This window comes from Streptomyces sp. NPDC047841, from assembly GCF_040704085.1.
Lineage (GTDB): Bacteria > Actinomycetota > Actinomycetes > Streptomycetales > Streptomycetaceae > Streptomyces > Streptomyces argyrophylli.
The window spans coordinates 175946-232810 of record NZ_JBEYRP010000006.1 but is presented as its reverse complement, the minus strand read 5'-3'; the positions used below and the strand labels follow the sequence as shown (position 1 = coordinate 232810).

At 72.8% G+C, this 56865-nt stretch carries 52 protein-coding genes and 1 pseudogene (1 of these 53 running past the window's edge); 15 read left to right on the top strand and 38 right to left on the bottom strand.

Annotated elements, in window-relative coordinates:
- The 6 genes from AB0947_RS11715 to kdpF all read right to left on the bottom strand — a co-directional run.
- On the bottom strand, positions 1–500 hold the 5' portion of the coding sequence (locus AB0947_RS11715; protein ID WP_366750170.1) for an ABC transporter permease. The gene continues 295 nt to the left of window position 1, outside the view; the window shows 500 of its 795 coding nt (coding positions 1–500); it begins with the start codon at positions 498–500; the stop codon falls past the left edge of the window.
- Entirely contained in the window at positions 497–1471 is a 975-nt protein-coding gene (locus AB0947_RS11710; protein WP_366750169.1) for an ATP-binding cassette domain-containing protein, read from the bottom strand. The genes AB0947_RS11715 and AB0947_RS11710 overlap by 4 nt, the downstream gene beginning before the upstream one ends.
- An 88-nt stretch (positions 1472–1559) precedes the next feature.
- Positions 1560–2192 carry a potassium-transporting ATPase subunit C gene (locus AB0947_RS11705; RefSeq protein ID WP_366750168.1) on the bottom strand — a complete coding sequence of 211 codons (633 nt, stop codon included), beginning with the start codon at positions 2190–2192 and terminating at the stop codon, positions 1560–1562.
- Between the two features lie 5 nt (positions 2193–2197).
- The gene (gene kdpB / locus AB0947_RS11700) at positions 2198–4297 is read right to left on the bottom strand and encodes a potassium-transporting ATPase subunit KdpB (protein WP_366750167.1); all 2100 of its coding nucleotides are present in this window, start codon (positions 4295–4297) and stop codon (positions 2198–2200) included.
- 32 nt (positions 4298–4329) lie between these two features.
- On the bottom strand, positions 4330–5991 hold the full coding sequence (gene kdpA / locus AB0947_RS11695; RefSeq protein WP_366750166.1) for a potassium-transporting ATPase subunit KdpA: 1662 nt from the start codon (positions 5989–5991) through the stop codon (positions 4330–4332).
- A 7-nt stretch (positions 5992–5998) separates the two neighbouring features.
- Entirely contained in the window at positions 5999–6088 is a 90-nt protein-coding gene (gene kdpF, locus AB0947_RS11690) for a K(+)-transporting ATPase subunit F (RefSeq protein WP_037629700.1), read from the bottom strand.
- A gap of 262 nt (positions 6089–6350) precedes the next feature.
- On the opposite strand from kdpF, the gene AB0947_RS11685 reads away from it, so the two are divergent.
- Positions 6351–8417 (top strand): NAD(+) synthase, encoded by a 2067-nt coding sequence (locus AB0947_RS11685; RefSeq protein ID WP_366750165.1) that lies wholly within the window; start codon positions 6351–6353, stop codon positions 8415–8417.
- A 52-nt stretch (positions 8418–8469) separates the two neighbouring features.
- Here the strand turns inward: AB0947_RS11685 and AB0947_RS11680 are convergent, their stop codons facing one another.
- Together AB0947_RS11680 and AB0947_RS11675 are read right to left on the bottom strand one after the other, a co-directional pair.
- Positions 8470–9174 carry a TIGR03943 family protein gene (locus tag AB0947_RS11680; RefSeq protein WP_366750164.1) on the bottom strand — a complete coding sequence of 235 codons (705 nt, stop codon included), beginning with the start codon at positions 9172–9174 and terminating at the stop codon, positions 8470–8472.
- Complete coding sequence (locus AB0947_RS11675) at positions 9171–10181, bottom strand: permease (protein ID WP_366750163.1); 1011 nt, start codon at positions 10179–10181, stop codon at positions 9171–9173. Before AB0947_RS11675 ends, AB0947_RS11680 begins: the two co-directional genes overlap by 4 nt.
- 159 nt (positions 10182–10340) lie before the next feature.
- On the opposite strand from AB0947_RS11675, the gene AB0947_RS11670 reads away from it, so the two are divergent.
- The gene (locus AB0947_RS11670; protein ID WP_366750305.1) at positions 10341–12170 is read left to right on the top strand and encodes an NAD(P)-binding protein; all 1830 of its coding nucleotides are present in this window, start codon (positions 10341–10343) and stop codon (positions 12168–12170) included.
- An 81-nt stretch (positions 12171–12251) separates the two neighbouring features.
- Here AB0947_RS11670 and AB0947_RS11665 read toward each other — a convergent pair whose 3' ends face one another.
- Entirely contained in the window at positions 12252–14078 is a 1827-nt protein-coding gene (locus AB0947_RS11665) for a prolyl oligopeptidase family serine peptidase (RefSeq protein WP_366750162.1), read from the bottom strand.
- Between the two features lie 71 nt (positions 14079–14149).
- Between AB0947_RS11665 and AB0947_RS11660 the strand changes: the two genes are divergently transcribed.
- Together AB0947_RS11660 and AB0947_RS11655 are read left to right on the top strand one after the other, a co-directional pair.
- Complete coding sequence (locus AB0947_RS11660) at positions 14150–14989, top strand: class I SAM-dependent methyltransferase (RefSeq protein ID WP_366750161.1); 840 nt, start codon at positions 14150–14152, stop codon at positions 14987–14989.
- Between the two features lie 43 nt (positions 14990–15032).
- Positions 15033–15824 carry an SURF1 family protein gene (locus tag AB0947_RS11655; protein WP_366750160.1) on the top strand — a complete coding sequence of 264 codons (792 nt, stop codon included), beginning with the start codon at positions 15033–15035 and terminating at the stop codon, positions 15822–15824.
- 101 nt (positions 15825–15925) lie between these two features.
- On the opposite strand, the gene AB0947_RS11650 is transcribed toward AB0947_RS11655, so the two are convergent.
- From AB0947_RS11650 to AB0947_RS11620, 7 genes are all read right to left on the bottom strand, one after another.
- Entirely contained in the window at positions 15926–16999 is a 1074-nt protein-coding gene (locus tag AB0947_RS11650) for a hypothetical protein (protein WP_366750159.1), read from the bottom strand.
- Between the two features lie 143 nt (positions 17000–17142).
- Positions 17143–17823 (bottom strand): SigE family RNA polymerase sigma factor, encoded by a 681-nt coding sequence (locus tag AB0947_RS11645; RefSeq protein ID WP_366750157.1) that lies wholly within the window; start codon positions 17821–17823, stop codon positions 17143–17145.
- Positions 17824–18151: 328 nt separating this feature from the next.
- Positions 18152–19213 (bottom strand): aspartate-semialdehyde dehydrogenase, encoded by a 1062-nt coding sequence (locus tag AB0947_RS11640; RefSeq protein ID WP_366750156.1) that lies wholly within the window; start codon positions 19211–19213, stop codon positions 18152–18154.
- 16 nt (positions 19214–19229) lie between these two features.
- Positions 19230–20501, bottom strand: a complete 1272-nt coding sequence (locus AB0947_RS11635) for an aspartate kinase (RefSeq protein ID WP_014673991.1) — start codon at positions 20499–20501, stop codon at positions 19230–19232.
- 183 nt (positions 20502–20684) lie between these two features.
- A complete protein-coding gene (locus tag AB0947_RS11630; RefSeq protein WP_366750154.1) occupies positions 20685–21347 on the bottom strand; it encodes a DUF5063 domain-containing protein in 663 nt (220 codons plus the stop codon).
- Positions 21340–21939, bottom strand: a complete 600-nt coding sequence (gene recR / locus AB0947_RS11625) for a recombination mediator RecR (RefSeq protein WP_103814721.1) — start codon at positions 21937–21939, stop codon at positions 21340–21342. The genes AB0947_RS11630 and recR overlap by 8 nt, the downstream gene beginning before the upstream one ends.
- 73 nt (positions 21940–22012) lie before the next feature.
- Complete coding sequence (locus tag AB0947_RS11620; protein WP_366750153.1) at positions 22013–22357, bottom strand: YbaB/EbfC family nucleoid-associated protein; 345 nt, start codon at positions 22355–22357, stop codon at positions 22013–22015.
- 263 nt (positions 22358–22620) lie between these two features.
- Here AB0947_RS11620 and AB0947_RS11615 point away from each other — a divergent pair, with 263 nt between their 5' ends.
- Positions 22621–23370 (top strand): SLATT domain-containing protein, encoded by a 750-nt coding sequence (locus tag AB0947_RS11615; RefSeq protein ID WP_366750151.1) that lies wholly within the window; start codon positions 22621–22623, stop codon positions 23368–23370.
- 66 nt (positions 23371–23436) lie between these two features.
- Here the strand turns inward: AB0947_RS11615 and AB0947_RS11610 are convergent, their stop codons facing one another.
- On the bottom strand, positions 23437–25287 hold the full coding sequence (locus tag AB0947_RS11610; RefSeq protein WP_366750150.1) for a serine/threonine-protein kinase: 1851 nt from the start codon (positions 25285–25287) through the stop codon (positions 23437–23439).
- Between the two features lie 191 nt (positions 25288–25478).
- Between AB0947_RS11610 and AB0947_RS11605 the strand changes: the two genes are divergently transcribed.
- The 6 genes from AB0947_RS11605 (at position 25479) to AB0947_RS11580 (ending at position 30379) form a co-directional block, all read left to right on the top strand.
- Complete coding sequence (locus tag AB0947_RS11605) at positions 25479–26834, top strand: aspartate aminotransferase family protein (protein ID WP_366750149.1); 1356 nt, start codon at positions 25479–25481, stop codon at positions 26832–26834.
- A gap of 125 nt (positions 26835–26959) precedes the next feature.
- Positions 26960–27655, top strand: coding sequence for a GntR family transcriptional regulator (locus tag AB0947_RS11600; protein ID WP_366750148.1), 696 nt, complete (start codon positions 26960–26962; stop codon positions 27653–27655).
- 121 nt (positions 27656–27776) lie between these two features.
- A complete protein-coding gene (locus tag AB0947_RS11595) occupies positions 27777–28427 on the top strand; it encodes a hypothetical protein (RefSeq protein WP_366750147.1) in 651 nt (216 codons plus the stop codon).
- 115 nt (positions 28428–28542) lie between these two features.
- A complete protein-coding gene (locus AB0947_RS11590; protein WP_366750146.1) occupies positions 28543–28884 on the top strand; it encodes a hypothetical protein in 342 nt (113 codons plus the stop codon).
- The gene (locus AB0947_RS11585; RefSeq protein WP_366750145.1) at positions 28881–30146 is read left to right on the top strand and encodes a hypothetical protein; all 1266 of its coding nucleotides are present in this window, start codon (positions 28881–28883) and stop codon (positions 30144–30146) included. Before AB0947_RS11590 ends, AB0947_RS11585 begins: the two co-directional genes overlap by 4 nt.
- Positions 30146–30379: a hypothetical protein gene (locus AB0947_RS11580; RefSeq protein WP_366750144.1), complete on the top strand. Its 234-nt coding sequence runs from the start codon at positions 30146–30148 to the stop codon at positions 30377–30379. The genes AB0947_RS11585 and AB0947_RS11580 overlap by 1 nt, the downstream gene beginning before the upstream one ends.
- A gap of 72 nt (positions 30380–30451) precedes the next feature.
- Here AB0947_RS11580 and AB0947_RS11575 read toward each other — a convergent pair whose 3' ends face one another.
- Positions 30452–30895: a hypothetical protein gene (locus tag AB0947_RS11575; protein ID WP_366750143.1), complete on the bottom strand. Its 444-nt coding sequence runs from the start codon at positions 30893–30895 to the stop codon at positions 30452–30454.
- 110 nt (positions 30896–31005) lie between these two features.
- Positions 31006–32289 (bottom strand): adenylosuccinate synthase, encoded by a 1284-nt coding sequence (locus AB0947_RS11570; RefSeq protein ID WP_366750142.1) that lies wholly within the window; start codon positions 32287–32289, stop codon positions 31006–31008.
- 197 nt (positions 32290–32486) lie between these two features.
- On the opposite strand from AB0947_RS11570, the gene AB0947_RS11565 reads away from it, so the two are divergent.
- Positions 32487–33335: a diacylglycerol kinase gene (locus AB0947_RS11565; RefSeq protein WP_366750141.1), complete on the top strand. Its 849-nt coding sequence runs from the start codon at positions 32487–32489 to the stop codon at positions 33333–33335.
- A 55-nt stretch (positions 33336–33390) separates the two neighbouring features.
- On the opposite strand, the gene AB0947_RS11560 is transcribed toward AB0947_RS11565, so the two are convergent.
- The 15 genes from AB0947_RS11560 to AB0947_RS11490 all read right to left on the bottom strand — a co-directional run bounded on the left by AB0947_RS11560 (position 33391) and on the right by AB0947_RS11490 (position 49578).
- Complete coding sequence (locus AB0947_RS11560; RefSeq protein ID WP_366750139.1) at positions 33391–34611, bottom strand: cytochrome P450; 1221 nt, start codon at positions 34609–34611, stop codon at positions 33391–33393.
- Positions 34612–34739: 128 nt separating this feature from the next.
- Positions 34740–35405 carry a response regulator transcription factor gene (locus tag AB0947_RS11555; protein WP_366750137.1) on the bottom strand — a complete coding sequence of 222 codons (666 nt, stop codon included), beginning with the start codon at positions 35403–35405 and terminating at the stop codon, positions 34740–34742.
- A complete protein-coding gene (locus AB0947_RS11550) occupies positions 35402–36754 on the bottom strand; it encodes a histidine kinase (protein WP_366750136.1) in 1353 nt (450 codons plus the stop codon). The genes AB0947_RS11555 and AB0947_RS11550 overlap by 4 nt, the downstream gene beginning before the upstream one ends.
- Positions 36755–36879: 125 nt before the next feature.
- Positions 36880–37761 (bottom strand): alpha/beta hydrolase, encoded by an 882-nt coding sequence (locus AB0947_RS11545; protein ID WP_366750135.1) that lies wholly within the window; start codon positions 37759–37761, stop codon positions 36880–36882.
- 450 nt (positions 37762–38211) lie between these two features.
- Entirely contained in the window at positions 38212–39423 is a 1212-nt protein-coding gene (gene kynU, locus AB0947_RS11540) for a kynureninase (RefSeq protein WP_366750134.1), read from the bottom strand.
- Positions 39416–40264, bottom strand: coding sequence for a tryptophan 2,3-dioxygenase family protein (locus tag AB0947_RS11535; protein WP_366750133.1), 849 nt, complete (start codon positions 40262–40264; stop codon positions 39416–39418). Before AB0947_RS11535 ends, kynU begins: the two co-directional genes overlap by 8 nt.
- Before the next feature lie 115 nt (positions 40265–40379).
- Complete coding sequence (locus AB0947_RS11530; RefSeq protein WP_366750132.1) at positions 40380–41660, bottom strand: MFS transporter; 1281 nt, start codon at positions 41658–41660, stop codon at positions 40380–40382.
- Positions 41661–41667: 7 nt separating this feature from the next.
- Positions 41668–42081, bottom strand: a complete 414-nt coding sequence (locus tag AB0947_RS11525; RefSeq protein ID WP_366750131.1) for a DUF3151 domain-containing protein — start codon at positions 42079–42081, stop codon at positions 41668–41670.
- A gap of 230 nt (positions 42082–42311) precedes the next feature.
- On the bottom strand, positions 42312–43766 hold the full coding sequence (locus AB0947_RS11520; RefSeq protein WP_366750130.1) for an MFS transporter: 1455 nt from the start codon (positions 43764–43766) through the stop codon (positions 42312–42314).
- A 66-nt stretch (positions 43767–43832) separates the two neighbouring features.
- Positions 43833–44855 (bottom strand): class II fructose-bisphosphate aldolase, encoded by a 1023-nt coding sequence (fbaA, locus tag AB0947_RS11515; RefSeq protein ID WP_366750129.1) that lies wholly within the window; start codon positions 44853–44855, stop codon positions 43833–43835.
- 144 nt (positions 44856–44999) lie between these two features.
- Complete coding sequence (gene pyrE, locus AB0947_RS11510) at positions 45000–45548, bottom strand: orotate phosphoribosyltransferase (RefSeq protein ID WP_366750128.1); 549 nt, start codon at positions 45546–45548, stop codon at positions 45000–45002.
- A 10-nt stretch (positions 45549–45558) separates the two neighbouring features.
- Positions 45559–46347: an aldose 1-epimerase gene (locus AB0947_RS11505; RefSeq protein WP_366750126.1), complete on the bottom strand. Its 789-nt coding sequence runs from the start codon at positions 46345–46347 to the stop codon at positions 45559–45561.
- A 58-nt stretch (positions 46348–46405) separates the two neighbouring features.
- Complete coding sequence (locus tag AB0947_RS11500) at positions 46406–47275, bottom strand: SRPBCC family protein (protein WP_366750125.1); 870 nt, start codon at positions 47273–47275, stop codon at positions 46406–46408.
- Positions 47276–47327: 52 nt separating this feature from the next.
- Positions 47328–48962, bottom strand: coding sequence for a polyamine aminopropyltransferase (locus AB0947_RS11495; protein ID WP_366750123.1), 1635 nt, complete (start codon positions 48960–48962; stop codon positions 47328–47330).
- A gap of 79 nt (positions 48963–49041) precedes the next feature.
- Positions 49042–49578: a DUF2617 family protein gene (locus AB0947_RS11490; RefSeq protein ID WP_171154330.1), complete on the bottom strand. Its 537-nt coding sequence runs from the start codon at positions 49576–49578 to the stop codon at positions 49042–49044.
- A gap of 842 nt (positions 49579–50420) precedes the next feature.
- On the opposite strand from AB0947_RS11490, the gene AB0947_RS11485 reads away from it, so the two are divergent.
- On the top strand, positions 50421–51605 hold the full coding sequence (locus tag AB0947_RS11485) for a pyridoxal phosphate-dependent aminotransferase (protein WP_366750122.1): 1185 nt from the start codon (positions 50421–50423) through the stop codon (positions 51603–51605).
- A 70-nt stretch (positions 51606–51675) separates the two neighbouring features.
- Here AB0947_RS11485 and AB0947_RS11480 read toward each other — a convergent pair whose 3' ends face one another.
- Both AB0947_RS11480 and clpB read right to left on the bottom strand, forming a co-directional pair.
- Positions 51676–52215, bottom strand: a complete 540-nt coding sequence (locus AB0947_RS11480) for a YbjN domain-containing protein (protein WP_366750121.1) — start codon at positions 52213–52215, stop codon at positions 51676–51678.
- A gap of 226 nt (positions 52216–52441) precedes the next feature.
- Entirely contained in the window at positions 52442–55039 is a 2598-nt protein-coding gene (gene clpB, locus AB0947_RS11475) for an ATP-dependent chaperone ClpB (protein ID WP_366750120.1), read from the bottom strand.
- A 117-nt stretch (positions 55040–55156) separates the two neighbouring features.
- Here clpB and AB0947_RS11470 point away from each other — a divergent pair, with 117 nt between their 5' ends.
- Positions 55157–55570 (top strand): TIGR03618 family F420-dependent PPOX class oxidoreductase, encoded by a 414-nt coding sequence (locus AB0947_RS11470; RefSeq protein WP_366750119.1) that lies wholly within the window; start codon positions 55157–55159, stop codon positions 55568–55570.
- 153 nt (positions 55571–55723) lie between these two features.
- Here AB0947_RS11470 and AB0947_RS11465 read toward each other — a convergent pair whose 3' ends face one another.
- Together AB0947_RS11465 and AB0947_RS11460 are read right to left on the bottom strand one after the other, a co-directional pair.
- Complete coding sequence (locus AB0947_RS11465; protein ID WP_030648261.1) at positions 55724–56059, bottom strand: hypothetical protein; 336 nt, start codon at positions 56057–56059, stop codon at positions 55724–55726.
- A gap of 3 nt (positions 56060–56062) precedes the next feature.
- Positions 56063–56266 carry a hypothetical protein gene (locus AB0947_RS11460; RefSeq protein WP_366750118.1) on the bottom strand — a complete coding sequence of 68 codons (204 nt, stop codon included), beginning with the start codon at positions 56264–56266 and terminating at the stop codon, positions 56063–56065.
- Between the two features lie 104 nt (positions 56267–56370).
- On the opposite strand from AB0947_RS11460, the pseudogene AB0947_RS11455 reads away from it, so the two are divergent.
- Positions 56371–56865: pseudogene (locus tag AB0947_RS11455) on the top strand (helix-turn-helix transcriptional regulator); the annotation flags it as partial.

Sequence of the window (56865 nt, the reverse complement as noted above, 5' to 3'; positions counted from 1 at the left end):
ACCGCGAGCCAGGTCAGTGCCAGGCTGACCAGCGTCATCAGCCCGGCGGCGGCGAGCCACTCCAGCGGCGTCGCGTCGGGCCGGAAGCCGATGGCCAGGCCGATGCCCAGCAGCAGCACCAAGGCCATCAGCGTCTGGATGACACTGCCGAGCACGTGGCCGATCAGCACGGAGGCACGGGAGATCGCCATGGTGCGGAACCGGGCCATGATGCCCTCGGTCATGTCGGTGGCCACCGACACGGCCGTGCCGAGCGAGGTCATGCTCACGGTCAGCAGGAGGATGCCGGGGACCAGGTAGGCGACGTAGTCGGCGCGGTCCGCGTGTCCGCCGTTGATGCCGGCGCTCATCACGTCGCCGAAGACGTAGACGAAGAGCAGCAGCAGGATGACCGGGGTGAGCAGGAGGTTCAGGGTGAGGGAGGGGTAGCGGCGGGCGTGCAGGAGGTTGCGCCGCAGCATGGTGAGGTTGTCGCGGAGGGGCTGGCCGGCGGCGCTCATCGGGCGCTCTCCTTTTCGGTGGACCGGGCGGGCACGGGGGTCGCGGTGAGGGCGAAGAACACGTCGTCCAGGTCCGGGGTGTGGACGGACAGCTCGCCGGCCTCGATGCCGGCGGCGTCGAGCCAGTCGAGGATGGCCCGCAGTTCGCGCTGGCTTCCGTCGCTGGGGATCTGCAGGGTGAGCGCCTCGTCGTTCCGGGTGGCCTCGCGCAGCGCGGTGGCCGCCTGCTCGTACGCCTCCGGGTCGGAGAAGCGCAGCCGCACGTGCCCGCCGGGGACGAGCCGCTTGAGCTGCTCGGCGCTGCCGTCGGCGACGATCCTTCCGCCGTCGAGCACGGCGATGCGGTCGGCGAGCTGGTCGGCCTCCTCCAGGTACTGGGTGGTGAGGAAGACGGTCGTGCCGCCGGAGACCAGTTCGCGGATGATCTGCCACATGGTGTGGCGGGAGCGCGGGTCGAGGCCGGTGGTCGGCTCGTCCAGGAAGATGATCCGGGGGCTGCCGACCAGGGTCATGGCGATGTCGAGGCGGCGCTTCATGCCGCCGGAGTAGGTGGAGGCGGGTTTCCTCGCGGCCTCGGTGAGGTCGAACCGTTCCAGCAGCCCGGCGGTGACGCGCCGTCCCTCCTGCCGGGAGAGGTGGTGCAGGTCCGCCATCAGGAGCATGTTCTCCTCGCCGGTGATCAGCCCGTCCACGGCGGAGAACTGGCCGGTGACCCCGATGGCGGCCCGCACCGCCTGCGCCTCGGCGGTGAGATCGTGCCCGGCGATCCGCGCCTGTCCGCAGTCGGCGGAGATCAGCGTGGACAGGATGCTGACCGCCGTGGTCTTGCCGGCACCGTTGGGCCCGAGGAGGGAGAAGACGGTGCCGGCGGGCACGTGGAGGTCGATGCCGTCGAGGACGGTCTTGTCCCCGTAGGACTTGCGCAGCCCGGTGGCCGCGATCGCGAGGTCGTCCGCGTTCGTCGTCGTCATGCGGCAGAGCGTGCGGCCCGGGTGGTTCAGCGTGGTTTCAGCGCGGTTTCAGCCGCCCGGGGACGGCGCCGGGGCGCCGCCGGCTGCCTCACTCCTTCGCGGTCAACTCCTTGAGCGCGGTGTTGAGTTCCAGGACGTTCACCCGGGGTTCCCCGATGAAGCCGAGGGTGCGTCCGGTGGTGTGGGCCCTGACCAGCCGCTCGACCTGGGGGACGGGCAGGTGGTTGCGGGCGGCCACCCGGCGGACCTGGAGTTCGGCGTAGGCCGGGGAGATGTCCGGGTCCAGGCCGGAGCCGGAGGAGGTGACGGCGTCGGCGGGGACCTGGGAGGGCGTGACCGGGTGGCCGGGGACCGAGTTGTCCCGCACCACGGCGGCCTTGGCGTCCTCGACCTGTTTGAGGAGCACCTTGCTGTCCGCGGCGAGGTTGGTCGCGCCGGACAGGATCAGCTTGTACTGCGTGTTGACGGAGTTCTGTCCGAGGCCGTCGGCGGGGCGGGGCTGGAAGTACCTGAGGCCGTAGCCCTGCTGGCCGATCAGGGACGAGCCGACGACCCTGCCGTCCGCCCTGGTCTCGGAGCCGTTCGCCTGGTGCGCGAACAGCGCCTGGGCGACACCGGTGACCGCCAGCGGGTAGAGGACGCCGGTGAGCACGGTCAGCGCCAGCAGGGCCCGCAGCCCCGCGCCGAACAGCCGCGCGGTGTGCGCGAAGGGGTGGTTCATGTCCGTCACCGGATCCCGGGGATGAGTGAGACGATCAGGTCGATGATCTTGATGCCGATGAAGGGCGCGATCAGTCCGCCGACGCCGTAGAGGGCGAGGTTGCGGCGGAGCATCCGGTCCGCGCTCATCGGCCGGTACCGCACGCCCCTCAGCGACAGCGGCACCAGCGCGATGATGATCAGCGCGTTGAAGACGACGGCCGACAGGATCGCGGAGTCGGGCGAGGACAGCCGCATGATGTTCAGCTTGTCCAGGCCCGGGTAGACCGCCGCGAAGAGGGCCGGGATGATCGCGAAGTACTTCGCGACGTCGTTGGCGATGGAGAACGTGGTCAGCGCGCCCCGCGTGATCAGCAGCTGCTTGCCGATCTCCACGATCTCGATGAGCTTGGTCGGGTCGGAGTCGAGGTCGACCATGTTGCCGGCCTCCTTGGCGGCCGACGTACCGGTGTTCATCGCCACGCCGACGTCCGCCTGGGCGAGGGCCGGCGCGTCGTTCGTGCCGTCGCCGGTCATCGCGACCAGCTTGCCGCCGGCCTGCTCCCGCTTGATGAGGGCCATCTTGTCCTCGGGGGTGGCCTCGGCGAGGAAGTCGTCCACGCCCGCCTCCCCGGCGATGGCCTTCGCGGTGAGCGGGTTGTCGCCGGTGATCATGACTGTCTTGATGCCCATGCGGCGCAGCTCGTCGAACCGCTCGCGCATGCCCTCCTTGACGACGTCCTTGAGGTGGATGACGCCGAGGACCCGTGCCCCGCCGGCGTCGTCGACGGCGACGAGCAGCGGCGTGCCGCCGGCCTCGGAGATCCGGTCGGTCAGTTCCCGGGCGTCGTCGGCGACGTGGCCGCCCTGTTCCTCCACCCAGGCGATGACGGAACCGGCGGCGCCCTTGCGGACGCGGCGCCCGCCGACGTCCACGCCGGACATGCGGGTCTGGGCGGTGAAGGCGATCCACTCGGCGCCGGCCAGTTCGCCCTGGTGGCGCTCGCGCAGCCCGTACCTCTCCTTCGCCAGCACGACGATCGAGCGGCCCTCGGGCGTCTCGTCCGCCAGCGAGGAGAGCTGGGCCGCGTCGGCCACCTGGGCCTCGGTGGTGCCGCGCACCGGCACGAACTCCGACGCCCGGCGGTTGCCGAGGGTGATGGTGCCGGTCTTGTCCAGCAGCAGGGTGGAGACGTCGCCGGCGGCCTCGACCGCACGGCCCGACATGGCGAGGACGTTGCGCTGCACCAGCCGGTCCATGCCGGCGATGCCGATCGCGGAGAGCAGGGCGCCGATGGTGGTCGGGATCAGGCAGACCAGCAGGGCGACCAGGACGACCATGGTCAGGTGCGTGCCCGCGTAGGTGGCGAACGGCGGCAGGGTGGCGCACGCGAGCAGGAAGACGATGGTCAGCGAGGCCAGCAGGATGTTCAGCGCGATCTCGTTCGGCGTCTTGCGCCGGGCCGCGCCCTCGACCAGGCCGATCATCCGGTCGATGAAGGTCTCGCCCGGCTTCGTCGTGATCCTGATGACGATCCGGTCGGACAGCACCTTCGTACCGCCCGTGACGGCGCTGCGGTCGCCGCCGGACTCACGGATGACGGGCGCGGACTCGCCGGTGATCGCCGACTCGTCCACCGAGGCCACGCCCTCGACGACATCGCCGTCGCCGGGGATCACGTCGCCGGCCTCGCAGACCACCAGGTCGCCGATCCGCAGTGCGGTGCCGGGCACCCGCTCCTCACGGTCCCCGGCGATCCGCCGCGCGACCGTGTCCGTCCTGGCCTTGCGCAGGGTGTCGGCCTGCGCCTTGCCCCGGCCCTCGGCGACCGCCTCCGCCAGGTTGGCGAAGAGCACGGTCAGCCACAGCCAGGCGCTGATGGTCCAGCCGAACCAGTCGCCGGGGTCCTGGAAGGAGAAGGCGGTGGTCAGCACCGAGCCGACCCACACCACGAACATCACGGGCGACTTGACCATCACCCGCGGGTCCAGTTTGCGGAACGCCTCCGGCAGGGACCTGAGCAGCTGCCGGGGGTCGAACAGACCCGCTCCGACACGGCCCTCCGTGGGCCTGTGCGCGGTGGGCACGTCGCTGTGCGGCGCCCGGGTGGGTGTGACTGTGGACATGGAGTCCTCTGGCTTCCGAGTGCGGGTGGTCATCACGCGAGCCCTTCCGCGAGCGGCCCCAGCGCCAGGGCCGGGAAGTACGTGAGACCGGTGATGATCAGGATCGCGCCCACCAGCAGGCCGCTGAACAGCGGTTTCCCGGTGCGCAGGGTGCCCGCGGTGACCGGGATCGGCCGCTGCCCGGCGAGCGAGCCGGCCAGCGCCAGGACGAAGACCATGGGCAGGAACCGGCCGAACAGCATGGCGAGCCCGGTCATGGTGTTGAACCAGTCGGTGTTCGCGTTGAGCCCGGCGAAGGCCGAGCCGTTGTTGTTGGCGGCGGAGGTGAAGGCGTACAGCACCTCGGAGAAGCCGTGCGCGCCGGAGTTGAGGACCGAGTGCGGCGGGGTCGGCAGCGCCATGGAGGCGGCCGTGAAGACGAGCACCAGCGCCGGTGTGATCAGGATGTAGGCGGCGGCCAGCTTCATCTCCCGGCCGCCGATCTTCTTGCCCAGGTACTCGGGCGTACGGCCGACCATCAGGCCGGCGAGGAACACCGCGATGACCGCCATGACCAGGATGCCGTAGAGGCCGGAGCCGGTGCCGCCGGGCGCGATCTCGCCCAGCATCATGCTCAGCATCGTGATGCCGCCGCCGAGGCCGGTGAAGGAGGAGTGGAAGGAGTCCACCGCGCCGGTGGAGGTGAGCGTCGTGGCCACCGCGAAGATCGAGGAGCCGCCGACCCCGAAGCGGACCTCCTTGCCCTCCAGCGCCCCGCCCGCGGCCTGGAGCGCCGGGCCGTGGTGGGCGAACTCGGTCCACATCATCAGGGCGGTGAAACCGAGCCAGATGACGCCCATGGTGGCGAGGATCGCGTAGCCCTGCCGCACCGAACCGACCATGACGCCGAAGGTCCGGGTCAGGGAGAACGGGATGACGAGGATGAGGAAGATCTCGAAGAGGTTGGTGAACGGGGTGGGGTTCTCGAAGGGGTGGGCGCTGTTGGCGTTGAAGTAGCCGCCGCCGTTGGTGCCCAGTTCCTTGATGGCCTCCTGCGAGGCGACCGCGCCGCCGTTCCACTGCTGGGAGCCGCCCATGAACTGCTCCACCGCGTGGATGCCGGAGAAGTTCTGGAGCACTCCGCAGGCGACCAGCACGACGGCGGCGACCGCCGCGAGCGGCACCAGGACGCGCACGGTGCCGCGCACCAGGTCGGACCAGAAGTTGCCCAGCTCACCGGTGCGGGACCGCGCGAAGCCGCGCACCAGCGCCACGGCGACGGCGATACCCACGGCCGCGGAGACGAAGTTCTGCACGGCCAAACCGGCGGTCTGCACGACGTGCCCCATCGTCTGCTCGCCGTAGTACGACTGCCAGTTGGTGTTGGTCACGAACGACACGGCCGTGTTGAACGACTGCGCCGGGTTGACCGAGGAGAAGCCGAGCGAGCCGGGCAGGACGCCCTGGAGCCGCTGGAGCAGGTAGAGGAAGAGGACGCCGGCGGCCGAGAAGGCGAGGACCGCGCGCAGGTACGCGGGCCAGGTCATCTCGGTGCCGGGGTCGGCACCGATGCCCTTGTAGATCCACTTCTCCACGCGCAGGTGCCGCGGCGAGGAGTAGACCCGGGCCATGTAGGTGCCGAGGGGGACGTAGGCGAGCGCGAGCGCGCCTGTCAGGGCGAGCAGCTGGAGCACGCCGGCCGGTACGGGACCCATGGGGCGCTCAGAACCTCTCCGGGAAGACCAGGGCCAGGACGAGATAGCCCAGCAGGGCGACGGCCACGACCAGGCCGACGACGGTCTCGGCGGTCACAGCTTCGTCACCCCCTTGGCGACGAGGGCCACCAGCGCGAAAGCCACGAGCACGGTGAGGACGAAGGCCGTATCGGCCATCGCGGACTCCTGAATGAGTTCGGCGAAACGGACGTTACGAGGAGAACTCCGTAACGGCTCGAACGCATCACCCGTTGACGCCCCCCTTACGGCCGCCCGTACGGCCTTGACGCGACCCTTACGCCTCCGGCCCGCGGGGCTGCCCCGGCACCCCGGCGCGGCCGGGATCTAGGCTTCCTGACATGAAGGAAGCCCCGTTGAACTTCTGGTCGCTCTACAGCCACGGCTTCGCGCGGGTCGCCGCGTGCACCGGCCACACCGTCATCGCCGACCCGCAGGCCAACGCCGAAGCGGTCCTGCGCCTGGCGCGCCGGTGCGCGGACGAGGGCGTCGCCGTCGCCGTCTTCCCCGAGCTGGGCCTGACCGGCTACTCCATCGAGGACCTGCTGCTCCAGGACGCGCTGCTCGACCAGGCCGAGGCGGCCCTCGGAACCGTCGTGGCCGGGTCGGCGGAGCTGCTGCCGGTGCTGGTCGTCGGCGCCCCGCTGCGCCACCGTCACCGGATCTACAACTGCGCGGTGATCGTGCACCGCGGCCGGATCCTCGGTGTCGTACCGAAGTCGTACCCGCCGACCTACCGCGAGTTCTACGAGCGCCGGCAGATCGCCGACGGGCACGACGAGCGGGGCGGGACCATCCGGGTCGCGGGTGCCGAGGTGCCGTTCGGGGTGGACCTGCTGTTCGCCGCCGAGGACGTGCCGGGGCTGGTGCTGCACACCGAGATCTGCGAGGACATGTGGGTGCCGGTGCCGCCGAGCGCCGAGGCGGCCCTCGCCGGGGCGACCGTGCTGGTCAACCTCTCCGGCAGCCCGATCACGGTCGGCCGGGCCGAGGACCGCAAGCTGCTGTGCCGCTCGGCGTCCTCGCGCTGCCTCGCCGCGTACGTCTACGCGGCGGCCGGCCTCGGCGAGTCGACCACCGACCTGTCCTGGGACGGGCAGACCATGATCTACGAGAACGGGGTGCTGCTCGCCGAGACCGAGCGCTTCCCGCTCGGCGACCGGTACGCGGTCGCCGACGTGGACCTCGACCTGCTGCGGCAGGAGCGGCACCGGATGGGCACCTTCGACGACAACCGCCGGACCCACGCCGCCCGGACCGGTGACTTCCGCACCGTCTCCTTCGAGCTGGACCCGCCGCTCACCGACCTCGGGCTGCGCCGGCGCGTGGAGCGCTTCCCGTTCGTGCCCGCCGACCCCGAGCGGCTCGCCCTGGACTGCTACGAGGCCTACAACATCCAGGTCGCCGGGCTCCAGCAGCGGCTCGCGGCGATCGGCGGCCCCAAGGTCGTCATCGGCGTGTCCGGCGGTCTGGACTCCACGCACGCGCTGATCGTCGCCGCCCGGGCGATGGACCGCGCGGGCCGGCCGCGCAGCGACATCCTGGCCTTCACACTGCCGGGCTTCGCCACCAGCGACCACACCAAGGACAACGCGCACAAGCTGATGCGGGCGCTCGGCGTCACCGCGGCCGAGCTGGACATCACGCCGACCGCGCGGCTGATGCTGAAGGAGATCGGGCACCCCTTCGCCTCCGGCGAGCCGGTGTACGACGTCACCTTCGAGAACGTGCAGGCCGGTCTGCGCACCGACTACCTGTTCCGGCTGGCCAACCAGCGCGGCGGCATCGTCCTCGGCACCGGCGACCTCTCCGAGCTGGCGCTCGGCTGGTCCACGTACGGCGTCGGCGACCAGATGAGCCACTACAACGTCAACTCCGGGGTGCCGAAGACCTTCATCCAGCACCTGATCCGCTGGGTGATCGACAGCGGCCAGTTCGACGAGGAGACCGGCGGCATCCTGGCCGCGATCCTGGACACCGAGATCAGCCCGGAACTGGTGCCGGGCGAGGAGATGCAGTCCACCGAGTCGAAGATCGGCCCGTACGCGCTGCACGACTTCACCCTCTTCCAGGTGCTGCGCTACGGCTTCCGGCCCTCGAAGACCGCCTTCCTGGCCTGGCACGCCTGGCACGACGCGAAGTCCGGCGCCTGGCCGCCGAACTTCCCCGAGGCCAAGCGGGTGGCGTACGACCTGCGGGAGATCCGGCACTGGCTGGAGGTGTTCTGCCGCCGCTTCTTCGCGTTCTCGCAGTTCAAGCGCTCGGCCATGCCGAACGGCCCGAAGGTGTCGGCGGGGGGCTCCCTCTCCCCGCGCGGCGACTGGCGGGCCCCCTCGGACGGCAACGCGGAGGTGTGGCTCAGGGACCTCGCCCGCTTCGACTTCGACAGCGCGGCGGCCGGCCGGTAGCCGGGGCCGGGCTGACCGGTGCCGGTGGCCGAGGCCGGTTGACCGGTGCCGGTCAGGTGTTCCAGGTCTCGTCGTACGGGTCGCGCGGGGCCGGTACCGGACGCGTCGCGGTGACCTCCAGGTAGGGGATGGGGCCGTCGTTGACCGGGTCGTGGCGCAGCCCGGGGGCGTACGTGCCCGTCACCTCCAGCCAGGCGTCCGGGCGCAGCACCGGCGGCAGCGCGCCGGTCAGCGCGATCTTCACCGGCTGGGCGTCCGCGGCACAGCAGTTGAGGGCCATGCGGACCAGGTAGGGCCGGCCCGCGTGGTCCAGGGCCAGGAAGCCGGTGACCCGGACGGCACGGCCGTGCAGGGAGCGGCCGTGGCCGTAGGCGGCGCGGGAGGCGTATTCGACGACGGACAGCGGCACCGGGTCGCCCGCCGGCAGCGGGCCGTAGCCGTACGGCTTCTGCAGGGCCGTGCCGGAGCGCAGGGCGCTGTAGGAGCCGAGGGCCGGCGGTGCGATCAGGATCAGGGCGAGGAGCGGCAGCAGGAGCAGCCAGGCGACCCGCGGCTCGGGGTGCCGGTGCCGTTCCCGGTCGCGCCGGCGCTCGTACCAGGCCGTCGCCAGGGCCGCCGCGATCAGCACCGCGCCCGCGGCCAGCAGCAGCGGGCGCAGGCCCGCCTTGACGTAGCGCAGGTACAGGTCGGTGGTGCCCGCGTGCAGCAGCGCGCCGCCGAGCAGGAACAGGACGGCCGCCTGGGCCTGGCGGTTCACAGCAGCACCGCCCCGGTCAGCACGGCGCCCGCGACGGCCAGCGCGAAGGTGGCGGGCGCGAACCGGAGCGCGAAGCCGCGGCCGAAGGTGCCGGCCTGCATCGCGAACAGCTTGAGGTCGATCATCGGGCCCACCACCAGGAACACCAGCTTGGCCGTCGGGGAGAACTGGGTGAGGGAGGCGGCGACGAACGCGTCCGCCTCCGAGCAGATCGACAGCAGGACGGCGAGCACGGCGAGGGCGAGGACCGAGACCGGCGGGGTGCCCGCGGCCGTGCGCAGCCAGTCCGCCGGGACCGCCGCCTTCAGCGTGGCCGCGGCCGTCGCGCCCAGCACCAGGAACCCGCCCGCGTGCATCACGTCGTGCCGGACCGCGCCCCAGAACGCCTCCCCCTTGGTCGCGCCCTCGTGCGCGCCGTGGGCCGGGGTGCGCAGCCAGTCCGTCCGGCCCAGCCGCTGCCACAGCCAGCCCATCACGCAGGCCACCAGCAGGCTCGCCAGGAACCGGGCCAGGACCATCTCCGGGTGCCCGGGGAAGGCGACGGCGGTGGCGGTCAGCACCACCGGGTTGATCGCGGGCGCGGAGAGCAGGAAGGCCAGGGCGGCGGCCGGGGTCACGCCCCGGCGGACCAGGGCGCCCGCCACCGGCACCGACGCGCACTCACAGCCCGGCAGCACCGCGCCGGCGACCCCCGCCACCGGCACGGCGAGGGCGGGCCGGCGCGGCAGGGCGCGTGCGAAGAAGGACGCCGGGACGAACACCGCGATCGCCGCCGACAGCAGCACGCCCAGCACCAGGAAGGGCAGTGCCTGGACGGTCACCGCCACGAACACGGTCGTCCAGCTCTGCATCAGCGGGGTGCCGAGGGCCCCGCGGATCGGCGACTGCGCGAGCACGGCCGTCAGGAGCGTCAGGGTGAGCGCCAGCGGGGAGCTGAGCCGCCGGCTCCGCGGGGGCCCGGCACGGCTCGCGTCCGTACCCGGCGGGGCGTCTTCGGTGATGGCCACGTGCGGTTCCCTCCGGCAGCTGCTCTCCCTGTCCTTCCCTACGCGGGTCCCGGCGCGGGCGTTCAGACCGCCGCTGGAACCACCCGGCCGCTTGGTGCACTCTTCTCCCTCGTGGCGAGCGTTCCGTATCAAGGGGGGCCGGGGTCCCCGCCGGCGCACATGGTGGTGTGCGGGGACGACGGCCTCGCGCACCGGCTGGCCGCCGAGTTGCGCGGGGTCTACGGCGAGCAGGTCACGCTCGTCGTGCCGCCGGACGAGCGCACCGTCCGGCCCCCCGTGGTCGGCCGCGCCCGGTCCGCGTCGGCCGCGCTGTTCGACCGCGTGGTCAGCGCCGCCGTGGGCGTCGGCCGCTCCGGCACGGGCGGGCAGCCCGCCGGCGCGCCCTCCGGCCCACACCCGGACGGCGAGGGGGTGCTGGCGGCCGCCGAGCTGACCGAGGCGGTGCTCGCGGAGGCCGGGGTGGCCCGGGCCGCCGCGCTGGCCCTGGTGTACGACGACGACGAGACCAACATCCGGGCCGCCCTGACCGCCCGTCGGCTCAACCCCCGGCTGCGGCTCGTCCTGCGGCTCTACAACCGGCGGCTGGGCCAGCACATCGAGGAACTCCTCGACCAGGCCGCCGCGTTGGCCGCCGGGGACGACGGCGGTCCGGGCACCGCCACCGAGGCGTCCACCACCGTGCTGTCCGACGCCGACACCGCCGCGCCCGCGCTGGCCGCGACCGCCGTCGCCGGCACGAGCCGGGTCGTCCAGACCGAGGGCCTGCTGCTGCGGGCCGTGGAACGGCCGCTGTCCGGGGACGGCCCCGGCACCGGGCTGCACACCCTCGCGCTACTCTCGGGCGGCGACCCGGCCGGCGCCGACGGCCCGTACGCCGGGGAACAGCAGCCCCGGCTGCTCCCCGACGACGAGGAGGTCCGGCAGGCCGCCGGACGGCAGGCCGTGGTGCTGGAACACGTCTCCGCCCCGGCCGGCGGCGAGTCCGCCGCGCCCTCCCGCCGCGCGATGACCGGCGTGCCCCCGCTGGGCTCCCTGTTCTCCCGGCGGCTGCGCTGGACCCTCGCCGTGCTCGCCGGCTGCGTGGTGGGTCTCGCCGTCGCCCTGTGGGTGGTCACCGGCATCCATCCGCTGCGCGCCTTCTACATCACCCTCCTCGACCTGTTCGCGATCGACGACCCGGCCCTCAGGCAGCCGCTGGGCCGCCAGCTCCTCCAGCTCCTCTCCGCGCTCGTCGGATTGCTGCTGCTGCCGGTGCTGCTGGCCGCCGCGCTGGAGGCGTTCGGCACCTTCCGCACCGCCTCCGCCCTGCGCAAGCCGCCGCGCGGCCTGAGCGGGCACGTCGTCCTGCTCGGGCTCGGCAAGATCGGCACCCGGGTGCTGACCCGGCTGCGGGAACTGAACGTCCCCGTGGTGTGCGTCGAGTCCGACCCGGAGGCGCGGGGCCTCGCCACCGCCCGCCGGCTGCGGGTGCCGGTGGTGCTCGGGGACGTCACCCAGGAGGGCGTCCTGGAGGCCGCCCAGATCCAGCGGGCCCAGGCGCTGCTCGCGGTGACCAGCTCCGACACCACCAACCTGGAGGCGGTGCTCTACGCGCGGACCGTACGGCCCGATCTGCGGGTGGTGCTGCGGCTGTACGACGACGACTTCGCCACCGCCGTGTACCGCACCCTGCGCACCGCCTACCCGCAGGCGCTGACCCGGAGCCGGAGCGTCACCCACCTGGCCGCCCCCGCGTTCGCCGGGGTCATGCTGGGGCGGCAGGTGCTCGGGGCCGTCGCCGTGGAGCGCAGGGTGCTGCTGTTCGCCGCGGTGGACGTGGACGGGCATCCCCAGCTGGAGGGGCGCACCGTGCGGGAGGCCTTCCGGGCCGGGTCCTGGCGGGTCCTGGCGCTGCTGGGCCACGCCGACACCGCGTCCTCCCATGTGCTGGGGAAGGGCGACCGGGTGGTCGTCGCCGCCACCCGCAGAGGCCTCGCGGAGCTGCGCTGACCCGGGCCTCCCGGGCGGATCACGCCGGGCTCGCGGGCCCTGGCACCGCGCCCTGATCCGGCCTGATCCGAACGGAAGACCCTAGACCGGCAGGTGCCGCGCCGCGAACTCCAGCTCCAGTCTCACCTGCTTGATCCGCTCCTCCACGACCAGCGAGCCGTGCCCCGCGTCGTACCGGTACACCTCGTGGACCGCGCCCCGGGTCTCCAGTCTCTTGACGTAGTTGTCGATCTGGCGGATCGGGCAGCGCGGGTCGTTGACGCCCGCCGAGATGTAGACGGGGGCCTTGACCTGGTCGACGTACGTCAGCGGGGACGACGCCTCGAAGCGCTCCGGGACCTCCTCCGGGGTGCCGCCCAGCAGGGTGCGGTCCATGGCCTTCAGGGACTCCATCTCGTCGTGGTACGCGGTGACGTAGTCCGCGACGGGCACCACCCCGATCCCCAGCGCCCAGGCCTCCGGCTGGGTGCCGACGCCGAGCAGGGTCAGATAGCCGCCCCAGGAGGCGCCGGTCAGGACCAGGCGGGCGGGGTCGGCGAGACCGGAGGAGACGGCCCAGTCGCGCACCGCCGCCACGTCCTCCAGCTCGATCAGGCCGACCCGGTGCTTGAGGGCGTCCGTCCAGGCGCGGCCGTAGCCGGTGGAGCCCCGGTAGTTGACGCGGACCACCGCGTAGCCGTGGTCGACCCAGGCGGCCGGGCCGGCGGCGAAGGAGTCGCTGTCGTGCCAGGTCGGGCCGCCGTGCAGGTCGAAGACGGTGGGGAGGGGGCCCGTGGCGCCCGCCGGCTTCTGGACCAGGGCGTGGATGCGGCCGCCGGGGCCCTCCACCCACACGTCCTCCACCGGCACCGACGCCGGGCACGCCATGCCCGGCGGGTCCAGCACCACGCCACCGGTCGTGGAGCGGACCGCCGGGGGCTCGGCGGCCGACGACCACAGGTACTCCACGCTGCCGTCGGGGCGGGCCGTCGCCCCGGAGACCGTGCCGGGCGGGGTGGGGATGCGGGTCAGCTCGCGGGTCGTGACGTCGTACCGGAACAGCTCGCTGCGGGCCTCGAAGCCGTGGACGATGAGCAGGGCTGAGCCGTCCGGGTACCACTCGGCGCTGACGTCGCCGGGCAGGTCGAGGGCCAGGTCGGTCTCCTCGCCCGTGGCCACGTCCCACACCAGCGGCTCCCAGCGGCCCCGGCGCTGGTGGCCGATGAGCAGCCGGGTGTCGCCGTCGACCGGGGCGAAGCCCAGCACCTCCAGGCCCAGCTCCTCGGTGCCGCCCTTGGTGTCGTCCAGTTCGGCGACCGTCGTGCCGTCCGGGCGGAGCACCCGCAGGGCCGCGTGCATGGCGTCGCCGTGCTCGGTGTGCTCCACGGCGATCAGGGAGCCGTCGTGCGCGAGGTCGCCGACGCCCGCCGACTCGCGGTGGCGGTAGATCTCGACCGGGTCCGCGCCCTCGCGGGCCAGGTGGATCGTCGTGCCCTCGTCGTCCGTGGAGCGGCCGACGACCGCCGTGCGGCCGTCGCGGGACAGGGCCAGGCCGGCCGGGTAGGACGGATCGAGACCGGGCACGGCCGGCTCGTCCGGGCCGCCCGTGAACGGCTGGCGGCGCCAGATGCCGAACTCGTCGCCGTCCTTGTCGTCGAACCACCAGATCCAGGCGCCGTCCGGGGAGAGCACGCCGTCCGTCGTGCCGTTCGGCCGGGCCGTCGCCTGGCGCTGCTCGCCCGTCGCCCTGTCCCAGGCGTACAGCTCGTACGTCCCCGTCGCGTTCGACACGAACAGGGCGCGGTCCGGCGCGTCCTCCGCCCAGTCGGGCAGCGACACCCGCGGCGCCCGGAAGCGCTTCTCCCAGTCCGGCATGTCCGCTGTGTGCTGCGTGGTCGGCGTACCGCCGTCGTTGATGGCCCCAGTCATGCGCCCATAGTGCCTGGCCGCGCCGACAATTGGGTGGCGGGAGGGCACAGCCTGTGGATAACTTCCGCGGCATGAGCGTTTCCGTCACTTCCCCGTCCGTCCCCGAAGGCTGGCGCGAGGACAACAAGGCCGTGTGGGACGAGAGGGTGCCCCTCCACGTCGCCGGACCCTTCTACGACCTCGACGGCTTCCGCACCCGCCGGGACGACCTGCGGGACTTCGAGCGGGCAGAGGTCGGGGACGTCACCGGGAAGTCGCTGCTGCACCTGCAGTGCCACATCGGCACCGACACCCTCTCCTGGCTCCACCGCGGCGCCGCCCGCGTCGTCGGCCTGGACTTCTCCGCACCCGCGGTGGAGGCGGCCCGCGCCCTAGCCGCCGACCTCGGGTACGGCCCCGACCGGGCCTCCTTCGTCACCAGTGACGTGTACGACGCGGCCGGGGCCGTGCCCGAGCCGTCGTACGACATCGTCTACACCGGGCTCGGCGCCCTGTGCTGGCTGCCGGACCTCGGACGCTGGGCACGGACGGCCGCCTCCCTCGTCGCGCCCGGCGGGTTCCTCTACCTCGCCGAGTTCCACCCGATCACCGAGACCCTGGACGACGAGACCGGCACCCGGATCGTGCGCGACTACTTCACCCGGGACGCGCAGGTGTGGAACGAACCGGGCACCTACGCCGACCTGGACGCCGTCACCGTCCACAACCGCAGCGTGGAGTGGCAGCACACGCTCGGGGACGTGGTCTCCGCGCTCGCCGCGGCCGGGCTGCGCATCGAGTTCCTGCACGAGCACGACGTGTCGCTCTTCCCGCGCTTCGGGAACTTGGAGGTGCGCGACGACTACCACAGGTTCCCGGCGGACCATCCGCGCATCCCGCTGATCTACTCCCTGAGGGCGAGCAAGGACTGACCCGAGGCACGGCCGCCGGGGCGGGCGCCGTACCGTGGAGGGCGTGTACCGGTTTCTGCTGACACCCCGCTGGTGGGGCATCAACGTCTTCGTGCTGCTCGCCATCCCGTTCTGCGTCTTCATGGGGTCGTGGCAGCTGAGCCGGTTCGAGGGGCGGGTGCAGGACCATCGCGCCGCGACCGAGCAGGCCGCCTCCGACCGGGGCGAGGCCGCGCGCCCGCTGGACTCGCTGCTGCCCGTCGACAAGAACACCTCGGGACGGCGGGTCACGGCGAGCGGCCGGTACGGAAAGCAGCTGCTGGTGCCCGGACGGGAGCTGGACGGCGAGCGCGGCTTCTACGTGCTGACGCTGCTGCGCACCGGTTCCGGCAAGGCGCTGCCGGTGGTGCGGGGCTGGCTGCCGGGCACGGCGGACGCGGCGAAGGCGCCCGCGCCGCCCCGGGGCGAGGTCACCGTCACCGGTGCGCTCCAGGCGCCCGAGACGCCCGGGGACAACGGGGTCAGCGCGCAGGGCGGGCTCCCCGCCGGGCAGACCTCCGCGATCAGCCCGGCGTCGCTGGTGAACCTGGTGCCGTACCGGCTGTACGACGCCTGGATCACCCTGGACCGGGGGGACGCCGGGATGAAGGCCGTGCCCGCGAGCGCGCCGGGCGGTACGGGGCTGGACCTCAAGGCGTTCCAGAACCTCGGCTACACCGGCGAGTGGTTCGTGTTCGCGGGCTTCGTGGTCTTCATGTGGTTCCGTCTGCTGCGCCGGGAGCTGGAGTTCCAGCGGGACGCCTCGCTGGGCCTGGTGACCGAGGAGCCGGACCGGGAGCCGGTACCGAGCGGCTGACCCGCACCCCCGAGGGGGCGCGGGGGAAGCGCGCGATCAGCCGCTACGACGCACGCTCGCCCGGACGGACGGCGTCGGCGCACCCCGCTCCCGGCGGAGCGTCAGGAGCCCGTGAGCACCCCGGTGTAGTAGACCGTCCCCGCGCACGCGCCGGGCACCACCGCCGTCGCCGTCGGCGCACCCCCCTGCGCGGCGTGGGTCACCGTGACGCTGCCGTCGGCCGTGCCCTCCTCGGTGGCGAGCTGCGGGGCCGTGCCCTCCGTGCCGGTGCTGTCGGTCGTGGCGCCGGAGGCGCTCTGGGTGGGCGACGGATCGGGCGTCGGGCCGGTCGGGCCGGGGTCGCCCGGACCGCTGTCGCCGCCCGTGGTGGGGCAGGTCTCCGAGGGGACGAAGGCGAACTTCTCCTCGTACGCCGCGCCCGGCTGGAGGACCAGCCCGGTGACCTCCTGGGACGGGTCGGGCAGGGCGGTCGCCGCGTCACCGGCGGTGTGCCGGGCGGTGAGGATCTTGGCCGGGTCGGCGGCGCCCTGCGCCGTGGGCGTGACACTGCCGGCACCGGCGACCGTGCAGGCGGTGCCGGAGATGTTGGTGACGCGGAAGGTGCCGTAGACGACCCCCGCGGTGTCGGGCGCGTTCGCGCTGCCGGTGGCGGAGCCCAGCTGGGTCGGCGTACAGAGCGGGACGCCCGAGGCCGACGTGGCGGAGGGGTCGGCGGCGCCGGTGGAGCCGCCGCCGCTGCCGGGCGTCGTGCCCTTGTCGTCGGGCCGGCCGGACTCCTTGCCGGGCTTGGCCGTCGTACCGCCGGCGTCCTTCGGGCCGCCCTTGTCGGTGCCCTTGTCCTTGCCCGCCCCGGTGCCGCCCTGGGCCTGGGAGGACTGGCCGGCCATCGCCGTGTTGGGGTCGGAGCCGCCGGCCTGCGAGACGTGCACGAGGGCGGGGATCGCGGTGCCGATGAACAGGGCCGCCGCGGCCATGCCGACCACCGCCTGGCGCTTGCGCGCGCGGCGCGCGGGGACGGCCCGGCGCAGGTGGTCCAGGGTGCCGGTGCGCGGCTCGATGTCGCCGACCGCCGAGTGCAGCAGCCGGCGCAGGGCCAGTTCGTCGGAGTCGGGCCCGTCCAGGCTGTGGACTCCTTCGAGCCTCTCCGGGCCCTTGTCGTCGGGGCCGTGGTTCACAGTTCCGTTCCCAGCGTGCGATGGCGTGTGCTGTTGCCCGTTGCCCTCCGTCGGCTCGTGCCAGGCGTAGGGCTCGTGACGTTCATGGGAGTGGCGCTCATGGGAGTGACCCTCATGGGAGGCGCCCTCTTCGGCGTGGTCGCTCATGCCGGTGTCCCCATGGCGACCCGCAGCGCGGCGATGCCCCGCGAACCGTACGCCTTGACCGAGCCGAGGGATATGCCGAGCGTCTCGGCGACCTGGGCCTCGGTCATGTCCGCGAAGTAGCGCAGCACGAGGACCTCGCGCTGGCGGCGCTGGAGCCCCTTCATCGCCTTGATGAGGTCGCGGCGCTCCAGCTGGTCGTAGGCGCCCTCTTCCGCGCTCGCCATGTCGGGCATCGGCTTGGAGAGCAGCTTCAGCCCGAGGATGCGCCGGCGCAGCGTGGAGCGGGAGAGGTTGACGACCGTCTGCCGCAGGTAGGCGAGGGTCTTCTCGGGGTCACGGACGCGCTTGCGGGCCGAGTGGACGCGGATGAACGCCTCCTGGACGACGTCCTCGCAGGAGGCGGTGTCGTCGAGGAGGAGCGCGGCGAGGCCGAGCAGCGAGCGGTAGTGCGCCCGGTAGGTCTCGGTGAGGTGGTCGACGGTCGTGCCGGCGGCCTCGGACGCCACGGCACCCGCGGTGTCCTCGGCGCCGTCACGCTGACTGGGTATGCGGGCGGGCCGCGCTGCGGGCATGGGCGCGATCACCGGCATGCCGCCGGGCGGGCGGGGCCGGAGCGCCGCGGGGGGCCGCAGGGCCGTGCCGCCGCGGGCCACACTGAGTTCGAGTACCTCTGCCACGCCTGTTGGACACGCCGCCCCCCTCGGGGGTTGTACGTGCCGGGCGTCACATGTGCGACAACCGGCGGCGCCTCAACTGCCGTCATGCGTCCCGCTCTTCCCTTATGTCCCATATGAACGGGCGCCCCCACGCCCCGACCACGGCGTCCCCACGCCAGGATCATCACGTCCCCAGGTCCCGCAAGGGTGACCGCAAAGACGCTCCCCGCCTCCGTACGGTTGCGGAAGGCGGGGAGGGAAATCCTCTGTCGCAGGCAGGGAGTGGTTCAAGGGATTTGGACCATGCTCCCGGCCACAGTGCTTACGGAGATCCTACAAAGTTCAACGGCTATGTGGGGACGGACAGCTCCGCCGCGACGAGTTCCGCGATCTGCGCGCAGTTCAGCGCGGCGCCCTTGCGCAGGTTGTCGCCGCAGACGAAGAGCTCCAGCGCGGTCGGGTCGTCCAGGGCCCGGCGCACCCGGCCCACCCAGGTCGGGTCGGTGCCCACCACGTCGGCGGGGGTGGGGAACTCGCCGGCCGCCGGGTCGTCGCACAGCACCACGCCCGGCGCGGTCGCGAGGATCTCGCGGGCCCCGTCGACGCCGACCTCCCGCTGGAAGCGGGCGTGGACGGTCAGCGAGTGCGTCGTGACCACCGGCACCCGGACGCAGGTGACGGCGACCGGCAGCGCCGGCAGGCCGAGGATCTTCCGGGACTCGTCGCGGACCTTCATCTCCTCCGACGACCAGCCGTCCTCCCGCAGCGAGCCGGCCCACGGCACGACGTTCAGCGCGACCGGCTCCGGGAACGGCCCGGTGTCGTCCCCGACGGCCCGCCGTACGTCCCCGGGCTTGGTGCCCAGCTCGGTCCCGGCCACCAGGGACAGCTGGGCCCGCAGCGTCTCCACGCCGGCCCGCCCGGCCCCGCTCACCGCCTGGTACGACGACACCACCAGCTCGCGCAGCCCGAACTCGGCGTGCAGCGCGCCCAGCGCGACGATCATCGTCAGGGTCGTGCAGTCGGGGCTGGCGACGATCCCGCGCGGCCGGGACCGTACGGCGTGCGGGTTGATCTCGGGCACGACGAGCGGCACGTCCGGGTCCATGCGGAAGGCGCCGGAGTCGTCGACGACGACCGCGCCGTGCGCGGCGGCGACCGGCGCCCACTCGGCGGCGACCTCGTCCGGGACGTCGAACAGCGCGATGTCGACCCCGGCGAAGGCGTCCTGCGTCAGGGCCACCACCTCGACCTCCTCGCCGCGCACGGTCAGCTTGCGGCCGGCCGAGCGCGGGGAGGCGATCAGGCGGATCTCGCCCCAGACGTCCGCGCGCTGGGACAGGATCTGGAGCATGACCGTGCCGACGGCTCCGGTCGCTCCCACGACCGCGAGCGTCGGCCTGCCGGTCATCGGACCGTGTCCCGGCTCATCGGCCGGTGCCGCCGTAGACGACGGCCTCGTCGCTGTCGGAGTCCAGACCGAAGGCGGTGTGGACGGCGCGGACGGCCTCCGGCACGTCGTCGGCGCGGGTGACCACCGAGATGCGGATCTCGGACGTCGAGATCAGCTCGATGTTCACACCGGCGTCGCTGAGCGCCTCGAAGAAGCCGGCGGTGACGCCCGGGTTGGTCTTCATGCCGGCGCCGACCAGGGAGATCTTTCCGATCTGGTCGTCGTAGCGCAGCGAGTCGAAGCCGATGCCGGAGCGGTTCTTCTCCAGCGCGTCGATGGCCTTGCGGCCCTCGGTCTTCGGCAGCGTGAAGGAGATGTCCGTCAGGCCCGTGGAGGCGGCGGACACGTTCTGCACGACCATGTCGATGTTGATCTCGGCATCGGCGATGGTCCGGAAGATCGCGGCGGCCTCACCCGGCTTGTCCGGCACGCCGACGACCGTGATCTTGGCCTCGGAGGTGTCGTGCGCGACACCGGAGATGATGGCCTGCTCCACCTTCTTGTCCCCAATCGGCTCACTGCTGACCCACGTGCCCTGCAGTCCGCTGAAGGACGACCGGACGTGGATCGGGATGTTGTAGCGGCGGGCGTACTCCACACAGCGGTGGAGGAGCACCTTGGAACCGGAGGCCGCGAGTTCCAGCATGTCCTCGAAGGAGATCCAGTCGATCTTCTTCGCCTTCTTCACCACGCGCGGGTCGGCGGTGAACACGCCGTCGACGTCGGTGTAGATCTCGCAGACCTCGGCGTCGAGCGCGGCGGCGAGCGCCACGGCGGTGGTGTCGGACCCGCCGCGGCCCAGCGTGGTGATGTCCTTCTTGTCGGCGCTCACGCCCTGGAACCCGGCGACGATGGCGATGTTGCCCTCGTCGAGAGCCGTCCTGATCCGCCCCGGCGTGACGTCGATGATCCGGGCTTTGTTGTGGACCGAGTCGGTGATGACGCCTGCCTGGCTGCCGGTGAAGGACTGCGCCTCGTGGCCCAGGTTTTTGATCGCCATCGCCAGCAGGGCCATGGAGATCCGCTCTCCGGCGGTCAGCAGCATGTCGAATTCCCGCCCGGCAGGCATGGGAGAGACCTGCTCGGCGAGATCGATCAGCTCGTCCGTCGTGTCGCCCATCGCGGAAACGACGACGACAACCTGGTTGCCGTTCTTCTTCGCTTCCACGATCCGCTTGGCGACGCGCTTGATGCCCTCGGCATCGGCTACGGAGGAGCCTCCGTACTTCTGCACGACAAGGCCCACGTGCGCTCCTCGCTCGGTTCGTTTGTGTCGGCTCAGTCTATCGAGCGTCCGAATTCCACCACCCTGCTCCCGCATGGTGAGACATCCGGCCGCCCGGTCTCGACCCCTGCCCAGCGATCGGCCCGCCACTCGGAACGTGCCCTGGCTCACAAGGTGCCGGGCCCGGACCCGGCCCCGGTCCGGTTACTGCCCGGGACGGATCCCCAGGGGCTCGCCGATCTCCTCGGCCATGACGCGGCCCGCCTCGAACTCCAGGGTCTCGTCGCCCACGGCGGCCTGGTCGGTGTCGAGGCCGTCCAGTTCCTCCAGGGGCTGGTTGAGGCGGACGTGGATGAGGACGGACTGCAGGGCGCGCAGCACCGCGGACGCCGTCGGACCCCAGTTGGAGAAGTAGGAGAACTGCCACCACCACAGGGCCTCGCTGGTGCGGCCCGCGCGGTAGTGGGCCATGCCGTGGCGGAGGTCGGTGATGATGTCGGCGAGGTCGTCGGAGAGCCGGGCCGGCACCGGCGCCTTGCGCGGCTCGTACGGGTCGAAGACCTCGGAGTAGACGTCGATCGGGTCCAGGAGCCGGGCGTAGTTCTCACGCAGCTCGTCCACGTCCGGCTCGGGCCCCGGGTCGGGCTCGTAGCGCTCCTCGGGGACGATGTCCTCGTGGGCGCCCAGCCGGCCGCCGGCCAGCAGGAGCTGGGAGACCTCAAGGAGGAGGAAGGGGACCGCCCATTCGGGCTCGTCGCCCTTCGCCACCTCCGTGACGGCCACCAGGAAGCTCTCGACCTGGTCCGCGATCTGGACCACGAAGTCGTCCGGGTTCTGCGTCGAGGCGTGCAGCGTGGCGTCAGACATCTAGGAGTCGTCTCCCCTCGAAGGCTCGGCCGAGGGTCACCTCGTCCGCGTATTCCAGGTCACCGCCCACCGGGAGGCCGCTGGCCAGGCGGGTGACCTTCAGGCCCATGGGCTTGATCATGCGGGCGAGGTACGTCGCCGTCGCCTCGCCTTCCAGATTGGGGTCCGTGGCCAGGATCAGTTCCGTGACCGTCCCGTCGGCCAACCGTGCGAGAAGTTCTCGTATACGCAGGTCGTCGGGTCCCACGCCCTCGATCGGGCTGATCGCGCCGCCGAGCACGTGGTACCGGCCCCGGAACTCGCGGGTGCGCTCGATCGCGACGACGTCCTTCGGTTCCTCCACCACGCAGATGACGGAGGGGTCGCGGCGCGGGTCGCGGCAGATGCCGCACAGCTCCTCCTGCGCCACGTTCCCGCAGGTCGCGCAGAAGCGGACCCTCGCTTTCACTTCCAGGAGCGCCTGCGCGAGCCGCTTCACGTCCGTCGGCTCGGCCTGGAGGATGTGGAAGGCGATCCGCTGCGCGCTCTTGGGACCGACGCCGGGCAGCCGCCCCAGCTCGTCGATGAGGTCCTGGACCACGCCTTCGTACAACGGACTGCCCTTCCTGGAGACCTGTCGGTACGTACGGTAGTTGCCTCGCGCCCCCGCCCGGAAGGCGGAGGCGTCAGAACGGCAGGCCCGGGATGCCGCTGCCGCCGCCCAGCCCCTGGGCCAGCGGGCCGAGCTTCTGCTGCTGGAGCGCCTGCGCGTTCTCGTTGGCCGCCTGTACGGCCGCCACGACCAGGTCGGAGAGGGTCTCGGTGTCCTCCGGGTCCACCGCCTTCGGGTCGATCTTCAGCGCCCGCAGCTCACCGGCGCCGGTGACGGTGGCCCGCACCAGACCGCCGCCCGCCTGCCCTTCGACCTCCGTGTTCGCCAGTTCCTCCTGGGCCCGCTGAAGGTCCTGCTGCATCTTCTGGGCCTGCTGGAGCAACTGCTGCATGTTGGGCTGGCCACCACCGGGGATCACGATCAGCTCCTCACCGTCTGCTCCGACGTCCTGCTCCGACGTCCTTCTCCGTCGTGAATGAGCCTACGTGGTCCACGCGGCCACTGCTCCGCCACTCTTTCGAGTGAGAACAACGTGAGTCCTATACCTGATCAAGGCCCTCTTACGAGCGGAAAAGTCGGGAAAGCTCCCTCTCCGCCACCCGTTGGGCGGTAGGAAGGTGGCCGCACGTCGGCAGGGAGTGTCACGCTACGTGACCGGTCGTGATCAGTAGGGAGTGCCGGGTGGGTCAGCCGGAGATGCAGCCCGAGGGTCCGCCTCAGGACGGGCGGGGCGAGGGTGCGGCCGGGCTGCGGCCGGGCGATCTGACCGGGCGGGCCTTCCCGCTCGGGGACTGGGGCGAACCCGCCGAGCGGCTGGACGACCTGTACCGCTGGGTGGAGCGGCGGGCACTGGAGACGGCCGCCTGGTACCTGCGGGACCGGGTGTGGAAGCGGCGCGGGGCGCGCGTGCTGCGGGTCGGGGCGGCGGCCGGGGCCGTGGCCGGGGCGGCGCTGCCGCTGCTGGATCTGACCGGGGCGGCCGGCGGGGTGGCGCCCTGGGGCTGTCTCGCGCTGCTGCTCGCGGTGTCCTGCGTCGGCATCGACCGGTTCCTCGGGGTCACGTCGGGCTGGATGAGGGACGTGGCCACGGCCCAGGCGGTGCACCGGCGGCTCCAGGCGTTGCAGTTCGACTGGGCGTCGGAGTGCGTGCGGGAGGTGCTGGGACCGGCGGAGGGCACGGCGAGCGAGGCGGCCGAGCGGTGCCTGTCGGTGCTGCGGCGGTTCTCGGAGGACGTCACGGAGCTGGTGCGCACGGAGACGACCGACTGGATGGTGGAGTTCCGCACGGGGGCGGCGCCGCTGGGCATCCAGACGGCGGTGGCGTCGGTGCCGCGCCAGGAGGCCGGGGGCCCGGGTACCCGTTTCCCCCTGCCACCGGCGAACGGCAGCCGCCCGAACATGCCGCGGCAGCGGCCACCGGAGCCGCGTTGAACACCCCGGAGTGGCGCGGGGAACCGCGCGGCCGGCCAGGGCGCGCCCGCTGCCGTACGGCCCCGGTCACTCCTTGCTGTAGGTGAGGCTCTCCCCGCCGCCCGCCTTCGCCCGCTTCAGCCGTCCGTCCGGCAGCAGGGTGACCTCGGTCGCCTCGCCCGGGGTGCAGGAGGAGGCGGGCTCGCCGCTGGTCACGGTGGACGGGCCGATCTCCAGCGGACCGCCGTCACCGGGCTGTTCGGCCAGCTCCGCCGCGAAGACGCAGTGGTACGACCCGCCGCCCTCGGTCGGCCCGTCCGCGACCAGTGTCAGCACGGTGTCGCCCACCTCGCCCTGCCGGATGGTCAGTTCACGGGTGTTCGAGCCGTCCGCGTTGTCGATGGCCGTCCGCCAGGTGCCCACGTAGGCGTCCGGCACCGCGCCGGCCGTGGAGGCGGAGGGGGACGGCTCCCGCGACCCGGACGGGGAGGGCGTGCCGGAGCCGTCCCGCGCCCCGGAGGTGACGGTGGGCGCCGCGACGGCCGTGCCGCCGCCCTTGTCGTCGGTCCCGCCGCCGTTCCTCATCAGCGCGTACACCGAACCGCCCGCGCCCAGCGCGACGACCAGCGCGATCACGACGAGCAGCGCGGTGGACCGCCCGCTGCGCCGCTCGGGGTCCACCGGGACGCCGACGGTGGACGGCCCGTACGGCGGGGTGGAGCCGGACGGCGGATACCCGTAGCCGGCGGGCCGGGATTGCGGTGGATGCGGTGGATGCGGCTGTGCGTACGGCGGCTGCGGATACGGCTGCTGCTGCGGGTACGGCGGCTGCGGGTACGGCTGCTGGGCCTGAGGCGCGCCGTACGCCGGTCCGAACCCGGCGGACGCGGGCGGCGGAGTCGGCGCGGGGACCGGGGTGGGCAGGCGGTCGACGCTCCCGGCGTCCCCGCCGTCGGAGACGGCCGCGTGCTCGGGCCCCCGGCCCGGACCGGACGCCGGCCCCGCCCCCCGCTCCGGGTCCTCCGCGTCCAGCAACCGCACCGCGTGCCGGCCGAGCTGCGCGACCAGCGAACCCGGCAGCCAGGGGTCCCGCGAGCGCCCCTCGGCCACGGTGTCCTCCACCCCCGTCCGCTCCAGGATCGCGTCCAGCGAGGGCCGCGCCCCCGGCTCCTTGCGCAGGCAGTCCCGGACGAGGTCGGCGATCCCCTCCGGCACCCCGGTGAGGTCCGGCTCCTCCTGGGCGATCCGGAACATCAGCGCGTGCGCGCCGCTGTCGGCGCCGCCGAAGGGCAGGGTCCCGGTCGCCGCGTACGCCAGCACGGAGCCGAGGCAGAAGACGTCGCACGCCGGTGTGATCCGGTCCCCGCGGACCTGCTCGGGCGCCATGAACCCCGGCGACCCGACGAGCGCCCCGGTCCGGGTGAGGCCCTCCCCGCCGGCGGTCGCCGTCTCCCGGGCGCGGGCGATCCCGAAGTCGATCACGCGGGGCCCGTCGATGGTCACGAGCACGTTGGACGGCTTGAGGTCCCGGTGCACGATCCCGGCCTCGTGGATGTCCTTCAGCGCGTGCGCGAGCCCCGCCGCCAGGATCCGTACCGACCGCTCGGGCAGGGCCCCGTGGTCGTGTCCGACGACCTGCTGGAGGCTCGGCCCGGCCACGTACCCGGTCGCCACCCACGGCACGGCCGCCTCGGTGTCCGCGTCCAGCACGGGCGCGGTCCAGTAGCCGCCGACCCGGCGCGCGGCGTGCACCTCCTGCCGGAACCGCGCCCGGAACTCCTCCTGCGCGGCCAGCTCCTGCCGGACGAGCTTCACCGCCACGGTCCGCCCCCGGTCCGACCGCGCCAGGTACACCTGCCCCATGCCGCCCGCGCCGAGCCGCGCCAGCAGCCGATAGGCACCGATCTCCTGCGGATCCCCCGGCCTCAGCTTCTCCATCCGCGTCCGCCTTCCCCCCATAGGTCTGCGACGACCGAGAATAGTGCGGCGGCGGGACGGGACGTCCCTCGTCCGGCGATCCCCGGCCGGTCCCGGACGGCCCGCCGTCGACAACCTGTCGTGCTTTGCCCCCGCCCACGGAACAGGACGCCCATAGGACTTCCGCATCGCGGACATCTACGCTCGGCCGCATGACCCCTCAGCCCAGCCCCGAAGCCGGCGCCGCGGTGAAGGCCGCGGACCGTGCGCACGTCTTCCACTCCTGGTCGGCCCAGGACCTCATCGACCCGCTCGCCGTCGCCGGCGCCGAGGGGTCGTACTTCTGGGACTACGACGGCACGCGGTACCTGGACTTCACCAGCGGACTCGTCTTCACCAACATCGGCTACCAGCACCCGAAGGTCGTCGCGGCGATCCAGGAGCAGGCCGCGAAGCTGACGACCTTCGCGCCCGCGTTCGCCGTCGAGGCCCGCTCGGAGGCGGCCCGGCTGATCGCCGAGCGGACCCCCGGCGACCTGGACAAGATCTTCTTCACCAACGGCGGCGCGGACGCCGTCGAGCACGCGGTCCGCATGGCCCGGCTGCACACGGGCCGCCCGAAGGTGCTCTCGGCCTACCGCTCCTACCACGGCGGCACCCAGCAGGCCATCAACATCACCGGCGACCCGCGCCGCTGGGCCTCCGACGGCGCCGCCGCCGGTGTCGTCCACTTCTGGGCCCCGTTCCTCTACCGCTCCCGCTTCTACGCCGAGACCGAGGAGCAGGAGTGCGCCCGGGCGCTGGAGCACCTGGAGACGACGATCGCCTTCGAGGGCCCGGCGACCATCGCGGCGATCATCCTGGAGACCATCCCGGGCACCGCCGGGATCATGGTGCCGCCGCCCGGCTACCTGGCCGGGGTGCGCGAGCTGTGCGACAAGTACGGCATCGTCTTCGTCCTGGACGAGGTCATGGCCGGTTTCGGCCGGACCGGCGAGTGGTTCGCGGCCGACCTGTTCGGCGTCACCCCGGACCTGATGACCTTCGCCAAGGGCGTGAACTCCGGTTACGTCCCGCTCGGCGGGGTGGCCATCTCCCAGGAGATCGCGGAGACCTTCGGCAAGCGCCCCTACCCCGGCGGCCTCACCTACTCCGGCCACCCGCTGGCCTGCGCCGCCGCCGTCGCCACGATCAACGTGATGGCGGAGGAGGGCGTCGTGGAGAACGCCAGGCGGCTCGGCGAGAGTGTCGTCGGCCCGGGCCTGGCCGAGCTGGCCGCGCGGCACCCGAGCGTCGGCGAGGTGCGCGGTACCGGCATGTTCTGGGCGCTGGACCTGGTGAGGAACCGGGAGACCCGCGAGCCGCTGGTGCCCTACAACGCGGCCGGCGAGGCGGGCGCCCCGATGGCCGCGTTCACGGCCGCCGCCAAGCGGAACGGCCTGTGGCCGTTCGTGAACATGAACCGCACCCACGTCGTCCCGCCGTGCAACGCGAGCGAGGCCGAGCTGAAGGAGGGTCTGGCCGCGCTCGACGCCGCGTTGAGCGTCGCCGACGAACACACGGTGTGACCGTACCGTGCCTGCCGCACGGCGGGTGCAGCGCGTAAGGTGACGTGCTCGTAAGTAACAGCGACCCGCGTAGATCGCGAGTCCGTACGAGTACGTCACCCGGACGTGTGAGGAGAGGCACGGACATGCCCGGCAACGGCACCGTGACGCGCAGCACCCTGCGCCAGCAGATCGCGGACGCGCTCCGCGACGAGGTGCTGGCGGGACGGCTGCGCCCGGGCCGGGCGTTCACCGTGAAGGAGATAGCCGACCAGTACGGCGTCTCCGCCACCCCCGTCCGCGAGGCGCTGGTCGACCTGTCCGCGCAGGGCGTCCTGGAGGCCGACCAGCACCGCGGCTTCCGGGTGCCCGAGTACTCGGTCACCGACTACCGGAACATGATCGAGGCGCGCAGCCTGGTCACCGACGGCATGTTCGAGGTCCTCGCCGCCGGCCACCCCGCCTTCCGCACGCCGCCCGAGGACCCCCGCACGGCCACCGCCCTGGCCACCGTGCGCCGCCGCGGCGAGGAGGCCCAACGGGCCGCGAGCGCCGGCGACCTGACGATCCTCATCGGTTACGACCTGCGCTTCTGGCGCGAGCTGAGCGCCCTCTTCGGCAACCCCTACCTCGGTGACTTCCTGCACCGTCTGCGCGTGCAGTCCTGGGTGTGCGTGGTGCAGCACCTGCTGCGCCTGCCCGACCTGCGCGGCCGGCTCTGGGCCGGGCACACCGAGCTGGTCGACGCGCTCGCCCGGCGCGAGGCCGAGACGGCCCGCGCGATCGTCGCCGCGTCCAACGCCGACTCGCTGGCGCTGCTGGAACACCTGACCAACGGGTAAGTGACCGGTACGGCCCGTCCGGTCCGTACGAGGGGAGCCGCCCAGGGGCCGTACCGACTACCCTTCCCTGACCACCTGCTGCCGTGCGTGACCGCGCGCCTGCCGATGTAGGAGCCCTCTTTTGGCCTGTGACCTGTGGCTGGTCCCGCTCGTGGACGTGTTGTGCCACACCCCGGACAACCCCTTCGCCGAGGAACTCGCGCAGTACGACAAGGCTCTCGCCGAGGCGGGTCTGCCGCCGGTGCCGGTGTACCAGTACATGCCGGGCCTGTCCGGTGACGTCGCCCCGGTCGCCGGTTTCGACTACGACGCCCTGCACTTCCTGCGCCGGGCCCACCTGCTCCAGGTCTGCGGCCTGCCGGTCACCCCGGTGGACGAACTGGGCGGCGACTACGAGCAGTTGCTGGAGATGTTCGAGTCGACCGCCCAGCAGTCCCACCTGGTCTGGCACTACGACCACGCGGGCGCGTACGTCCCCGTGGACTTCCCGCACCCGCTGTCGAACGACGAACTCCTCGCGGGCGGCGGCCCGTTGGGCTCGTCGCAGGCGCTGCTGCGCGAGCTCCAGCACGTCGCCCCGGCCATCGGCATCGACCCGGCGAACCCCCCGGCGCCCCCCGCCCCGCCCGCGGCCCCGACGGAACTGGAGGAACCGGCCGTCGCGGCCCCCTACGACCCCAGCCCCTTCGCCCGCGAACGGCACGTCTGGCTGGGCCTGCACGCGGCGGCGACCCGCTCACTGGCCCAGGGCTCGATGATCGTGTTCAGCTGACGCCGACGTGTTGCTTGGTCAGAGCATTACTCACTCTTGGGCTTCCGGCCCGATCCGACGATCTTGATCGAAATAGGGTCTACGGATCGGCGCGCCACCGGAACAGGGACGAGGCATGAGCGACGAGATACTCCACATCAAGATCGCCGATCTCAAGGCGACCGCACCGCACTTCCACACCCACAGCTCCGACCTGGCCAAGGCGCTCGCACGACTCAAGTCCGGTCTCACGGCCGCCGGTTCCCCCTGGGGCGACGACGACCAAGGCGCCGAGTTCCACGAGCACTACGGCCCGCTGGTCACGAAGATGGAAAACGCCGCCGGCATCCTCTCCCAGGGGCTGCAAAGCATCCACGACGCCATGAGTGACATGGCCGACGGCCACATCGACAACGAGTACCTCGTGCGCTCGATGTTCTCGCGGATCACCGTCGAGGGCGGTGACTCCGCCAAGTGAGTGCCGCGGACAAGGCGAAGGAGATCGTCCAGGACGTCACCGGCATGTGGTGGCCCGCCGCCGACGAGGACGGGCTACGGGACGCGGCCAAGGCATGGCGGGACTTCGCCGATGACGTCGAGGACGTGCTGGTCGCGGCCAACAAGTCGGCGCGCGGCATCATCGAACACAACAAGGGCGAGGCGATCAGCGCCTTCGACGACCCGTTCTGGCGGCGCTACTACCACGATGGCCGCGGCTGGCTGAAAGACCTGGCCGACAGCGCCCGGGACATGGCCAAGGCGCTCGACACATACGCCGATGCCGTCCATGCCGCCGTCAAGCGGCTGGAGCACGAGCTCGAAATCGTCGGCGCGACCATCGTCGCCGGTACCGCGCTGGCCATCTTCACCGCCGGTATCTCGGAAGCCGCCGCGGCGGCGGCCACCGCGGGAATCGTCGACCTCGCGGCCACGCTCGGTGTCACGGTGTCGACGGAGATCGCCACCATCGCGGGCACCACGCTCGCCACGGCTTCCATCGCGGGCGTCGAGTCGGTCACCGTCGACCTGGCCGTCGCACAGCCGCTGAAGATCGCCGCAGGCGTGCAGGGCGGATTCAGCCTGGACGAGGCGAGCGACTCCGCGCTCACCGGCATGGCGTTCGGCGGTGTCCTGGGCGCCGGGGCCGGGGGCGTCCAGGCCGCCGTCGGCGCCGGCGGTGTCCGGAACGTGTTCCTGGGTGTGGGCACCGACCTGGACGGTCTGGCCACGGTGCCGGCCCCCCGCGTCAACGACGAATGGCTCACCGGGGCCCGCCGCCGCCCGAGGGACATCCTCGACGACCCGGCCCAGACTCGCTGGGCGGAAGCCGCCTACGACGACTTCCTGAAGAACCCGCATGACATCCAGGCCATCAGTCGCAACACCCAGGGGGTGCCGCGCGCGAACGGTTCGACGGGGTTCTCGGAGGAGGAGATCGGCGCGATCAAGAAGCACGTCTTCGACACCGAGCACCCGATCGAGGACTACGAGACGGGCCAGGTCGTCGTCCGGAAGTTCGACGCGGACGCCGAGATCGCGGACGCCTGGATCCGCCTTCGCTCCGGCAACGCGCTGCCCGAGGACCACGTGCTGCTGGAACACGAGCTGACGGAGCTCGGCTATCTGCGCGATCACCCGGGAGCCACCTACCAGGAAGCCCATCGAGTGGCGAACGAAACTTACAATTGGCAGAGCAAGGTGCCGCTGAACAAGCGGGAAGACTTCGAAGGTGAGTGGTGATGGCGTCCCTCGTCTACTTCAAGAAGGAGTCCGAGGACGGGGCGGTCATCCGCTACTCCTTCGGTGAGGACCCCTCGACGATGACGCGGCTCCTGACCATGAACACGTACACGCGGACGGCCCAGCCGGACGACGGCGACCTCGACTACACCTTCCTCAAGGCGTCCCGGAAGATCAACGCCGTGTACGACGAGCGGTCACAGTGGCCGGAACGAGGGATGAGCGCGAGCTGAGCCGGGACAAGGGAAGCCCTCGGGCAGGCCGTCCTCCGAGGGTCTGCTCGTGCCCGTCGTTCGCGGCACGGGTCAGCAACAATGCGTCCCGGCGAGTGGTGCGGGCCAGCCCGGCGCGGTCGCGGAGACGGTCGCCGGGGAAGTCGAAGTGCTTCTCCCGGCTGGCGTCCCGCTCGAACCACACCTGGCGACGTCCCTTTGGGGACGCGTAGAGCCACTCGGCGCCGACCGAGTTCGAAGCCGTACGTCGAGGGCGAACTCGTCACAGGGGATGCCGTCGTAGGAGGTCCACTCGGCGTACGACCGCATCACGCAGCGGCGCATGTTCCGCAGCGCGGCGCTCACGTTCGACTTGCCGGAGGCGTTCGGGCCGAAGACGCCGAGGACGGTATGGACCGGGAGCCGCCTGCCGTCGGAGAGTTCCGTCTCGCGCGCCGTGGCCCGCTCGTCCTCGTCGTCCTCGGGCGCGACGAACGACAGTTCCTGCTCGTCGCGCAGGGACCGGACGTTGGCCACACAGAATGGGCGCCTCCCCAGTCCGGTCGGCACCGCGGAGGGCGGGACGGCCGGCCGGGGTCACCGTACCGGCCATCCCATCGGATCCCCGGGCTCCGGGAAAGGGACGCTCAGAGGAACGAGTTGATCTCGATCGTCTCGTCGCGGCCCGGGCCCACGCCGATCGCGGAGATCGGCGCGCCGGACATCTCCTCCAGCGCCTTGACGTAGTTCTGGGCGTTCTTCGGCAGGTCGGAGAAGGACTTCGCCTTGCTGATGTCCTCGCTCCAGCCCGGCAGCATCTCGTAGACCGGCTTCGCGTGGTGGAAGTCGGTCTGGGAGTACGGCAGTTCCTCGACGCGCTTGCCGTCGATCTCGTAGGCCACGCAGACCGGGATCTGCTCCCAGCCGGTGAGGACGTCCAGCTTGGTGAGGAAGAAGTCGGTCAGGCCGTTGACGCGGGTGGCGTAGCGGGCGATGACCGCGTCGAACCAGCCGCAGCGGCGGTCCCGGCCGGTGGTGACACCGCGCTCGCCGCCGATGCGGCGCAGGGCCTCGCCGTCCTCGTCGAACAGCTCGGTCGGGAACGGGCCCGCGCCGACGCGGGTCGTGTAGGCCTTGAGGATGCCGATGACCCGGCTGATCTTCGTGGGGCCCACGCCGGCGCCGGTGCAGGCGCCGCCGGCCGTCGGGTTCGACGAGGTCACGAAGGGGTACGTGCCGTGGTCGATGTCCAGCAGCGTGCCCTGGCCGCCCTCGAACAGGACGACCTTGTCGTCCTCCAGGGCCTGGTTGAGGACCAGGACCGTGTCGGCGACGTACGGCTTGATCTGCTCGGCGTAGCCCAGCAGCTCCTCCACCACCTGGCCCACGGCGATCGCGCGCCGGTTGTAGAGCTTGGTGAGGATCTGGTTCTTGACGTCGAGGGCCGCCTCGACCTTCTGGGTCAGGATCGACTCGTCGTAGAGGTCCTGGACCCGGATGCCCACGCGGTTGATCTTGTCGGCGTAGGTCGGGCCGATCCCGCGTCCGGTCGTGCCGATCTTGCGCTTGCCGAGGAAGCGTTCCGTCACCTTGTCGACGGTCACGTTGTACGGCGTGATGATGTGCGCGTTACCGCTGAGCAGGAGCTTTGACGTGTCGACGCCACGCTCGTTCAGACCGCTCAGCTCGGAGAGCAGGACCGACGGGTCGACGACGACACCGTTACCGATGACCGGCGTACAGCCGGGCGACAGGATTCCGGAAGGGAGGAGGTGGAGCGCGTACTTCTGGTCGCCCACGACGACCGTGTGGCCGGCGTTGTTGCCGCCCTGGTAACGCACCACATAGTCGACGGAGCCACCGAGCAGGTCCGTCGCCTTTCCCTTGCCTTCGTCACCCCACTGAGCACCGAGCAGCACAAGTGCGGGCACGCGCGTACACCCCTTCCGGGCGGGGCATGTCCAAGGTCGGGGGCTTGGGCGTAAGGTTCACCGCCGCGTACCACTGCGACCGCCGTTGGTCGCACAACCGTCGGACCGGATGCCCCGGAATAGACGAAGCCCCTGGCGCAATAGCGCAAGGGGCTCTTGCACAAAGATGCTACCCGAGGAAGCGAGGCAGGACCGAGGTGGCGACTTTCGCGACGTCCGATCAGCTGCTGGTGATCATCGATCCATCGGCACGGCAGGCGGACGGCGAGTCCGTACGGATCGCGAAAGACGTGCTCAGCGCGGGTGCGGCGGCGAAGGTGTGCCTGCCGGACAGCCCGGAGGAATTCGCCCGCGCGCTCGGCCGCAGGGGGTCCCGGCGGCCGGTGGTGATCGGTGACGACCGCGCGCTGGTGCGGGCCGTCACCCTGCTGCACCGCCGGCGGGAACTGGCCGGATGCGCGCTGTCGGTGGTGCCGGTGGGGGACGCGGCGCTCGCCGGGGCGCTCGGGGTGCCCGGCGGCCCGGTGGCGGCGGCGCGGGCGGTCCTGGACGGCGCCGAGCGGCGGCTGGACCTGCTGGTGGACGACAGCGACGGGGTCGTGCTCGGCACGCTGGGCATTCCGCCGGCGCGGCCGGTCCCCGCCGAGCCGGTCCCGTTCGGCCCGGACCGGCCCTGGTACCGCTCGCTGGCCCGCACCCTCGCCCCCCGTCCCGCCCGGCTGTCCGCCGTGCCGTCCCCGCGCGTGACCCGGCTGCGGGTCGAGGTGGACGGGGAGACGGTGGTCGACCTGGACCAGCCGGTGGAGGCGGTGTCGGTGACCCCGGGCCGGACCGGGACGGCCTCGGTGGAGGTGCGGCCCCTGTCGGTGGGCGCGGAGGCGACCCCGCTGCTGGCCTCCGGGCACACGGTGACGGTCACGGGGGCGGACTTCCGCTACCGGGCGGACGCGGCGGTCTCGGGCCCGGTACGGCGCCGGACGTGGCGCGTACTGGAGGGAGCGTGGGCCCTCACGCTGCCCCGCGCCGCCTCTTCCGGCACTGCTTGAGTTCCCGCGTGCCCGGGCGCGGTGCCGGCGGCTCGCCGATCGGCCGGACGGGTGGTCAGCGCAGCTCGACGGCCAGTCCCTCCAGGCCCCGGATCACGAAGTTCGGCTTCCGCTTCGGCTCCTGCGCCAGGGTGAGGGTGGGGGCCTGCCGGAGGAGGGCCGTCATGGACGCCGCCAGCTCCATCCGGGCCAGGGGGGCGCCGATGCAGTAGTGGATGCCCGCGCTGAAGGAGATGTGCGGGTTGTCCTTCCGGGTGAGGTCCAGGCGGGCCGGGTCGGTGAAGACCGCCGGGTCGTGGTTGGCGGAGCCGAAGAGCATGGCGATCTCCGAGCCCCTCGGGATCGTCGTGCCGTCGATCTCGACGTCGTCCAGGACCCAGCGTTCGAAGAGCTGGAGCGGGGTGTCGTAGCGCATCAGCTCCTCGATCGCGGAGGGGATCAGGGAGTGGTCCGCGCGCAGGGCCGCGAGCTGGTCCGGGTTGCGGAACAGCGCCCACCAGCCGTTCACCGTGGCGTTCACGGTCGCCTCGTGGCCCGCGTTGAGGAGCAGCACCGCCGTGGAGATCATCTCCTGCTCCGTGAGGCGGTCGCCCTCGTCGTGAGCCGCGATCAGCCCCGAGATCAGGTCCTCGCCGGGCTCCTCGCGGCGGGCCGCGATCAGCTCCCGCAGACAGTCCGAGAACTCCACCGACGCCCGGACCGCCCGCGCCGCCGTCTCCTCGGACGGGTTCAGCTCGTACATGCCGCAGATGTCCGCCGACCAGGGGCGCAGCTGCGCCCGGTCCGCCTCCGGGATGCCCAGCATCTCGGCGATCACCGCGACCGGCAGCGGCTCCGCCACGTCCGTGAGCAGATCACCGCCGCCGTTGCCGGCCAGGGCGGCCACGAGGTCGTTCGCGAGCCCCTCGACGTACGGCCGCAGCCGCTCCACCGTGCGCGGTGTGAACGCCTTCGACACCAGGCGCCGGATGCGGGTGTGGTCCGGCGGCTCCAGGTCGAGCATGCCGTGGTCGTTGAGGGTGTGGAACGGCTCGTGCTCCGGCGGGGGCGGGGTGCGGCCGAACTCCTCGTGGCCGAACCGGTGCTGGTACGTCCGGCCCAGCCGGCGGTCGCGCAGCAGCGCCGAGACGTCCGCGTGGTGCGGGACCAGCCACTGGTCGGTCGGCTCGTAGCGGATCACCCGGCCGCGAGCGCGCAGCTCCGCGTAGGCGGGGTACGGGTCGGCGACGAACGCCGGGTCCCAGGGATCGAACGCGAGGTCGGTGGGGCCTGCCATGCGGGGACGCTAGCGCGCCGGGCGCCATCTGACCAGGGCGTAGTCGGAGTACGGGGATGCAGGGAGGACGTCGATGCCCAGGCCGGACGTGCGGCCCGACCCCGGCGTCCACGGGCGTGGCGTCCCCGTCAGCCCGGCGTCACCAGTCGGGCCTCGTACGCGAACACCGCCGCCTGGGTGCGGTCGCGCAGGCCGAGTTTCACCAGGATCCGGCTCACATGGGTCTTGATCGTCGACTCCGCCACCACCAGTCGCCCGGCGATCTCCGCGTTCGACAGGCCCTGCGCGATCAGGACCAGTACCTCCGTCTCGCGCTCCGTCAGGTCCCCGTACGCCGCCTGGGCCGCCGGCATCAGCCGGGGGGTGTCCGCCAGGCGGGAGAACTCCGTGATCAGGCGCCGGGTGACCGAGGGGGCCAGCAGTGCCTCGCCCGCCGCGACCACCCGCACCCCGTCGGCCAGCTGGCGCGCCGAGGCGTCCTTGAGCAGGAAGCCGGAGGCCCCCGCGCGCAGTGCCTGGTACACGTACTCGTCCAGGTCGAACGTGGTCAGCACCAGCACCTTCGCCGTCTCGTCGGCCGCAACGATCTCCCGGGTCGCCTCGATGCCGTTCAGCTCCGGCATGCGGATGTCCATCAGGACGACGTCCGGGGACAGTTCACGGACCCGGTCCACCGCCTCCCGGCCGTTGACCGCCTCGCCGACGACCTCGATGCCCGGCATCGCGTTCAGCAGCACCGAGAATCCCTCGCGGACCATCATCTGGTCGTCCGCGATCAGTACCCGGATCGTCATGCCCCACCCTCGATCGCGGGGGCCGCCGCCGGCACCGGCAGGAACACCGCCACCTCGTAGCCCCCCTCGTCCGTGGCCGCCGCCGTCATCTCGCCGTTCAGCATCGACACCCGCTCCCGCATGCCCGTGATGCCGTGCCCGGCCCCGGGCGAGGGCTTCACCAGGTCCGGCGCCGGGGCCGGGCCGTTGACGATCCGCAGGCCCAGGCCGCCCAGCACGTAGCCGATCTCGACGCGGGCGCCCGCGCCGGGCGCGTGCCGCAGGGTGTTGCTCAGCGCCTCCTGCACGATGCGGTACGCCGACAGCTCCACCCCCTGCGGCAGCTCCCGCACCGCGCCGGTCACCGCCTTCTCCACCTCCAGACCGGCCTCCCGCACGTTCGCCAGCAGCCCGTCCAGGTCGGCCAGGGTGGGCTGCGGGGCGTCCGGGGCCTCGTAGTTCTCGGCACGGACCACCCCGAGGACCCGGCGCAGCTCGGTCAGCGCCGCCACCGCGTTCTCCCGGATGGTGGCGAACGCCTTCTCCAGCTCCGGCGGCGGGTTCTCCACCCGGTACGGCGCGGCCTCCGCCTGGATGGCGACCACCGACATGTGGTGGGCGACCACGTCGTGCAGCTCCCGGGCGATCGTCGTGCGCTCCTCCAGCAGGGTGCGGCGCGAACGCTCGTGCTCGGTCACCGACTGCTGGGCGGTCACCTCCTGCTCGGCCTGCCGGCGTACGTGCCGGACCGTGACGACCAGCAGGGCCAGCGCGGACAGCACCAGCATGGGGCCGGTGTCGGTGTAGTCGTTGCCGTAGCCGAAGACGGTCTCGGCCCAGAAGCCGTACACCGCGGTGAGCAGCCACATCCAGCCCGCCGTGCGCGGGCGGGTCCGGGCCGCCACGATCGTGAGCACCAGCAGGTGGGAGACGAAGCTGCCCGGCGGCCAGGGCCGGCCGTCCCAGTCGCCGCCGAGGACCGCGGCGACCGTCGTCGCCGCGAACGACAGCCAGAGCGCGCCGACCGGACGCACCAGGGTCAGCAGCACCGGGGCCAGGGCGAGCAGCCCGCACAGCAGGCCCGGCCCGCCGACGCCGGTGGTCACCGTGCCGACGAGCAGCGCCACGAGCCCGCCGGCCACCACCACCGCGTGCGGGGTCCGGGCCGCGTGGGCCCGCATCCGGTCGGGCAGGTGGCGGGTGAGGCGGCCGTCCACCGCCGTGCGGGGCAGCGGCCGGTAGGCGAAGGCGTCGTGGAACAGGTCCTGCCGCAGCCCGCGCAGGGCGTCCACGGCCAGCCGGAACTCGGGGCTGCGCGGCCGGCCGGCCGTGCCCGGCGGTGTCGTCTGCGTGTGCGTCGTCTCGGTCACGTGCCACACGGTAGGCGCCGGCCGGACTCCCGGTCGTCCCCTCGCAGGGGGGTCCTCGGGGGTCCGTCTCAAGTACTACGGGGGTCCTGCGGTCCCTGCCGCGGAGTCCTCGGCTGTCCCGGCTGTCACCAGGCGAGCTGGGCGATCTCCTCCGCCACCACCGCGCAGGCGTCCGCCGCCGGGTCGATCAGCGGGAAGTGGCCCACGTCCTCCAGCAGGGTCAGTCCCACCATCTCGCCCGCCTTCGCCGCGGCCTCCGCGTAGGACTCGGCCACCGGCTCCGGTACGACCAGGTCGGCGCGGCCCTGGACGAGGGTCGTGGCGATGCCCGTCGGCAGGAGCAGCACCGGGTCGGCGTACGGACGTCGGGTGGCGAAGGTGTCGGGGCCGCCGAGGAGTTGCAGGGACGCGTGCGCGCAGACCTCCAGCTTCTCCGCCACCTGGAGGTCCGCGATGGGGGCGAGCGCGACGACGCCCCGCAGGGCGGCCGGGCCGTCGGTGCGCCACGGCGCGTCCGGGGGGAGGACATGGCGGGCCGCCGCCCACAGCGCCAGGTGCCCGCCCGCCGAGTGGCCGGTCAGCACCGTGCGGCGCGGGTCCGCCTGCGGCAGCGCCTCGCCGGCCAGGGCGGGCAGGGCGTCCAGGGCCGCCGCGACGTCGTCGAAGGTGTCGGGCCAACGGCCGGCCGGGCCACCGGCCGAGCCGTCGCCGCCCCGTCGGTACTCCACGTTGGCCACCGCGAAGCCCCTGCGGGCCAGGTAGTCGGCGAAGGGGCCGAGATGGCGGCGGTCGTAGCGGGCGCGCCAGGCGCCGCCGTGCAGGACGACGACCAGCGGGGCGAGGGCGCCGGGAGCGGTGGAGCCGGGGCCGGGGCGCGGAGCGTGGAAGTCGATCACCTGGTCGGGGTGGTCGCCGTACGCGGCGGTGACGTCCGGGGCGACCGGGGAGTGCGAGAAGGCCGACTCCTCTTCGGCGGCGGCGCGGGCTGCGGCGGCGTCGTCCGGCATGCTCCAACCTCTCAGCGACGATGGGGTACCTCCCAGGCTTTCGGCACTGGGGGAGGGTGTGGCGGACCAGGGGGGAAGCGGGCCGTTGGCGGGGACGGTATCAGGCAGGTGACGTGCGGGGACACGGGGATGTGACGCACGGTGAGGGCGACCGGTCCCCCCGGGCCGTCACAGGCGCGGCGCGGGGGCCGCCGAGACCCGACACGGTGGCCGGAGAAGCCGGTTGAGGGAGCCACCGGGGCCCGCCCGCCGGCAGCGGGAGCCGTGGTGCGGGAGCCACCGGAAGGCCGAGGGAGCGCGGCGCCGGAGCCGCGTCCCGCGCGGGGGCCGGGGAGGCCCGGTGCCGGAGCCACGGGGGCGTGATGCGGGGCGGGAAGACCCAGGAGGACGACCGGTGCCCCGGTGTGCCGTCCCGGGCGCCCAGCCCCGCCCCGCCCCGCGTCCGCCGGCCTACGCCAGTTCCTCCCCCAGCACCCGTGCCGCCCGCTCCACGTCCCGGAAGCCCACGTACAGCGGGGTGAAGCCGAAGCGGAGGACGTCGGGATGGCGGAAGTCGCCCACCACGCCCCGGGCGATCAGACGCTTCATCACCTCGCCCGCGTCCGGGCAGCGCAGGGCGATCTGGCTGCCGCGCTCCGCGTGCGGCCTCGGTGTCACGCACTCCACCCGGCCCGGCTCGGTGTACTCGTCCACACACCGCAGGAAGAAGTCCGTCAGCGCCAGGGACTTGGCGCGTACGGCCTCGACGGACACCCCGTCCCACACGTCGAGGGCGGCCTCCAGCGCCAGCAGGGACAGGATGTCCGGCGTGCCGACCCGGCCGCGCACCGCGCCCGCCGCCGGGGCGTACGACGGGCTCATCCCGAACGGCTCGGCGTGGGAGTTCCAGCCGGGCAGCGGCGAGTCGAAGCGGTCCTGGAGTTCCCGCCGCACGTACAGGTACGCCGGTGAACCCGGGCCGCCGTTCAGGTACTTGTAGGTGCAGCCGACCGCGAGGTCCACGCCGTGCTCGTCCAGGCCCACCGGCAGCGCGCCCGCGCTGTGGCACAGGTCCCAGACCGCGACGGCTCCGCAGGCGTGGACCGCGGCGGTGAGCGCCGGGAGGTCGTGCAGCCGGCCGGTGCGGTAGTCGACGTGGTTGAGCAGCACGGCGGCCGTGCGGTCACCCAGCGCCGCCGGCACCTGGGCCGGGGTCACCGCGCGCAGGGTACGGCCGGTGAGCCGGGCCGCCGACTCGGCGATGTAGCCGTCGGTGGGGAAGGTCGTCGCGTCCACCAGGAGTTCGTCGCGGCCGTCGCCCGCCATGCGGACCGCGGCGACCAGTGCCTTGAAGACGTTGACGCTGGTCGAGTCGCCGACGACGATCTGGCCGGGTGCGGCGCCGACCAGCGGGGCGATCCGGTCGCCGATCCGCTCGGGCGCCGTCCACCAGCCGCTCTCCTCCCAGGAGCGGATGCGCAGTTCGCCCCACTGCCGGCGGACGACGTCCGCGACCCGGTCGGGGACGTGCGCGGGCAGGGCGCCGAGGGAGTTGCCGTCCAGGTAGACGCCCGCGGGGCCGGCCGCGTCACCGGACGCGGAGTCGAGGACGAAACGGTCCCGCAGGGGCGCCAGTTCGTCGGCCTGGTCCCGTTCCTTCGCGAGCAGGGGCAGGTCAGACATGGGACCTCGCCGTCCACAGCTCGGGGAACACGTTCTTGCGCGCGCGCTTCTCCAGCCAGGCCACACCGGCGGAGCCGCCCGTGCCGGTCTTGGCGCCCATCGCGCGCCGGGTGGCGACCAGGTGGTCGTTGCGCCAGCGCCAGACCAGTTCGGCCACGTCGCTCAACGCCTCCCCGAGGCGGGCGAGTTCGGCGTTCTGGTCGCCGGAGTAGATCTCCGTCCAGGCCGCCTCGACGGCGTCGGAGGGCTCGTGGCGCGCGGAGACGTCGCGGTGCAGCACGGAGTCGGGGATCGCGTGGCCGCGGCGCGCGAGGAGCCGTACCACCTCGTCGTACAGGCTGGGCTCGTGCAGCGCTTTCTCCAGCTCCGCGTGGACGCGCGGGGCGCCGCGGTGCGGGACGAGCATGGACGCGGACTTCTCACCGAGCAGGAACTCCAGGCGCCGGTACATCGCCGACTGGAAACCGGAGCCCTCGCCGAGCGCGCCGCGGTAGGAGTTGAACTGCGCCGGGGTCAGCTGCCCCAGCGGCTTCCAGGAGGCGTTCAGGGCCTCCAGCTCGCGCACGGAACGCTTCAGCGCGGCGAGCGCGACCGGCACGTCGTCCGCGCGCAGGGCCCGTGCGGCCGTCTCCCACTCGTGCACGATGACCGTGAACCACAGCTCCATGACCTGAGTGGTCACCAGGAAGACCATCTCTCCGGGGTCGTCGGAGAGGGTGTGCTGGAGGTGGGTGAGGACGTCCGCCTTGACGTAGTCCTCGTACGGCGTCGTCCCCGCGAAATCGAGATTCGGGGTCTCGGGCTCAGCGGCCTCGTGAGGGGGGTGAGCCTGTTGGGACATCGCTGTCTCCTGTTGTGTCACTCCGGGTAGCGGTCCGCCCCTGCCGATGCCGGCACGGGGGCCCCGGTCCCCACTACGGAATCCTCCGCAATCACTCCCGATACGGCAAGGCCGATCATGCCCGGTGCCGGGCGCCGCCGCCGAGCGGGGCGCGTGCGGTGGCGACCAGCAGGGCGGCCAGGACGAGCAGCAGGGCCGCCGCCGCGAGGGCCGCGCGCAGCCCCAGGGCGGAGGCCAGCGCGCCGCCCAGGAGCCCGCCGGCCGGCATGCTGCCCCAGGCGAGGACCCGGTACGCGGCGGTCACCCGGCCGATGAGCGCGTCCGGGATGCGGGCCTGCCGTTCGGAGACGGTGACCACGTTCCACACCACCACCATCAGCCCGTTGACGGCCAGCAGGGCCGCGCCGAGCACGGCCGGGCGGGAGACCGTGAGCAGGCCGAAGACCGCCGCCGAACCGGCGGCGGAACCGGCCAGCAGCGGCCGGTGGGACAGCCGCCGGGCCAGCGGGGCGGCGACCAGGGAGCCGAGGACGCTGCCCACGGCGCTCGCCGTCAGGAGCAGCCCGTAGCCGGCGCCGCCGAGGTGCCACTGGTCATGCGCGAACAGGACCATGACACCCCAGGCGGCGGCGCTGCCCATGCCCAGCAGGACCGTCGCCAGGGCGAGTACCCGCACCACCCGGTCGTCGCGCAGCCAGCGCAGCCCCTCGGCGACACTGCGCCGCAAGGACGCGGTCCCCTCCGGCGTGGGCGTCCGCGCCGGACGGAAGCGGCCCCGGACGCCCGCCAGCAGGGCCACCCCCAGCAGGTAGCTGGCCGCGTCGATGCCGGCCGGCAGCCAGCGGGCGACCGCGAACAGGGCGGCACCCGCGGCCGGCCCCGCGAACTGGACGAGCACGGTCGAGCTGCCCTGGAGCAGGCTGTTGGCCCGGACCAGCGAGCCGGTCCCGGCCACGGCGGGGATCACCGCCTGCACGGAGGTGTCGAAGAAGATCTGCGCCGACCCCAGGGCGAACAGCACGGCCAGCAGCAGCCAGATGTTCCCCACGCCGAAGGCCACCGCCGCCGCGAGGGCCGCCACGAGCAGGGCGCGGCAGCCGTCGGCGATCAGCAGCACCTTCCTGCGGTCCCAGCGGTCGACCAGCCCGCCCACCAGCAGCCCGAGGAACAGCCAGGGCGCCTGCGTGGCGGCGGCGGCCGCGGAGACGAGCACCGGGTCCCGGGTCCAGTCCGTGGCCAGCAGGGGGAACGCGCTCAGCTCCAGCCCGTCGCCGAGCCCGGAGACCGCCGCCGCGGTCCACAGCAGCCAGAAGTCCCGGGACAACCCCAGGGGCCCCGGCCTCCGCGCCCCGGCACAGCCGTCGCGGCGCGGGGCCAGGGCGGACTCGTTCGTCACCCGCGGGTCAGCCCAGGGTCTGGGCCGCCGTGGGCGAGGAGTCCTTCAGGAACTGGGTGCAGCGCTCGTACTCCTCCTGCTCGCCGATCGCCTGCGCGGCGCGGGCGAGGCCGTGCAGGGCGCGCAGGAAGCCGCGGTTCGGCTCGTGCTCCCACGGCACCGGGCCGTGGCCCTTCCAGCCGCTGCGGCGCAGGGAGTCCAGGCCCCGGTGGTAGCCGGTACGGGCGTAGGCGTACGACTCCACGACCGAGCCCCGCTCGAACGCCTCGTCGGCCAGCTGGGCCCAGGCGAGGGAGGAGGCGGGGTACTTGGCGGCGACGTCCGCCGGCGCGGCACCGCTCGCCAGGGCCTCGCGGGGCGCCGGGTCGTCGGGGAGGTGGGTGGGGGGCGGGCCGCCGAGCAGGTTCTCGTGAATCGTCATGACTTCAGTCTGACGCACGTCCGACGAACCCCCGAGAAGGGCCACGGAAGAACGGCGCGAGCGCCCCAGAGGGGCGCGGGGAACTGCGCGACCAGCCCACCACCGGGCCGCAGCCGAACGAAGGGGCGCGGGGAACTGCGCGACCGGCCCCCACCGGGCCGCAGCCGAACGACCAAGGCCGCCGGACACCACGCGCCCCCACCGGACCACAGCCGAAGAGAGCCCCGCCCTCACCCCGGTCGGTCGGCCTCCAACGGCGGAGCCGTCACGCTGCCGTGGGTCCGGCACTCCGGCCGCGGGCACCCCGGTGCCGGCCGGCGGACCAGGGCGAACGCGAGCGCCGAGCCCAGCACCAGCACCCCCGCGCAGATCGGCATCGCCCGGTCGAACGCCGCGTCGAACGCCGTGGGCGACCGGTACGCCTCCGCCCCCATCCCCGCCAGCAGCGGCAGCGCCGCCACCGCCACCAGTCCCGCCGCCCGCGCCGCCGCGTTGTTGATGCCGCTGGCCAGGCCCGCCCGGGCGGTGTCGACGGAGGCGAGCACCGTGGCCGTCAGGGGCGCGACCAGGGTGACCATGCCGGCGCCCATCACCAGCAGGGCCGGGAGCACGTCGGTCAGGTAGTCCGCCCCCTTCCCCACCCGCAGCATCAGCAGCATCGCCACCGCGCACAGCAGCGGGCCCACCGTCAGCGGCAGCCGCGGCCCCGTGCGGTCGGCCAGCGCGCCCGAGCGGGAGGAGAACAGCAGCATCAGGGCCGTGGTGGGCAGCAGCGCCGTACCGGCGGCGAGCGGCGAGTAGCCCGCCACCACCTGAAGCTGGAGCGCGGTGAGGAAGAAGAAGCCGCCGAAGGCCGCGTACACGCACAGGGTGACGAGGTTGACCGCCGTGAACTGGCGCGAGGCGAAGATGTCCGGCGGCAGCATCGGGTCGGGCCGGTGCCGCTCGACGTGCACGAAGGCCACCGCCGCCGCGAGGCCCGCCGCCCCGGTCAGGGCGACCGCCAGGGAGCCGCCCCGGGCCTCGATCAGCGCGTACGTCAGCAGGGCGAGGGACAGCGCCCCGAGGACCGCGCCCAGCACGTCGAAGCGGCCGTGGGCGCGCTGGTCGGCGGACTCCGGTACGTGCCGCAGCGCGATCGGCGCGCACAGCAGGGCCAAGGGCACGTTGAGGAGGAACACCCAGCGCCAGCCGGGGCCGGTCACCAGCCAGCCGCCGAGGAAGGGGCCGACGGCGGCGCCGATCCCGCCGAAGCCGGACCACAGGCCGACCGCCCGGCTGCGGTCGTCGGAGTGGAAGGACGCCTGGATCAGGGCGAGCGAGCCGGGTGTGAGCAGGGCCCCGCCGATGCCCTGGAGGGCGCGGGCGGCGATGAGGATCCCGGAGGTGGGGGCCAGGCCGCACAGCAGGGAGGCCGCCGCGAACCAGACGACCCCGAGGACGAAGACCTTCCGGCGGCCGTAGCGGTCGCCCAGGGAGCCGCCCAGCAGGATCAGGCCGGCCAGCGTGACCATGTACGCGTTGACCGTCCACTGCAGGGCGGCGAGGCTCGCGTCCAGGTCCTGGCCGATGCGCGGCAGGGCGACGTTGACGACGGTGGAGTCCAGCATCGCCATGCTGGAGCCCAGGACGGTGGTGAGCAGGATCCACTTGCCCTGGGGCGAGGCGAGCCGGACGTCGGGCATGCCCCCAGGTATACAGCGGGCCCGGCGGCATGGACAGCCGCCGGGCCCGCCGGGACGCCGTAGCGCCTACTTGATCTTGTTGCCCGCCGAGCGCAGGTGCTGCGTGGCCTCGACGACGCGCGCGGCCATGCCCGCCTCGGCCAGCTTGCCCCAGGTGCGCGGGTCATAGGCCTTCTTGTTGCCGACCTCGCCGTCGACCTTCAGGACGCCGTCGTAGTTCTGGAACATGTGGCCGGCGACCGGACGGGTGAAGGCGTACTGGGTGTCCGTGTCGAGGTTCATCTTCACGACGCCGTTCTCCAGCGCGGTCTGGATCTCCTGCTCGGTGGAGCCGGAGCCGCCGTGGAAGACGAAGTCGAACGGAGCGGCCTTGCCGAACTTGGCGGCGACGCCCTCGCTCAGCTCCTTCAGCAGCTCCGGGCGCAGGACGACGTTGCCCGGCTTGTACACGCCGTGCACGTTGCCGAAGGAGGCGGCCAGCAGGTAGCGGCCCTTCTCGCCCAGGCCCAGGGCCTCGGCGGTGCGGATCGCGTCGTCGACGGTGGTGTACAGCTCGTCGTTGATCTCGTGGGAGACCCCGTCCTCCTCGCCGCCGGTCGGGGTGATCTCCACCTCCAGGATGATCTTGGCGGCGCGGGCGCGCTCCAGCAGCTCCTGGGCGATGGAGAGGTTGTCGGCGAGCGTCTCGGCGGAGCCGTCCCACATGTGCGACTGGAACAGCGGGTTGCGGCCGGCCTTGACGCGCTCCTCGGAGATCGCGATCAGCGGACGCACGTACCCGTCGAGCTTGTCCTTCGGGCAGTGGTCGGTGTGCAGGGCGATGTTGACCGGGTACTTCTCGGCGAGGACGTGCGCGTACTCGGCGAGGGCGACGGCACCGGTCACCATGTCCTTGCTGTACTGCCCGCCGAGGAACTCGGCCCCGCCGGTCGAGATCTGGACGATGCCGTCGCTCTCCGCCTCCGCGAAGCCGCGCAGGGCCGCGTTCAGGGTCTGCGAGGACGTCACGTTGATGGCCGGGTAGGCGAACTTGCCTGCCTTCGCCCGGTCGAGCATCTCGTTGTAGACCTCGGGGGTTGCGATGGGCATCCTGTCCGCTCCTTGTGTTGCGGGTTGGCGTTCTGCGTTACGGCCCTGACCTAGACCTGGGGTGCGACGTCATCGTCGGCCCCATCTTTCCAGACCCGGGGGGCTGGGTCGGCGCCCCGGTCAAGTGCAGGCCGAACCGCCCGGTCAGTCCAGACCCAGTTCATCCTTCGAGAAGGCGAACCGGTACGGAACGCCCGCTCCGGCCTCGATCTTCTCGGCGGCGCCGGTCGCCCGGTCCACGATGGTCGCGACGGCGACGACCTCGGCACCGGCCTCGCGGACGGCCTCGACGGCGGTCAGCGGGGAACCGCCGGTGGTGGAGGTGTCCTCCACCACCAGGACGCGGCGGCCCGCGATCTCCGGTCCCTCGACGCGCCGCTGGAGCCCGTGCGCCTTGGCGGCCTTGCGGACGACGAACGCGTCGAGCCTGCGCCCGCGCGCGGCGGCGGCGTGCAGCATGGCGGCGGCGACCGGGTCGGCGCCCATGGTGAGCCCGCCGACCGCGTCGAACTCGAGGTCCTCGGTCAGGTCCAGCAGCACCTGGCCGACCAGCGGCGCGGCCTCGCCGTCGAGGGTGATGCGGCGCAGGTCGACGTAGTAGTCGGCCTCCAGACCGGAGGAGAGGGTCACCTTGCCGTGCACCACGGCCTTGTCCTTGATCTGCTGCAGCAGCGCGCCGCGAACGTCCGTCATGCCGACCAGCTTAGAGCCGCCGCCAGCTCCAGGTGGTCACGGCTTCCAGCGGGTCCAGCGGGGTGACCAGGCGCGGAACGGTGTTCAGCCCGTTGGGCGGCCCGGTCTGCGGCTCCACGCAGACGGCCTCGGCCTGCTCGTCGTAGACCACCACCCACTCCTCCCGGCTCGCCACCTTCAGCTCCAGCTGCCCGGGCCAGGTGAGGGTGACGTCGACGCCGCCGGGCATGCCGAAGCAGTCGTCCCAGGGGCCCGGCCGGGGGTCGACGCGGTTGCCGGTGGGCAGGTGGTCGGCGCCGCGCTCCTCCTGCCAGGCGGGCTTGAAGTCCAGTCGGACGTCCTCGCCGCCGAGGTTGCGGTGGAACCACGGGTGCCAGCCGAGCTGTGCCGGGAAGGAGTCGTCGTACGTCTCCACCGACATCGTCAGCGTCAGGCCGTCCTCGGCGAGCGTGACGATCTGGGTGACGCGGCCGGGGTGCGGCCAGGGGTCGGTCAGCTCGCAGGTGATCACCGCCTCGTTCTCCGTGACGCGCGCGGTGCGCCAGGCGCCGTCGCGGGCGGTGCCGTGGATGGCGTGCGGCGGGGAGTTGAGCGGCATCTGACGGACGGTGCCGCCGTCCAGGAACCGGCCGTCCCGGATCCGGCCGCACCAGGGCACCATCGGGAAGCAGCCGTAGCGCTCCCCTTGCCGCAGCAGTTCCAGGGAGCCGATCCTGAGGCTGCCGATACGGCCGCCGTTGGCCGGGCTGACGCGTGCTTCCGCTTCGCCTGCGGTCAGCGTGATGTCTTCGTTACTCACGGGACGACAGTACTGGGGGGAGGACGGTGCCGGCCTCGCCCTCGGGGACGCGTGGCGCTCAGCGGCGTTTGCGCAGCGCCTTGCCGACGACGATCGCCGACGCCACGACCAGTGCCGCCGCCGGTGCCGCCCAGCGCAGTGCCGAGGTCGCCGTGACGCTCTGCGGCGCCGGGACGGGGGCGTAGCGGCCGCGCGGCGGGGCGTGGTCGACCTCCTCGGCGCTGCGGCCGATCATCGTGCGGCGGGCGTGCGCGGCCTCGGCGGGGGGCTCACCGGTGTCGGCGAAGTCGCCGGCGCGGCGGTCGGTGGAGGCGGTGGCGGTCCCGGTGCCGGCCTCCGCGTCCGTGCCGGTGTCCGCGTCCGCGCCGGTGTCCATGTCCGCGTCGAGGTCGGCGTCGGGGCCCTCGTCCGCGTCCGGCGCCAGGGCGGACGGGGGGACCTCGGTGTCGAAGACGGAGGTGTGGGCGGCAGCGGCGGGGGGCTCCGGCCGGTCGCCCGCGCCGGCACCGGCACCGGCGGCCAGCGACTCCAGGAAGCGGTTCAGCAGCCGGGTCGCCGCCGCGGCCACCGTCTCGGCCGGCAGTTCCGCGATCCGGCCGGTCGCGTCCGCCGTGCCCTCGGCCGTGACCGTGCAGCCGCCCTCGGTGTCCGCGAGGCGCAGCGTCAGCGCCAGCTTGACCGCACCGGTGCCGCGGGCCTCGGTGGCATCGCCCACGACGGCGTACGCGCCGTCCTCGCGGGCGGTCACCCGGGCCGTGCCGCGGTAGGTGACGGAGTGTCCGCCGACCCGCAGCTTCAGCCGGCCGGTGATCGGTTCGGCACCGGCGTCCTGCTGCAGGCCGGGGACCGACCGGGCCACGCGTGCCTGGTCGGCCAGTGCCGCGCCGATCCGCTCGGCGGGGGCCGGGACGAAGACCTGGTGCCTCATGTCCGGGGAGCCTACCCAGTTGTCGCCGGAACTCACCCGGCCGTGAAGCCGCTCAGTACCTCGGACGCACCAGTGTCGACACCGGCACCCCGGCCACCCGCGTCCGTTCCGCCGCCCGCGCGTCCGCCCTCAGCCCGGCCTGCGTCAAGGTCCCCGCGCGCCCGCCGCCCACGCGCAGGGCGGGCGCGGCGTCCCCGCGCGCCGCCAGCAGGAACCCCCAGTCGCGCGGTGCCCGCAGCGCGCCCGTCGAGCGGCCGGGCCCGGCCGCGAGGGCGGAGCCGTGGCCCGGCACCCGGTAGGGCGAGACGGCGAAGCCGGCGGCGCGCAGGGTGGCGGCCACGGTCCAGAAGGCGCGGGGCCGGGCGGTGACGGGCCCGGCGTGCACCACCAGGCGGCCGTCCGGGGCCAGGACGCGGCGGGCCAGGCCGTAGAACTCCTCGGAGTACAGCTTGGTGGAGGCGGTGATGCCGGGACCGGGCAGGTCGCTGATCACGACGTCGTACGCCGGTCCGCGCGCCCGCCGCAGCCAGGTGAGCGCGTCGGCCGTGGTCACGCGCACGCGCGGGTCGGCGAGCGCGTGCCCGTTGAGGGCGGTCAGACCGGGGTCGCGGCGGGCCAGCCGGACCAGGCCGGGGTCGAGTTCGACGATGTCCACACGGCGCACCCCGGGGTGGCGCAGCACCTCGCGGGCGGCCAGCCCGTCGCCGCCGCCGAGGATCAGCACGCGTGCGTGCGGACCGGTCAGGGCCGGCCGGACCAGGGCCTCGTGGTAGCGGTGCTGGTCCCGGCCGCCGACCGGGAGGCGGCCGTCGAGGAAGAGGTCAAGGGGTTCGCCGTGGGTGCCGCCGGCGAGGACGACCTCCTGGACGCCGGTCCGCACGGCCACCCGGACGTCCGTGCCGTAGACGGCGCGCCGCGCGGCCCGTTCGAAGTCGCCGGAGAGGGCGGCGGCGGAGGCGAGGACGCCGAGGACGGTGAGCCCGGCGAGGAGCAGGGTCCAGCGGGCGCGGCGGGTGAGGTCGCGGCGGAAGAGGCCGAGGACGAGGGCGCCGCCCGCGACGACGTTGACCGTCCCGGTGACCAGGGCGCCCGTCAGCTGGCCGAGGAACGGCAGCAGGAGGAAGGGGAAGGCGAGGCCGCCGACCAGCGCGCCCACGTAGTCCGCGGCGAACAGGTCGGCCACCGCGCCGCCCGCGTCCTGCCGGCGGATGCGCTGGATCAGCTCCATCAGCAGCGGGACCTCGGCGCCGATGAGCAGGCCGATGGCGAGGGAGAAGGCGACCAGGAGGCAGCGCGGGCCGTCGGCCCACATCCCGCCCCAGCCGGCGGTCCAGGCGAAGACGGCGTACAGGGCCATGGCGCTGCACCCGCCGACCAGCGCGAGGGCCGACTCCACCGCGCCGAACCCGGCCGCCGCGTGGCAGCGCAGCCGCTTGGCGCCGAGCGAGCCGATGCCCATGGCGAACACCATCACGGAGAGCACCACGGAGGCCTGGGTGACCGAGTCGCCCATCAGGTACGAGGCGAAGGCGACCAGTTCGAGTTCGTACACGAGTCCGCAGGCCGCGCAGACGAAGACGCACACGAGGACCAGGAACCGCCCGGTGCCGGGCCGGACGGGCAGCCGTGCGGGGCCTGTCCAGGAGGGCGGGGCGCCCGGGGGCGCGGGGGCGTGCGGTTCGATCACGCTGCGACGTTACGTCACTCGCCGGGTACGCTTCGTCACCCACACGTGTGGATCTGGAGGCGGTTGACGCGGTCGGGGTTTATGTCGCCGCGGAGTGCCGGGCCGCCGTCCGCCGCCGTGCCCCGACCCGGGTCCGGGTGGCCACCAGCTGGCCGTCCTGCGGGTAGGCGTGCCAGGTGCGCCAGTGCACCTGGCCCTCCTGGTGCTGGGCCAGCATCGCGGTGAAGGCGTGCGGGCTGCCCGGGAAGACCCCGGCGAGGCCGTGCGGGTGGTCGGAGACGAGGGCCAGCAGCTCCTGGGCGCGGCCCGCGAACGAGCCGGGGGTGAGCACCTCCACGCGGGCGGCGAACTCGTACTCCCAGTCGCCGACGCGCTTGGCGACGCCCAGCGGCAGCGGGGTGCTGGAGCCGGGGATGCAGGCGACCGTCTCCGAACAGCGGCCCCGCTCTTCCTCCAGGAGCACCTGGTGGGACGCGCCGAGCAGCCGCAACTGCAGCTTGGCGCCGGTGAGTTCGAGGTCGAGGGTGGCCAGGGCGGGCAGCGGCTCGCGTCCCAGGGCCCAGGCGAGATCGGCAGCGCGCGTATCGGTGTAGGTGGTGTTCAGGGTCGTGAGCATGGATCGGCTCCGCTAACACGCAAGAAGGGGGAGATCGGCCATGTCAGCCCAGCCGGCCCGGCCGGGGTGGGATGCCTGGGGGACGTCCGAGGGGCTGCGTTGGCGTTTCAGAGGGAATCATGAACAGTGGCGACGCCACAGCGTTTTTACCCAACTTCGTAGGGTTTCCATCCCTCAGAGGGCTCCACAGCTCAACTGTTCAACCACGGCGTGCGCCGGGCGCGGGGAACGGACGCGGCCGGGCGCCCGCCGGGAGGTCTCCCCCGGCCGGTGCCCGGCCGTGTGCGGCCCGGATGCGGATGCCCCCGTTCCGGAAGCTCGGCTGCCCCGTGTCAGCCGCCTCCGCCGCATCCGCCCCCGCCGCCGCACGACGAACCCCCGCCGCAGGACGAGCCGCCACCGCAGGACGAACTCCCGCCGCAGGACGAATGGCCCCCACACGAGTGACCCCCGTGGCCCCCGTGCCCGCCGTGGTGCCCCCCGTGCCCGCCCGACGAGCCGGAGTCGCCGCCGCCGGCCCACCAGCTGCTGGTGCCCCCGCCGCCCGCGTAGCCCGCGGCCGACGACGACGCGCGGCGCGACCGGTTCCGGCGGCCGCCCTTGCCGAGCGGCACCGCGCCGCGCCGGTTGCGGCGGCTACGGCCCGCCGCCGCCACGATGACCAGAACCACGGCCACCGCCAGGATGATGCCGACGGTCATGGCGTCACCCTCCTTCCGTTCCCCCGAAGCGGCCCCCCGTGGGCGCCTCGCCGTTGCCGCGTCCTACCGCGGTGACCGGGGGATGCCCGGCCGCGCCGGACCCCAAAGCGGAGTTGAGGAACTCCAGAGCTTGGGCGGAGGATGACCGGCATGACCTCCAGCGCACGCCCCCACCTCAACCGCCGGCTCGCCGCGTTCGGGACGACGATCTTCGCCGAGATGTCGGCGCTCGCCGTGGCGACCGGGTCGATCAACCTCGGCCAGGGCTTCCCCGACACCGACGGGCCCGAGGAGATCCGGGAGGCCGCCGTGCGGGCGCTGCGCGACGGCCGCGGCAACCAGTACCCGCCCGGCCCCGGCGTCCCCGAGCTGCGTACCGCGATCGCCGCGCACCAGCTGCGCCGCTACGGCCTGTCCTACGACCCCGACACCGAGGTGCTGGTCACGGCGGGCGCGACCGAGGCCATCGCCGCCGCGCTGCTGGCGCTGGTCGAGCCGGGGGACGAGGTGGTGGCGCTGGAGCCGTACTACGACTCGTACGCGGCGAGCATCGCGATGGCGGGCGGCGCCCGGGTGCCGGTCACCCTGCGCCCGCGGGAGGGCAGCTTCCGGCTCGACCTGGACGAGCTGCGCGCGGCGGTCACCGACCGCACCCGGCTGCTGCTGGTCAACACCCCGCACAACCCGACCGGCACCGTCCTCACGCGCGCGGAGCTGGCCGCCGTCGCCGAGCTGGCGGTGGAGCGGGACCTGCTGGTGGTGACCGACGAGGTCTACGAGCACCTGGTCTTCGACGGCGCCGAGCACCTGCCGCTGGCCGCGTTCCCCGGGATGCGCGAGCGGACGGTCAGCATCGGTTCGGCCGGCAAGACCTTCTCGTTCACCGGCTGGAAGGTCGGCTGGGTGACGGCCGCGCCGGAACTGGTGAGCGCGGTCCGCGCGGTGAAGCAGTTCCTGACGTACGTCTCCTCGGGCCCCTTCCAGTACGCGGTGGCCGAGGCCCTCGCCCTGCCGGACTCCTACTTCGAGGAGTTCCGCCGGGGCATGCTGGCGCGCCGGGAGATCCTGGCGCAGGGGCTGACGGCGGCGGGCTTCGAGGTATTCCGGCCGGCCGGGACGTACTTCATCACCACCGACATCCGGCCCCTGGGCGAGAAGGACGGCTTCGCCTTCTGCCGCGCGCTGCCGGAGCGGGCGGGCGTGGTGGCCATCCCGAACGCGGTCTTCTACGACGACCGGGAGGCGGGGGCGCCGTTCGTGCGGTTCGCCTTCTGCAAGCGGGAGGACGTCCTGCGCGAGGCGGCGGAGCGGCTGCGGCGCATGTGAGCGGGGGATGCCCGGGGATGCGCGGCATTCGGTCCGGGGGCGGGAAGGCCCCCGGACCGGCCGGGTCCAGTTACTCCCCGTTGTCCTCAGGGTTCTCGGGGTTCTCGGAGTCGTTGACCTCCTGCTCCAGGCCGAGCTGCTCGACCAGCCACTTGTCGAACTCGATCGCGGCCCGCACCCAGCTGACCGTGGAGGAGACGAAGTGGTTGATGTCGACGCCCGTGCCGATCAGCATCTGGGCCTCGCCGATCAGGCGGACGGTGCCGTCGTCGTGGGTGTGGGTGTACACCTTGGGCCACAGGGTGCGGCGGTTCCAGTCGTCGATGGACTCCAGCAGCTGCGGCTTCTCGTCGATCTTGTGGGGGCGGTCGTAGAAGGTCCGCACCGAGAAGATCGCCTGTTCGGCCTCTCCCCTGAACATGAAGTAGGTGCGGAACTGCTCCCACGGCGCGGCGAGGTCACCCTCCTCGTCGACGACGTACTTCAGCTCCATCTGGTCGAGAAGCTGCTTCACCAGGTCCTGATCCGGGAGGACGGGGCCAACCGGTCCTTGGGGCTGCGGTTCGGGCTGGCCCCCGAAGTTCGGAATCGAGGACGGGTCGATGCTCACCGTGATTTTCCCTTCATGCGGATGCCGCCATCCTCCCCCAGGAGGGGCGGGGGATGGCAACCCCGTGCCGCCTGTCAGCCCAGGGCGGAACCGGGGCCCGCGGAACCGTGGCGGGTGACGGCGACGCGCCCGGCGCCCTGAGCGGCGTCCGGGCGGCCCGCACGGCACGACGGCCCCTGCCCGGCCGGCAGCCGGGCAGGGGCCGTCGTGCGGCCGCGTGGGGGCCTTACAGGGTCTTCCCCGTCGCGGGGCCGACCAGCAGTCCCTCGCCGAAGCGGTCGACGCGGACCGTGTCGCCGTCCTTGACCTCGCCGGACAGGATCTCCTTGGCGAGCCGGTCGCCGATGGCGCTCTGCACCAGCCGGCGCAGCGGCCGGGCGCCGTAGGCCGGGTCCAGGCCCTCCTCGGCCAGCCAGGCCAGCGCCTCGGGCGTGACGTCCAGGGTGAGCTGCCGCTCGGCCAGCCGCCGGGCCAGCCGGTCGATCTGGAGCCCCGCGATCCGCTCCAGCTCGGGCTTGGTGAGCGCCGAGAAGACCACCAGGTCGTCCAGCCGGTTGAGGAACTCCGGCTTGAAGGAGGCCCGGACGACCTCCAGCACCTGCTCCTTCTTCTGCTCCTCGGTGGTCAGCGGGTCCATCAGGAAGTGGCTGCCCAGGTTGGAGGTGAGGACCAGGATGGTGTTGCGGAAGTCGACCGTCCGGCCCTGACCGTCCGTCAGCCGGCCGTCGTCCAGCACCTGGAGCAGGATGTCGAAGACCTCCGGGTGGGCCTTCTCCACCTCGTCCAGCAGGATCACGCTGTACGGGCGCCGGCGCACGGCCTCGGTGAGCTGCCCGCCCTCCTCGTAGCCGACGTACCCGGGGGGCGCGCCGACCAGCCGGGAGACGCTGTGCTTCTCGCTGTACTCGGACATGTCGATGCGGACCATGGCCCGCTCGTCGTCGAACAGGAAGTCCGCGAGCGCCTTGGCGAGTTCGGTCTTGCCGACACCGGTCGGACCGAGGAAGAGGAAGGAGCCGGTGGGGCGGTCGGGGTCGGCGATCCCGGCCCGCGAGCGGCGCACGGCGTCCGACACGGCCCGTACGGCCTCGCCCTGGCCGATGAGCCGCTTGCCGATCTCCTCCTCCATGCGCAGCAGCTTCTGCGTCTCGCCCTCCAGCAGGCGCCCGGCGGGGATGCCGGTCCAGGCGGCGACGACGTCGGCGATGTCGTCGGAGCCGACCTCCTCCTTGACCATGGTGTCCTTGGCGACCTCCTCCTCGGCGGCGGAGGCGGCCTCCAGCTCCTTCTCCAGCTGCGGGATCTCGCCGTACAGCAGCTTGGCCGCGGTGTCGAAGTCGCCGTCGCGCTGGGCGCGCTCGGCCTGCCCGCGCAGGTCGTCCAGGCGCTCCTTGAGCTCACCGACCCGGTTGAGGGACTGCTTCTCCTTCTCCCAGCGGGCGGTCAGGCCGCGCAGCTCCTCCTCCCTGTCGGCGAGGTCGCGGCGCAGCTTCTCCAGCCGGGCGACGGAGGCCGGGTCGGTCTCCTTGCTGAGGGCCAGCTCCTCCATCCGCAGCCGGTCGACGGCGCGCTGGAGCTCGTCGATCTCCACGGGCGAGGAGTCGATCTCCATGCGCAGCCGGGAGGCCGCCTCGTCGACGAGGTCGATGGCCTTGTCCGGCAGGAAGCGGGAGGTGATGTACCGGTCGGACAGGGTCGCGGCGGCCACCAGCGCGGAGTCGTTGATCTGCACCTTGTGGTGGGCCTCGTAGCGGCCCTTGAGCCCGCGCAGGATCGCGATGGTGTCCTCGACGCTCGGCTCGCCGACGAAGACCTGCTGGAAGCGGCGCTCCAGCGCCGGGTCCTTCTCGATCCGCTCGCGGTACTCGTCCAGCGTGGTCGCGCCGATCATGCGCAGCTCACCGCGCGCGAGCATCGGCTTGAGCATGTTGCCCGCGTCCATGGCGGAGTCGCCGCCGGCACCGGCGCCCACGACGGTGTGCAGCTCGTCGATGAAGGTGATGATCTGCCCGTCGGACTCCTTGATCTCCGACAGGACGGCCTTGAGGCGCTCCTCGAACTCGCCGCGGTACTTGGCGCCGGCCACCATCGCGCCGAGGTCGAGCGCGACCAGCCGCTTGTCCTTCAGCGACTCGGGCACGTCGCCCTTGATGATCCGCTGGGCGAGCCCCTCGACGACGGCGGTCTTGCCGACGCCCGGCTCACCGATGAGGACGGGGTTGTTCTTCGTACGGCGGCTCAGCACCTGCACGACCCGCCGGATCTCCTGGTCCCGCCCGATGACCGGGTCGAGCCGGCCCTCGCGGGCGGCGGCGGTGAAGTCGGTGCCGAACTTCTCCAGGGCCTTGTACTGGCCCTCCGGGTCGGCGGTGGTCACGCGGCGTCCTCCCCTGGCCTTCTCGAAGGCCTCCTGCAGTTTCCTGGCGTCGGCACCCTGCCCCTTGAGCACGTCCCCGGCGGCCCCGCCCTTCGCGGCGATGCCGATGAGCATGTGCTCGGTGGACAGGTACTCGTCGCCGAGCGCCTTGGCGCGCTCGGTGGCGTCCGCGATCACGGCCAGCAGCTCGCGGTTCGGCTGCGGCGGCGCGACGGTGGACCCGGTCACGCTGGGCAGACCGGCGAGGATGCGCTCCGCGCCCGAGCGTACGGCGGCCTGGTCGGCCTCGACGGCCGCGAGCAGGTCGGTGATGTTCTCGTTGTCCTGCCCCTGGAGCAGAGCCAGCAGCAGGTGAGCGGGGGTGAGGTCCGGGTGCCCCTCGGTGAGGGCACGATTGCTCGCCGCGTTGATCGCGTCCCGGCTCCTGTTGGTCAGCTCGGCGTCCACGTGTGCGTTCTCCTCCTACCCGACGGTCCTGCCTCAGTCAACGTACACAAAGTTGAGTCTATTCCACTCAAGGCGGGTCGCGCACGTGTCCCGGCGGTGTCGGTTAGGTTGCACGGCATGGCCTCGTACTCCCAGGATCCCGCTGCCCCGGAGGAGCCGTACCTCGCCTTCTGGCGCGAGCGGCATCTGTGCACCCTGACCACGCTGCGCCCGGACGGCAGCCCGCACGTGGTGCCGGTGGGCGTGACCTACGACGCCCCGGCGGGGCTGGCCCGGGTGATCAGCAACAAGACCAGCGCGAAGGTGGCCCATGTGCTCGCGGCCGGGGACGCGGGGGCCCGGGTGGCGGTGTGCCAGGTGGACGGCCGGCGCTGGGCGACGCTGGAGGGGCGGGCGCACGTGCGGGCCGAGCCGGAGCGGGTCGCGGAGGCGGAGCGGCGGTACGCCGAGCGGTACGGGCGGACGCCCTCGCCGAACCCGTCCCGGATCGTGATCGAGATCGAGGTGGAACGGGCGCTGGGGCGCGGCTGAGCGCGGCCGGCACAGGGCGTTTCCGGCCACCGTGGAGCGTGCCCGTACCCGGAAATGTCCCCGCAAACTGCAGCGGCGTCACCGTGTTCAGGTCACGGTGACGCCGCTGCGGGGGGAAGCACCTGAGCGATCTGTTACGACGGGGGAATCGCGTCAGGCACTGCGGGGGGTGGCCGAGATGGTTCGTACGTCGGACGGCGCCGGCTCGGACAGCCGGTGGTCCCGCTGGTCCAGGTTCACAAAGATCATTCCGTACCGGATGGCACAGCGCACCGGTTGCGGCGCGCCACGCGGCTTGCGCAGGCACCGGTAGGCCCGCACGTCCCCGTCCTCGTCCCGCGTGACGACGACCGGCTCACCGAACACGGTGACCATCAGCGAGTCACCACTGTGCGGGATGGCCGTGACCAGGTCGATGAAGTGCCATCCGGAGCGGTAGGCGGTGGCCATTTCGCGGCGGAAGGACCGGTCGTCGGGTGGAGTAGTCATCAGTCAGCCCCAGGTGGTGTCGTCCACACCATCGGAATGAGCCGTTCCGGTGATGCCGTCACTCACAGCGACTGTCCGGGGAGCCACTCCCCAGGTCGTATCGCCCGCCGCGTCACGCTTCGCACCGGAGAGGCCACTCAGCGCGCCAATGGCCACAACGGTGGAGAAGGCGACGGCAAGCATCGACCGAAGCAATTTGTTGCGCATATTCGGCTTCGTCCTCACTTGAAGGTCCCCTCTTCCCCCGTCGAACAAGACGATGTCTCATTTGGGCACGTCATGGCCACACGATCGGTGCATCATGTTCCTGCATGTTCAGGACCCTGGGGGGTGGAGATTTGCCATCAAATCGGACCAAAGCGTCACATCCCCATGCCATGACCGAACTTTGCGAGGAGGGTAGCGGCCTTTACGCCAAGGCACTGCGTGTGGGGCGGATAGCCCGCGCGGAGACGGAAGCCGCCCCCTGCCTCATGGAGTTCGCCCTCCTCCAGCCGGATCCGGACGACGCGAACTGGCTGCGCCCCACCCCGCCGTCCGTCGCGCTCGCCCAGCGGCTCAATCCGATCGAGCGGGAGATCTCCGAACGCCGGCGGCTGTCGATCGAACTCACCGAGGCGTTCGAACCGTTCATGGCGCTCAGCGCCCAGGACACCGCCTCCACCCACGCCATCTCGGTGCTGGAGGGCCTGGACCGCATCAACGCGGCCCTGGACGCGGCGACGGCAGAGTGCCGCTCCGAGGTGCTGACCGTGCAGCCGACCAGCCGCCGGATGGAGCACACCCTGCTCCAGGGCCTGGAAACG

Bases quoted from the DNA above. Each gene is read 5' to 3' on its own strand.
- AB0947_RS11545 (WP_366750135.1), bottom strand. From the start codon at position 37,761: ATGCCGGACGACGCCGCCGCAGCCCGCGCCGCCGCCGAAGAGGAGTCG.
- AB0947_RS11490 (WP_171154330.1), bottom strand. From the start codon at position 49,578: ATGCTCACGACCCTGAACACCACCTACACCGATACGCGCGCTGCCGAT.
- AB0947_RS11600 (WP_366750148.1), top strand. From the start codon at position 26,960: ATGCCCGGCAACGGCACCGTGACGCGCAGCACCCTGCGCCAGCAGATC.
- AB0947_RS11580 (WP_366750144.1), top strand. From the start codon at position 30,146: ATGGCGTCCCTCGTCTACTTCAAGAAGGAGTCCGAGGACGGGGCGGTC.
- AB0947_RS11460 (WP_366750118.1), bottom strand. From the start codon at position 56,266: ATGCGCAACAAATTGCTTCGGTCGATGCTTGCCGTCGCCTTCTCCACC.
- AB0947_RS11710 (WP_366750169.1), bottom strand. From the start codon at position 1,471: ATGACGACGACGAACGCGGACGACCTCGCGATCGCGGCCACCGGGCTG.
- AB0947_RS11610 (WP_366750150.1), bottom strand. From the start codon at position 25,287: ATGGAGAAGCTGAGGCCGGGGGATCCGCAGGAGATCGGTGCCTATCGG.
- AB0947_RS11535 (WP_366750133.1), bottom strand. From the start codon at position 40,264: ATGTCCCAACAGGCTCACCCCCCTCACGAGGCCGCTGAGCCCGAGACC.
- AB0947_RS11555 (WP_366750137.1), bottom strand. From the start codon at position 35,405: ATGACGATCCGGGTACTGATCGCGGACGACCAGATGATGGTCCGCGAG.
- AB0947_RS11485 (WP_366750122.1), top strand. From the start codon at position 50,421: ATGACCGGCATGACCTCCAGCGCACGCCCCCACCTCAACCGCCGGCTC.
- AB0947_RS11470 (WP_366750119.1), top strand. From the start codon at position 55,157: ATGGCCTCGTACTCCCAGGATCCCGCTGCCCCGGAGGAGCCGTACCTC.
- AB0947_RS11630 (WP_366750154.1), bottom strand. From the start codon at position 21,347: ATGTCTGACGCCACGCTGCACGCCTCGACGCAGAACCCGGACGACTTC.
- AB0947_RS11590 (WP_366750146.1), top strand. From the start codon at position 28,543: ATGAGCGACGAGATACTCCACATCAAGATCGCCGATCTCAAGGCGACC.
- AB0947_RS11605 (WP_366750149.1), top strand. From the start codon at position 25,479: ATGACCCCTCAGCCCAGCCCCGAAGCCGGCGCCGCGGTGAAGGCCGCG.
- pyrE (WP_366750128.1), bottom strand. From the start codon at position 45,548: ATGACGGACGTTCGCGGCGCGCTGCTGCAGCAGATCAAGGACAAGGCC.
- AB0947_RS11685 (WP_366750165.1), top strand. From the start codon at position 6,351: ATGAAGGAAGCCCCGTTGAACTTCTGGTCGCTCTACAGCCACGGCTTC.
- AB0947_RS11520 (WP_366750130.1), bottom strand. From the start codon at position 43,766: ATGCCCGACGTCCGGCTCGCCTCGCCCCAGGGCAAGTGGATCCTGCTC.
- kynU (WP_366750134.1), bottom strand. From the start codon at position 39,423: ATGTCTGACCTGCCCCTGCTCGCGAAGGAACGGGACCAGGCCGACGAA.
- AB0947_RS11705 (WP_366750168.1), bottom strand. From the start codon at position 2,192: ATGAACCACCCCTTCGCGCACACCGCGCGGCTGTTCGGCGCGGGGCTG.
- kdpB (WP_366750167.1), bottom strand. From the start codon at position 4,297: ATGTCCACAGTCACACCCACCCGGGCGCCGCACAGCGACGTGCCCACC.
- AB0947_RS11560 (WP_366750139.1), bottom strand. From the start codon at position 34,611: ATGGCAGGCCCCACCGACCTCGCGTTCGATCCCTGGGACCCGGCGTTC.
- AB0947_RS11465 (WP_030648261.1), bottom strand. From the start codon at position 56,059: ATGACTACTCCACCCGACGACCGGTCCTTCCGCCGCGAAATGGCCACC.
- AB0947_RS11670 (WP_366750305.1), top strand. From the start codon at position 10,341: ATGGTGGTGTGCGGGGACGACGGCCTCGCGCACCGGCTGGCCGCCGAG.
- AB0947_RS11525 (WP_366750131.1), bottom strand. From the start codon at position 42,081: ATGACGATTCACGAGAACCTGCTCGGCGGCCCGCCCCCCACCCACCTC.
- AB0947_RS11665 (WP_366750162.1), bottom strand. From the start codon at position 14,078: ATGACTGGGGCCATCAACGACGGCGGTACGCCGACCACGCAGCACACA.
- fbaA (WP_366750129.1), bottom strand. From the start codon at position 44,855: ATGCCCATCGCAACCCCCGAGGTCTACAACGAGATGCTCGACCGGGCG.
- AB0947_RS11660 (WP_366750161.1), top strand. From the start codon at position 14,150: ATGAGCGTTTCCGTCACTTCCCCGTCCGTCCCCGAAGGCTGGCGCGAG.
- kdpA (WP_366750166.1), bottom strand. From the start codon at position 5,991: ATGGGTCCCGTACCGGCCGGCGTGCTCCAGCTGCTCGCCCTGACAGGC.
- AB0947_RS11500 (WP_366750125.1), bottom strand. From the start codon at position 47,275: ATGAGGCACCAGGTCTTCGTCCCGGCCCCCGCCGAGCGGATCGGCGCG.
- AB0947_RS11640 (WP_366750156.1), bottom strand. From the start codon at position 19,213: ATGACCGGCAGGCCGACGCTCGCGGTCGTGGGAGCGACCGGAGCCGTC.